Source organism: Brevibacillus nigriterrae, assembly GCF_049846925.1.
GTDB lineage: Bacteria > Bacillota > Bacilli > Brevibacillales > Brevibacillaceae > Brevibacillus_H.
Genome location: NZ_JBNCMT010000007.1, coordinates 57,672 through 115,342 on the forward strand (window position 1 = coordinate 57,672; position 57,671 = coordinate 115,342).

The window sequence follows — 57,671 nt, forward strand, 5'->3', positions numbered from 1 at the left end:
TTTGCAATTAGGAATTGCGGGTGAGGCGGGCGCTCCTGATCTGTTACTGATCATGCAATGGCTGGCACAAGAAGAGCGCAGGGGCGATCTCCTGCGAGACCTGCAGCTAAAGGAACTGTACACGCAAATTTTAAACAAGCCGTCGAGATCGATGGACGAGCAGACACTGGGAAAAGAAGTGCGGGCCATGGAGCAGCGGATTCGCAGAATGGTATTGCAGGCGTTTACCCACTTGTCCTCCCTTGGGTTAACGGATTATGCTAACCCTACATTTGAGCACTTTGCTCCCCGATTGTTTGACTTTCAGGAAATCCGTGTACGCATGCAGGAGCTGGAAGCGGGCGAAAAGACGACCAAATGCCGTATCAGTGTACGGAAGTTTTTATCCGCATTTTTATTTGAGGCAAAAGCGCTGGGTATTTGACGGCACGCAGACATAAAAAAGCAAAACCCTTAATCTCTTGGCAGATTAAGGGTTTTTGGCATCTATAAGAGATCCATCCAGATTTTCACCGCAGTAAAGGAAATGATGACGACCAAGCCGTAACGTAGGGCCTGCACGTTAATTCTGGCACTTGTCCGTGCTCCAAACGGTGCACCGAGAAGGCTGCCTACAATCGTGAATAAGGTTGGCATAAGAGGGATATGCCCTGCTGTGAGCTTTCCCAATACACCACCAATGGCTGATAAGAATACGATAGCAAGAGAAGAGGCAATCGTGACTCGAGTCGGAATCTTCAGGACCGTTAACATGATGGGTATCAGGATAAATGCTCCACCAGCTCCCACGATCCCAGAGACGATCCCCACGCCAAAAGCGATCGATGTGGCGAGCAGTTTGTTGAAGGAAAGCGGCTGGTCAGCATCTTCTTTTCCTCTGTTTTTGACAAGCATCAGGATGACAGCAAGCACGGCGAGGATACCGTAGATAAAGTTGATTATCTCTCCCGTCAGATACTTGGAAGAGAAAGCGCCAATCAAACTTCCAACAAGAATGCTGACACCCATGTGCTGCACAAGTGTTTGATTAATGAGCGATGACGAGTTATTCCCGGACGCTTTTCGAATGGCAATCACTCCGGCGAGCGATGCAAAAAATACTTGAAACATGCTGATGGATGATACCTCTTGTGCGCTAAAGTGAGCAATACCGAGCACACTAGGAATAAAAAGCAAAAGCGGATAATTAATGATGGCCCCGCCAATGCCAAGTAATCCGGAGAAAAAGGAACCGATAAATCCAAGTATGATCATCATAATGAGTAAGGGAAAGTCCATCTGCCCCTCCTTGTGTGTCCCTGTACATATAGGTTAGGGAGATTGAGAAGACTATTTGCAAAATAAATAAGAATAGGTATAATTAAAACCAAGTAATTACATCGGAAAAGGTGATTATTATGTTTCCGTTTCTTAAATCCTTTTTTGAACCCAAATGCCCGACATGTCGGGAGACCTTACAAGCAAGTGTCAGCAGTCTTTGCTGTGAAAAAATATGCCCCAACGGTCATTATAAAGAAGAGACTTATCACCATTTAGGAGTAAGTGTTGTTTTTGAGGATAAGTGAGCACGAATGCTGTGCTCACTTTTTTAGTTTGGGTAATTTTTATTATACATCTCAAACGAGGCAAAAGCCGTATCTTTTGCGTTTTTGTAAGTGTAGGGCAAGATCTGCTAATTTTACATTGACAATGATTATCAATATCAAATATGATAAAAATACAAATGAGAATCATTTTCACTTACTGGAGTAGAGAGGGAGAGAGACCAGATGCCGAAATTAATTATGATTGTCGCCAGTATGACAGGAAATACACAAGAGATGTCTACTTTCATTGCCGAGGGGATCAATGAAGAGGGACTGGAATTAGAAGTAAAGGAAGTTTTCGATGCCAATGCCAGTGAGCTGGAGGCGTATGACGGGATTTTGCTCGGAGCGTATACGTGGGGCGATGGCGAATTGCCAGATGAGTTCCTGGATTTTTATGATGATATGGACAAATTGAATCTTGCTGGGAAAAAAGCAGCCGTATTCGGTTCCTGCGATTCGTCGTATGAGAAGTATGGAGCGGCTGTAGATACGTTGATTGAGAAGTTAACAGAAATGGGAGCAGAGGTTGTACAAGAGGGACTAAAAGTAGAACTGGCACCTTCCAGCAATGAAGCAGAGATCTGCAAGAACTTTGGGAAAACGTTTGCCAAACACGTAACTGCTTAAGAGTAACTTTTTCGAAGCGAAGGAGGAAGAGAATTGACTGTACACAATGAGTTTATCTCAGTGAAGACCATTACTGATCAGCATCTTGAGGAGTTCATGAGATGTCCGTATCAGTTCTATCAGAAGCAGTTTCGTGGAAAACCGGCTACTTCCTTGAAGTGGGAAGAGATGGTTCAGTATGTGGTCAATCTGGTTGTACAGGATTTCTACAAACTTCCTCCAACATTTCGTTCTGCCTATAAGGTTCTGGAATTGATTCAACAGCATTGGGTGAAAAAGGTGGAGCTGTTTGATTCCAAGATTCATTATTACCTTGTTCTTGCCAAGATTACGGACCATTTAACTCAGCAGTTGGTAGAGGAAAGCAGCAAAGAGATTCCTGCGATTCTGTTCGAAAAGTTGAGAGTTTCTGTGGAAGAGCTTCAAATCGAGCTAGCTATGACATTCCATGCTGTTGAGTGGTTTGAAGATTCGTATGTAGTGAAGAGGTACATTATTGAAGAAGATGAAAATATTTTATCTTCGTATCGACATATGACCACCGTGTTTTGCAATCATGCATTTCACTCGCTGCCAGAAAGAATAGAGATTGTCTCGCTTCTATCTGGCAAAGTCCATCGCTATTATCCGACGAAGAATGACGTACCGTTGGCGCTAGATTATCTGCAACTGACAAGGAATCTGCTGCAGGAAAAGAAGAGCTATGCGGAATGCAGTTGTGCCATGCATAAAAGATGTAACGGTAAAGCGAAATGGAAGAAAAAAGAGATTCAGTTCACCATGTAAAGGGAGTAGCAGGTGTAGGGGACAGCTTATGGAAATACACTCTGATTAATTGTCAGGGTGTATTTTTTTATTTTTGATTGACGTAATTCGACAGTCATGTATAATAGTGTCAGTTTTCTCCCACATGGGTTTCTATTCCAACTATGATGAACAACTTCGCCCAGCAGATAGAGAAGCATTTTACAAAAGGAGTTGGTACTTTTGCGGGATCATTCGATCATTCGATTTGAACAGGTAACCAAACAGTACGATGATGACCCTCCAGTACTGGATCACGTCAGCTTCGAGATTGAGCACGGGAAATTCTACACATTGCTCGGCCCCTCTGGTTGTGGTAAAACGACCATTCTTCGACTCATCGCAGGCTTCACACAGCCCTCGCAAGGCAACATATTCTTCAATGGAAAAGTGATCAACAATGTTCCTGCCAATGAGCGACAAGTGAATACCGTTTTTCAGGACTATGCGTTGTTCCCGCATCTCAACGTGTTTGAGAATGTGGCATTTGGTCTTCGCATCAAGAAATTGAAGGAAGCCGATATTACTGCCAAAGTAAAGGAAGCGCTTCGCTTTGTAAATTTGGAAGGTTATGAAAAAAGAGAAATTCGTGAGATGTCTGGTGGACAGCGGCAGCGGGTTGCCATTGCTCGTGCGATCGTAAATGAACCGGAAGTAATCCTGTTGGATGAACCACTATCTGCGCTCGACCTCAAGCTTCGTACAGAGATGCAGTATGAGCTTCGTGAGCTGCAACGCCGCCTCGGCATCACCTTTATTTTTGTTACACACGATCAGGAAGAAGCACTTGCTATGTCGGATGAGATTTTCGTTCTAAATGAAGGGAAAATTCAGCAAAGAGGGACCCCAACTGACATCTATGATGAGCCAATTAACCGATTTGTTGCTGATTTTATCGGTGAATCCAACATTATTCCTGGCAAGATGATCAAGGATTACCTTGTTGAATTTGCAGGGGAAACATTTGAGTGTGTGGACAAGGCGTTCAATCCTGATGAAACAGTAGAAATTGTGATTCGCCCTGAAGACCTGGAAATTACCAAACACGATCAGGGAAAACTGCGTGTGCGAGTCGATTCACAGCTTTTCCGGGGAGTTCACTATGAGATTTGCTGCTATGACAAGGCAGGCAACGAATGGCTGGTTCATTCCACCAGAAAAGTAACTGTGGGTGACGAAATTGGGCTTGATTTTGATCCAGAAGCGATCCACGTCATGAGGTTGGGTGAAACGGAGGAAGAGTTTGATAAACGCCTCGAAGGGTATCATGAGGTAGACCATGCAAAATAACACACGCAACCTGTATCTCATCCCGTATGTTGGCTGGATTATTTTATTTGTCGTCGCACCGATTTTGTTGATTTTGTACTACTCTTTCTTTGATATAGAAGGGCAGTTCACGGTCAGTAATTATCAGAAGTTTTTCACGCCTGTTTACATAAAAATGGCACTAAGCTCGTTTTGGTACGCTTTTCTGATTACCTTGTTTTCATTGCTTATTGCTTATCCAACTGCGTATTTACTTACGAAAACAAAACACAAGCAACTGTGGCTGTTGCTGATTATTTTGCCTACCTGGATCAATTTGCTGCTGAAAGCATATGCCTTCCTCGGGATCTTCGGCACGTTTGGTGCGGCCAATGCGCTGTTAGAACTGGTGGGAATCGGTACACAACAGATTTTATTTACTGATTTCAGTTTTATTTTTGTTTCCGTTTACATTTTCATTCCATTTATGGTACTTCCGATTTTCAACGCATTGGAGAAGCTGAATCCATCCCTGGTTGCGGCTGCGCATGACTTGGGTGCCTCTTCATGGACGACGTTTCGCCGTGTCATTTTTCCGCTTACCATTGATGGGGTGAAATCGGGCTGCCAAGCAGTGTTTATTCCGGCCTTATCACTCTTTATGATTACTCGTCTGGTTACAGGTAATCGCGTTATTACACTGGGTACTGCGATTGAACAACATTTTCTGGTTACACAGGATTGGGGAATGGGGTCAACGATTGCGGTGTTCTTAATCATTCTGATGGCCGCCATGATGATCATTACAGGAAAACGGAAGTGAGGGGTGCAGAGTGGAAAATAATATAAAATTCTCGAAAATCTATTTGCTTGTTGTATTTATCATTCTGTATGCCCCCATCTTCTACTTGATGTACTACTCTTTTAATAGCGGGGGTTCGATGAGTGGCTTTGAAGAGTTCACCTTCCAATGGTATCAGGAGGTGTTCGAGGACACTCGTCTGTTGATCATCGTGTTAAATACCCTTGTAATCGCTTTACTCTCATCTGCCATTTCTACCATTCTGGGGGTTCTCGGAGCGATTGCCATCCGGTATGTCCAAAGCAGAAAGATGCAAAACACGTTGCTGACACTCAACAACGTACTGATCGTTAGTCCAGACGTTATTATCGGGGCGTCATTCCTGATCCTGTTTACGATTGCGGGGATCAAACTCGGGTTTACATCTGTATTGCTTTCGCATATCGCATTTTGTATTCCGATTGTCGTATTGATGGTGTTGCCCAAATTGCAGGAGATGAGTCCAACCCTCATCGACGCAGCCCTTGACCTGGGAGCGAGCCGTTGGGATGTATTGACGAAGGTGGTCCTCCCTTATATCACACCGGGGATTTTTGCTGGATTTTTCATGGCTTTGACGTATTCACTGGATGATTTTGCAGTCACTTTCTTCGTGACGGGAAATGGCTTCTCGACACTATCAGTAGAAATCTACTCGCTGGCACGGCAAGGAATTTCATTAAAAATCAATGCCTTATCCACACTGATCTTCTTATTTACGATCGTGCTGGTCATCGGTTATTACTTCATTAACCAGCGTAATAGCCGGGCGAACGGATCGGGGGCAAGAGGATGAAACAGCTTGTCAGGATGTTCTCTATCATTTTCATAGCAGCGTTTGCCCTCATGTATCTCACCTCCTACTTGAATGAGTCAGAAGGATACTCTGGTGAAAACACGCTGACTGTCTACAACTGGGGCGACTATATTGACCCTGAGCTAATCGAGCAGTTCGAAGAAGAAACAGGGATCAAGGTGATTTACCAGACTTTCGATTCGAATGAAGCGATGATTACGAAGATTAAACAAGGGGGAACCACCTTTGACGTGGCAGTCCCTTCGGAGTACACCATCAGCAAGATGAAGGAAGAGAATTTGTTGCTTCCGCTGGATCATGCGAAGCTTCCTAATCTGGTAAATATCAACCCTCGCTTCATGGATCTTTCATTTGACCCGAAAAATGAATATTCGATTCCGTATTTCTGGGGAACCGTGGGTATTATTTACAACCCTGAGATGCTGGATGGCAAAGAAATCACGAGTTGGAACGACCTGTGGAGTGAGGATTTGCGCAATCAAATCCTGTTATTGGACGGTGCTCGGGAAGTAATGGGAATGGGGCTCAACAGCCTGCATTACTCTCTCAATGACACCGATGAACAACACCTCCAGGAAGCTTTACGTAAACTGCAGACACTTACGCCAAATGTAAAAGCAATCGTTGGTGATGAGATCAAGATGCTCTTAGCCAATGAAGAAGCGGCCATCGGCGTGGTCTGGTCAGGTGATGCATCCGAAATCATGGGGGATAATGAAAAGCTTGATTATGTTGTACCAGAAGAAGGTTCAAACTTATGGTTTGACAACATGGTGATTCCGAATACGGCCAAAAACATTGAGGGTGCTCATCAGTTCATCAACTTTATGCTAGAGCCAGAGCATGCGGCACAAAACGCAGAATACGTAGGCTATTCGACTCCGAACGAAAAGGCGATGGAGATCCTGCCGGAAGAGCTTTCCGGGGACAAGCGGTTCTATCCTGATCCGGAGGTAACGGAAAAGCTGGAAGTGTACGATAATCTGGGAAAAAAAATGCTTGCTCACTACAACGAGCTGTTCCTGGAGTTCAAAATGCATAGTAAATAAGGGTAACTTGCGCGAAAAAAAGTGACTTCTTGAGGAAGAAGTCACTTTTTTGTGTCTGAACGGATTATTTTCGCAACAATCTCATACTGTTCAGGATGACAAGGAGTGCGGCACCCGTGTCACTCAAAACTGCGATCCACAAGGTTAGCCAGTTAGGGACGATCAGAAGCAATGCGATGGCTTTCACAATGAGTGAGAACCAGATATTTTGCTTGATGATCGAGAGAGCTCGCTGGCTGAGTGAAATTACATGCGGAAGTTTTTCCAGATTATCAGCCATGAGGACGACATCGGCTGTTTCCATGGCGGTATCCGTACCCGCACCACCCATCGCAATTCCAATGTGTGCGGTGGCTAAAGCAGGAGCATCATTGATTCCGTCTCCAATCATCGCAACAGTTCCGGTTTTTTTGATCGATTCGATTTCCGCCAGCTTTTGCTCAGGCAAAAGGTTTGCATGTACTTGCCCAATGCCCAACTGGTTGGCTACATGGGAAGCAGACCCATAATTATCGCCTGTAAGCATAACGGGCGTGATTCCAAATTGCTGTAGCGTTGCCAGTGCAGCCTGACTGGTTGAGCGTATGGTGTCGGACACCGCAATCATCCCGAGGATGGACTGATTGTTTCCTGCCAGCACGATCGTTTTCCCCTGTGTCTGCCATTCGGTTAATTTATCCGAATGGAAAGAGAGGTCAAGACCAATCTCGTCAAACAATCGTTCATTTCCAACGAAATAGATAGTTCCATCTATCGTTGCCTGTGCTCCTTTTCCCACAATGGCTTGATGATCTGACGAGTGCAAAGAAGGGATATGATGTTTATTGCAGTATGTGACGATTGCTTGGGCGATGGGATGTTTGGACCGTTCTTCGATTGATTTGGCAATGGCAAGCAGTGTCGATTCATCACCCTGAAGGGAAACGACTTCAGCAACACTTGGGTTGCCTTCCGTCAGCGTTCCGGTTTTATCGAATGCAATATGCGTGATTCGACCTGCCACTTCGAGAGCGGCTCCACCCTTGATCAAAATGCCGTTTTTGGCAGCACTACCGATAGCCGATACGACGGCAACCGGCGTGGAAATAACCAGTGCGCACGGGCATGCGATAACCAATAGCTCTAATCCCCGGTACACCCAGTCAAACCAGTTTCCTGTAAACAGTGGAGGGACGATCATGATCCCGAAAGCAATGGCAAAGACAATCGGGGTATAGATTTTCGCAAATCGGTCAACGAATTGTTCTGTAGGTGCTTTCTTCTCTTGCGCCTCTTCAACCAGGTGAATAATCCGTGCAAGGGTCGTATCTCCAACCCACTTGGTCACCCGCATTTCGAGCGCACCGCTCAGATTAATCGTTCCTGCGAACAGATCATCATTCGTTTTCTTGGCGACAGGGAGTGACTCTCCTGTAATGGGAGCCTGATTTACTTCGGAGCTTCCTTGGATGATCGTGCCATCCAACGGAATTCGCTCACCGGGTTGAATCAATACAATTTCACCGACCCGTACTTCATGAAGCGGCTTTTTCATAAGCTGGCTACCAATCAGCACAGTCGCTTCATCAGGTGTTAAACTCATCAAGGACTGTATGGATTTGCGTGTCTTGGCGATGGAGATAGTTTGCAAGGCATTTCCGAGGCCAAATAGAAAGACAACCGTTGCACCCTCTAACCATTCGCCCAAAAAGGCTGCTCCGATGGCTGCAGCCGACATGAGAACATTCATATCGAGTGCACCGCTTTTGAGGACATGAAAGGCATTCTTCACCAAACGATAGCCTGCAATAAACATGGCAGCAGCATAGAATAGAACAGGAGTGGATTCATCCCATAAAAGCGAAATGAGAAAGCCAGCGCAAAGCAAGATACCGGATGCGATGGTATTGCGAACACCTACATCGGAAAGCCAACCAGTTTTTTCCTGGCTTTGCACAGTAGGTATACCCAGATTGGTCTGGATGGACTTTGCCTTATAACCGGCTTCTTCTACTACTTTGATCACTTGACTGGCATCACCTTCGAAGGCAAGCTTCATTTTGCCAGTGCTGAAGTTTACACTTGCCTGTACTCCTAGTGATTTGGACACATGCTTCTCCAGGCCGCTTGCACATGACCCACAATCCATTCCTTCGATCTCGTACACTTGAAAAGGTTGACCTTCTGCGATAGAGTCATCCTTGTCAGAAGCTGGTTGGTGGTTATCGTTGCAACATGAGTCAGCGCAGTCACTTTCCTTTGCAGGAATGAACGTAACAGGGATGGAAGTATATCCAGGATGGTTGGTTGTTTTGGTACTGGAGGCATTGTCTTGGCAGCAGGAATCGCTACAATGGGACTGATCATTGCTCATCGTGAGTTCACATCCCTCAGAGTCTGTTATAGTAGTATCTTATCAGTTGAAAACAATATATTCAAATATTCTTTTGAATGTTATAATAATATTCAAAGATGGGTGATGATTGTATGAAAGAACATGAACAAAATGACGTTTGTGAAATTCAGTGTTATGACGAAGACAAAGTTAACCGATTAAAACCACAGGTAAACCACTCATTGGGTGTGGCTAAAATCTTCAAGGCACTGGCTGATGATACTAGAGCTAAAATTGTCTATGCGTTGGCTTTGGAACACGAGCTTTGTGTGTGTGATGTAGCCAATATCATCGGCAGCACAATTGCGGCGACATCTCATCACCTGCGCTTGCTTAAGAACATGGGATTAGCCAGTTCACGCAAGGAAGGGAAGCTGGTCTTTTACTCTTTGGATGACGAACACGTCAAAAGTCTGATTCTTGCCGGTGTACAACACGCAAAAGAATGTAAATAACCTCGTTTCTTTCCTGTAAAAGGGGAAGAGGCGAGGTTTCTTATTTTTTATTGTGCCTTTTCGTGAAGCAACGTATGAGGGAAGGATTCGTCAAACAGAGAAGGGACCACGGCAGTTTTTTCGAAAGTAGGATTGGAAAGGGGAATAAGGGTATGAAAAATCTAATGATTGCATCCATTATCGCCTCACTATTGCTGGGAGCATGCAGTAGTACTGATAACCGCTTGTCAGAAGCTCCCAAAGCATCATCACCCAAGCAGCGAGATATTCCCAAAGGCTGTCCCGATGGCATTATCGATTGGGCCCATCTGGTAAAGTGGAATGACATCAATTATGTAAAAAATTTTGAGTCTGATATATCGGGATTGATCAAAGGGGAAAAAATCGGGGAGGTAGAATTCACAATGAATGATGTGGCTTGCTCGGATTATCAAATGATCAACGGAGATGCAACGATTGCCCCGATCGGGACACTGTTGTATCGGGTGCAAGGCTATGAGCAGGATTACCGGATTTTTGTGGGGAACGACCTGTATGAAGCAAAGGAAAAACCGAATGTGAAAACCCTCGGTGACTTGTATGACATCGAAGGGAAAGTGAAGAAAATCAGTTTTGAGAGCACGGAAGATGGCTCACTCTTATATGATTTCACGCCGGAGGCAACAAGCGAGTTTGTCCTGGAGTTCCTGAAACTTGAATATAAAGGCTTCAATGAAGTATATAAGTTCATGCAGCACGATGAGCAAAAGGTTTTCCTGCGGTTTACTTTGCAAGATGGCTCCAGTTTCCGTGAGTCATACTGGTATGCTGATGGAGTGATTGCAAGTGGGTTAGCCAATGATCAATTGAAGGAAATCCTTTTGAGTCAGATGAAAAAGTAATCATGTGACAGAAGGTGCCAGGTATACATCAATCACTCATCATGAAGCGAAGAAGTAGCTACTACCGGGGCACTTGTGAACTTCCCGTACTTCACACCTTTCAAGCTGATGAGGCGATCACTGAAAACACGCAAGTCTTTGGCTCTGCCTTTTACAACAATCAGTTCGAGACAGTTGTGGTGATCCAGATGGAAGTGTGTTGTTGCCAGGATCATATCGTGCATGTCATGTTGGATGGCAGTCAACTCATGCATCACTTCACCGTGATGATGATCGTAAAAGAGCAGGATGCTGCCTGCAACGATTTGGTCATCCGTCTCCCATGCTTGCTGGACCAATGCGTTACGAATCAAGTCACGGACGGCTTCCGAGCGATTTTCGTACCCTTTGCTTTTGATCAGTTCATCAAAATCCTGCAAAAGTTTATCATCCATTGATACACCAAAGCGTTTCAACGTAGAATCCGACATTTGTATCCCTCCCATATTTTCTGTATGAAACTCGTCGTTGAACAGACGAGTTTTTTTGTTGAATTTTAACTGTACCACAAGGGCTTTCGAGAGCAAAGAATGGAAAATGGGCGCATCATTCCGAGCGAAAAACTGAACAACAGGTTTGTCCCAAGAATAGTCTACAACAGCTAAAAAACACAAGTGAAATAGAAGCGAATCTTGACTAAAGTAGTCAACATAGTCGAGGTTGTGTTTGTTTGGAGACTGATCCAGGGGTGAGCGTGTTGAATTTGATAGATAAACTGGAAACGCATTTTGGGAATTTGCAGAATCCTACAGAAGCGGATATTACGAAGGCATTGCGGGAGCTAAAAGTGAGCACCGAGGAAATTAGTCCATTTATTACGGAGCCTACCAACCTTCCCTATGGCAGAAACTTTATTTATCAGGACAGAAATGTGGAAATTGTGATCATAAACCTGCCAAGTGCTTGCTGTTCGATGCCGCATGACCATGGAAATTCAGATGCCTATGAACGTATTATCGATGGTGAATTGACTCACTCCGTGTTTCACACAATGGATGGAGGAAAAATTCAACTTTCGTCTGAAAAGGTGTATACAAAAGATGAAATTTGCCAGGTTCCCAAAGGGCACATTCATTCAATAAAAAATAATAGCCTGTATCGAACGGTTATTCTGAACGTCTACTCACCGCCAATAACTAAGCAAAAGTTGTATCCTTTTGCATCGGATCGTATAGCCTGTAGTAAGGAGGCGACTCAAGGTGAAACAGAATGACTTCAATGATTTGTTTGATGAATGGGCAATTTCATACGATCAGACTGTCTATGACACGAATGGAGAATATCAAGAAGTATTCGAAGGCTATGATCGTATAGTAGATGAAGTAGTTTCACACATTCCACCACAGAGCAAGACGGTCTTGGAAATTGGTGTCGGAACCGGAAACGTAACTGAGCGCCTGCTTGCACGAGGGTATCAGGTGATTGGAGTGGAGCCTTCTCAAGGCATGAGGGAAGCAGTACAAAAGAAACAGTTGGCATTTGATTTGCGGGATGGACATTTTCTTGATCTGCCTTTACAGCCAAATGAGAAAGTCGATTCGATTGTCAGTTCTTTTGCCTTTCATCATTTGACGTTAACGGAAAAAGCGGAGGCTATTCGCTTAATGAGCCATGTTCTGACGGATCAAGGGACAATCGTCTTTGCAGATACATGTTACAGAGATGAGGAGAGCAAACGAGAGATTCATGGGCGTGTCAGAAAACAGGAAAGATGGAACCTGCTGCATGATTTACAGACAGAGTTTTATGAGCAAATTGCGGATCTGGATGCGATTTGCAACAAAGAGAACTTCACCGTTGAATGGAAACAGCTCAATCGCTTCGTTTGGTTGTTTGTGGCAAAAAAATAAATGTTGAGTTGACAGGTCGGAATAATCGGGTATAAAATAAAAATCAACAAATCCATATATTTCGTGCCGATGCAACGACGTAAGGCACCTCTTGTTCGTTTCCTTAAACAAGGGGTGTCTGTTATTTTTTCCACATAGAATGGAGGGATTTTATGTCCATCAAATCAGTTCAAATACCAGCAGGAAAAGAAATACTAACCGGCTCTCTACATATCCCAACCAATCGTCCCAAAGCGCCACTTATCATTATTTGTCACGGATTCATCGGTTCTCGAATCGGAGTCGACCGCCTTTTCGTATATGCGGGCAATATTCTGGCATCACAAGGCTATGCCGTATTGCGGTTTGATTATGGAGGCTGCGGGGAAAGTTCAGGAACGTATGGTGAGCTGAGGTTTGAAGAGCTGATTCAACAAACGAAGAGTGTCATCAGCTTTGCAGAGAAGCTGGAGGAGATTGATCCCGAACAGATTACGCTGATTGGCCATAGCTTGGGTGGTGCGGTAGCTACTCATACGGCTGCCACTGATAAGAGAGTCAGTGATCTCATTTTGTGGGCACCAGTCGCTTATCCATTCCATGATATCGTGGCCATCGTGGGAAGCGATCTGTATTTCGAAGCGAAGGAAAAGCTGTACGCAGACTACCACGGGTATTTGCTATCTGTACGCTTTTTTGATTCAATGGCTGACTATTTTCCGTTAAAGGATACCCAACAATTCGATGGTGATGTCATGATCATCCACGGCTCAAGCGATGCAGAAATACCAGCCAAGTACTGCTTTTATTATGAGAAGGCGTTTCGTTACCGCCCGGTTGGCAACTGCAACAAAGAATTGATTATTGGTGCAGACCATACTTTTACCAAAGCGTGCCACAAGGAAAAACTGCTGCAGAGCACTATGAATTGGCTCGCCCGCAAGCAATGGGAAAGAGAGTCAAGGACGTATCTTTCCGTGTAATTTGATAATCCCACACTTTTCCCATACTTTTGCTTCCCTTCTCTCATACTTTTACGTCAAGCTCTCCCTACAATGAAGCTATATGGATCAGACAGACCACGACAGACATCAAGGTTATCGATCCAAATCATGTAAGGGAGAGTGAAAGATGATGAAAAAATTACTGGCAGTATCCGTAATGACAGCTAGTTTATTGATGAGTGGTCTTGGTGTGGTAGGTGCCGAGGAATCTCCAACATCAATCGAAAAAACAGAGCAGGTCAAAGAAAAAGGACCGAAGTTCAAGGAAACTCCTGAATATCAGGCCATCAAAGCATTAAACGAACAGCGCAAGCAGTTGAATGAGCAGCTAAAAGCGCTTGGAGAAGCGAATAAAGCGTTGTGGGATACATTAAAAGGCGACATTTCACCCGAGGTTCGTGAACAGGTGAAAGCAGTCATGAAAGAAGTAAAGCCGTTGAAGGAAGCGAACAAGCAACTGGCTGCAGAGTTGAAAGAAGCGAAAGCCAACAAGGACGAAGAAAAAGTCGCTGAATTGAAAGCAGAAATTGAGGCAAATCGCCAGGCAATCGATGAGAAGCTGGAGCCGGTTCGCGAGCAGCTTGCATTGATCAAAGAATTCCGTGCGACTTATAAAGAGCCGTTGAATGAGATCAAGCCAATTCGCCAGGAGAAGAAGGCTGATCGTGAGAAAGTAAAATCATTGCAAACCGAAATCAAGGATACATCGCAAGAAGCCAAAGAGGCATTCAAGAACGGGGATCAAGCTGAAGTTGAAAGCCAATTGGAGCATGTGACTGCTTTACTCCAGGAGATAATTGAGCTGAAGGAAGAAATTCTTGATGCGAAATCGGACATTAACGACATTTTAAAAGGTCTGGAATAAAAGAAAAGGCTCTCTCGTTGCGAGAAAAATTGCAACAGGAGAGCCTTTCGCGTGGAAAAATCTCTTCATCCCAACGGTAAATGAAAAATTCGTAGTACAATAAGATGACATCAATTGTACGGAGGAAAACCTGATGAAATCTTATCGTATTGCGATAGTAGATGATGACATGAACATCCGTCAGATTGTAGAAGCGTACCTGAAAAAAGAAGGATACGAGACTATTGGCTTGGAGTCTGCCGAAGATGCGTTGCAATTATGGGAAAGCAATCCTCCCGATTTGTGGGTGCTGGACATTATGCTGCCAGGGATGAATGGTTATGAATTCTGTCGACGAGTGCGAGCAAAAGCTGAAACACCGATCATTATGATTTCGGCACGTGATGAAGAGGTAGATAAAATTCTTGGACTGGAATTGGGCAGTGACGATTATTTGACGAAGCCGTTCAGTCCGAGGGAATTGGTGGCTCGGGTGAACCGAGCCTTGCGCAGGTGGGGGCAAATGAGAAATCAACTGACAGGTAGTGCTTCCGAGCATTCATCAGTCGATTCTGTTTCCGAGGCTGTTTCTGATGAGGAAGATATGACGGCAATGGAACCAGGCTCGTTGTCTCTTGATAAGGGGAGCAGACAGGTCATTTGGCAAGGTACACAGGTCGATGTAACGCTCAAGGAATTCGAATTGCTTCGCCTGTTTGCGGATCATCCGAATCGGGCTTTTGGCAGGGAAGAATTGTTGGTTGCCGTCTGGGGGCATGATTATTTTGGAAGTGATCGAGCCGTGGATGACTTAGTCAGGCGTGTCCGCAAAAAGTTTGATCAAATCCCACTGGAAACCGTGTGGGGTTACGGCTACCGTCTCCGGGTAAAAGAGGGAAGCAAATGAAGCTTTTTCATCGAATATCCATTGCATTCGGCCTTTTGCTTCTCGTTATTACTGGAGTGACTGCTGTCTTTATCCATTCCCTGTTATTAGATAATCTCATTGAACAGCAACAGAAGGATTTGCGAAAAAAAGGGGAGGTCTGGGTTCAGCGGATCAAGAAGGCAGAGCGAAAAATAGGGCCCCAAGACTATGAGCAGCTCGATAGTCTGCTCGCATCCAACAATAAAGTAGAGATACTGTTGACAGGCAAGCGCAAAAAAATCTATTACTCCACCATTTCTCCCGACCATATCGATGAGTGGGTGAAGGGGCTTGTTATCAGTAAGCGTGAAGGAAAGAAGGGTATTCTAAATATTGGGCCAGATGATTACATTGTGGTATCTGTCCCGTTTGAATCAGAGGAAATTGAGAAATTGTGGCTGGCAAGTCCGATCCGGGGATTAAAGGAAATACGAGTAGAGCTGATCAAAAAGATCCTGATGATTATGGTGTTCGGCTCCGTGTTTGCCTATGGAATCAGTATTCTGATCGCACGCAGCTTGGTCAATCCTTTAAGCAAGCTGCAAAGCGAACTGAAAAAAGTTCAGAATCGACAATTTTCAGATGTACAGTTGGTTCCTGCGACAGGCGAAATTGGCGAAGTGACCCAGAGCGTATACTACCTGGCGCAGGAGCTGGATCATTTCCAGCAAGTACAGAAGCAGTTTTTTCAAAATGCTTCTCATGAACTCAAGACCCCGCTGATGTCGATTCAAGGGTATGCGGAAGGAATTCGAGACGGTGTCTTTACCGATGAGTCTGCAAAGCAAGGGTTGGACGTGATTGTGAATGAAACTTCCAGACTGAAAGGGATTGTCACGGAGATGATTCTTCTTGCCAAGCTGGAAAGCGAAGAGGGACTTTTCCATCCTGCCGAGGTTTCCTTACTCACATTGGTAAATCAAGCAGTCGAACGGCTACACCCCATTCTGGTGAAGAAAAACATAACGATCGAGATGGAAGCGGGCAGCACTTCACCAGTGGTCAACGTAGATCATGATAAGTTTTTGCAAGCGTTGATCAATATTGTTGGGAATGGAGTGCGTCATGCCAAAGAGTCGATTCAAATCCACATCTTCACAGAGCAGAATCATGTGGTTGTGGAAGTGAACGATGACGGGGAAGGAATTTCTCCTGAAGTCCTCCCGACCTTATTTCACCGATTCGTCAAAGGAAAGGATGGCGAGACCGGACTGGGTCTTGCCATTTCCAGAACCATTATTGAAAAAAGCAGTGGCACCATTCAAGCGAATAATGTGAAAGGTGGCGGTGCCTGTTTTCGGATTCAGCTGCCACTTGCAAAAGCCTCTAAATAATCGTTAATAAAAAACAACCCCTTCATACCTAGAAGGGGTTGTTCGCGTCTAATCGTTATTTTTCCAACTCAGGAGTCGGTTGTACAAATACGTGTTTTGCATCTGTCATCTTATGTTTTACTTTGAAGTTGTAATAGATCAAGCAAACGATGGAGAACGGAATCGCACAATAAAGGGCAACTCGTTGGTTTTCATCAAACGCCAAGCTGATCAAAACTGACAGATTGAGAATCAGTGCAATCAGTGGAAGCACAGGGTAGAGAGGTGTTTTGAATTTCAAATCTTCCAGTTTGCCACCGCTAGCCAAGTATTTCTTGCGGAAAGCGAGTTGTGATGCCGTAATGGAGATCCAACCAACCTGAGCACCGAGACCCGCCAAGGAAAGCAGCCACATATACACTGTGTCTTCTGCAAAGATACCGGAAAGCAAGGACAACAAGGAAATTCCGAAAGTAAGAAGCAAGGCATTCATTGGAACGCCATTTTTGCTCAATTTGCTCAGAGCAGGGCTTGCCATTTCTGTTTTAGAAAGAGACCAAAGCATACGTGTAGCAGCGTATAAGCCGGAGTTACCTACAGATAAAAGGGCTGTAAGGATAACGAAGTTCATGATGTCAGCAGCATAAGGGATACCGATCTTGTCAAATACCATAACGAAAGGACTTTCTACTACGCCTGCTTCTTTATAAGGAATGAGGGCGGACAATACACCAATGGCAAGTACGAAAAAGATCAAGGTGCGGAATACTGTCATTTTGATTGATTGAGGAATGGTTTTTTCAGGGTCTTCACTTTCACCGGCTGCAATACCGATTAGTTCTGAACCTTGGAATGCAAAGTTAACAGCAATCATAGTAAGGATGAGTCCAACAAAGCCATTTGGTAAAAGTTCGGCATTAGCAAAGTTCGTAAACATTGGAGCAGCATGTCCATCTTTGAAGTCAATAATGCCGAACATAGCAGCCCCACCAAGGATAATAAATAGAACGATTGCACTTACTTTAATGCTGGAGAACCAGAATTCGGTTTCTCCGAAGGCACGAGCAGACAAGGCGTTTAACAAGAAGAGGAACGCTCCAAAAATTGCACACCAGATCCAGATGGGTGAATCAGGGAACCATCTTTGCATCAGAAGTGCGGAAGATAGCAGCTCTAGAGCAACTGTTACAGCCCAGCCAAGCCAATATAACCAACCAACGGTAAAGCCAAGTGCAGGGCTGACGAACTTGGTTGTGTACGTTTGGAAAGAACCAGATACCGGCATGGCTACAGAAAGTTCTCCGAGGCACAGCATGGTCAAATACATAATGAAACCACCGACGATATATGAAATGATGGCACCAATCGGTCCTGCCTGGCTAATCGTATAACCGGAACCTAAGAAAAGTCCTGTACCGATAATGCCACCTAATGAAATCATGAATAAATGCCTGCTTTTTAGTGTGCGTTTTAGTTCATTGTCGTGATGAGCCATTGAAACACCTCTCCTTTGTTGTATATAACACTCTTCTGACCATTAAAGCGATTTCATTCACTTGAATACGAAAATTGTCGAGAATTTTTCATATAAAATACATGAATGCGCTTTCAGGTGTTCAATAGATGCAACTATCATACCAATCTAAAATTTCAAACTACTAGCGCTTGCTCAGAATTGAAAATCCGTTAGTGCAAAATTATTTTGCGCAAGTTTATGCAAAAAATGTTTTCTCTGCAAAGTGTTTTTGCGTTTTCTTTTTAAAAATTTTTTGATCGAAAATAACTAATTTGAAGACTTTAGCTGAAGTTTTTTTAATCTGTATTGAAGGCTTTGACGGCTGATTCCCAGTTGTAATGCGGATCTGGAAATATTTCCTTGGTTGGAACTGACCAGTTTTTGAATATAGGCTTTCTCGAATTCTTCCAGAGCTTCCTTGAGGGGTTTGGCACGATTGCTATATTCATCAATTAATTGCTGTTCAATTGCCAGTCGTTCGACAGGGAGAGACTGTGTCTTGCGACGAATGTGATGAATGGGTAGATGAGCGTAGCTGATTTTGGTTTCATCGATGATCAGGTTCATCGCACCTTCAATAAAGTGCTGCAGCTCCCGGACGTTTCCAGGCCAATCGTATTGCAGGAAGAATTGACTCACTTCATCACTGATATCGGTCACTTCCATTTGGAACAATTGATTGTATTTCTCGATAAAGTGACTGACAAGCAAAGAAATGTCTTCTTTGCGTTCACGAAGAGGCGGGATCATAAGCGTGACGACACCGAGGCGATAAAACAAGTCTTTGCGCATGTGATTATTGGCAATTGCTTCAATCGGATCTTCATTGATTGCAGCAATAATGCGGACATTGATTTTGCGATCCTTGGTATCACCAATACGACGAATTGATTTTTCCTGTAGGGCCCTGAGCAGCTTTGCTTGCAATGACAGGCTGAGTGAATTCACTTCATCCAGAAATAGCGTGCCGCCTTCTGCTTGCTCGAACAGACCTGGACGTTCGATTGCCCCGGTGAATGCACCGCGAGATGTCCCAAACAATAGGCCTTCAATCAAACTGTCAGGCAGCGCTGCACAGTTCTGAGAAATGAACGGTGCTTTTGCTCTCGTGCTTGCGTTGTGGATGCTTTGAACAAACAGCTCCTTGCCAGTGCCAGTTTCACCTACCACTAGAACGGAGGAAGAGGTACGGGCCGCACGTTTTGCCTGCTCAATCAATTCGCGGATGAGGATGCTTTTTCCGATGATGCTGTCGAAGGTGTAGCGTGTGCTGCCTTTCTCTTTATCCAACAGGTTTTCACGAATGAGGCGTTCCATCTTTGTCACGTCATTGGCTATTTCAATTGCACCGATGATCTTATTGTCTTCGATTATCGGAAAGGTATTATTAATGGTTGTAATTTCTTTACCTTTGTCATTAAAATAGGTCTGTCTCACGTGACGGATGCTTTCGCCCTGCGTAAGCGACTGCAAGAGAGTGCTTTCCTGACCGTCGGGAAATTGGAATACATCAGAGAGTTTTCTGCCCAGTACGTCTTGTTTGTCCATGGATTCCAGTTCAGCCATTTTTCGATTATAGACAACTGACTTACCTTTTGCGTCAATGACATGAACCCCTTCATTGATCTCATCCAGGATGTGTTCATATACGATTTTGAACTGTTCGGGACTTGATTGTTCTTCTGGGCACATACAATTCGCCACCTTAAACACATGACTTAAAAGCGAAATTATTGTAACAAAAGATTCACAATAACGCAAAAAAATTTTGCTATTTCTAGTATTTGTAATTAAAAGAGCAAAGAAATTTTGCGTAATTTATGCCAAAAATATTTGCATCAAAAAACGGAAACGCTATAAAATCAATGTTTTTCTCAGTTGGCATCATTATTGAAAGTAGAATATGTCAGACAAACTCTAAGGAGGCTTCCCATGAGCAAAACCAAATCAGTCATTGATCAAACAGAAAAATTTGGTGCGAGAAACTATCATCCACTGCCTATCGTTATTTCCAAGGCAGAAGGTGTTTGGGTAGAGGATCCAGAGGGCAACCGTTATCTCGATATGTTAAGTGCATATTCTGCTCTAAACCAAGGGCATCGTCATCCGAAAATTATTCAAGCATTGAAAGATCAAGCAGATAAGGTTACACTTACTTCGCGTGCATTTTACAATGATCAACTTGGCGCGTTTTACGAAAAACTGTCTGCGCTGACAGGTAAAGAAATGATCTTGCCAATGAATACAGGTGCAGAAGCGGTTGAAACTGCAGTAAAAGCAGTAAGACGCTGGGCATACGACGTGAAAAAGGTTCCTGAGAATCAAGCAGAAATTATCGTTTGCGAAGGGAATTTCCATGGACGTACGGTAACGATTACCTCCTTCTCTTCTGCAGATGAATACAAACGTGGTTTTGGACCGTTCACACCGGGCTTCAAGTTCATTCCATATGGCGATCTGGAAGCATTAAAGAAAGCGATTACACCAAATGCGGCTGCATTCCTTGTTGAACCAATTCAAGGAGAAGCAGGTATTGTTATTCCGACTGAAGGATTCCTCAAAGCAGCACAAGAGGTATGTAAAGAAAACAATGTACTGCTTGTTTGTGACGAGATCCAGACAGGTTTCGGACGTACAGGTAAACTTTTTGCTAGCGAGTGGGAAGATGTATCCCCTGACATGTATATCATGGGTAAAGCCCTTGGAGGCGGAGTGTTCCCGATCTCTGCAGTAGCAGCAAACCGTAATGTGCTTGGCGTATTCGAACCAGGCTCCCACGGTTCTACTTTTGGCGGAAATCCGCTAGGCTGTGCAGTCGCTGTTGCGGCTTTGGAAGTAATCGAAGAAGAGGGTTTGGTTGCTCGTTCCTTGGAGCTTGGCAACTACTTCATCGAGAAGCTTCGTGAAATTAACAATCCAATCATTCACGAAATTCGTGGTAGAGGCTTGTTCATCGGTATCGAATTGACTACCGCTGCACGCCCATACTGCGAACAGTTGAAGGAGTTGGGTCTTCTCTGCAAAGAAACGCATGAAACAACCATTCGCTTTGCACCACCGCTTGTTATTTCTCGTGAAGATTTGGATTGGGCGATTGAGCGTATCACGCAAGTCTTACAGGGAGCATCCACGTTAACAAAATAAAAGAAGGTGCCAAGAAATGAGCCAAGCAACAAAAGAGGAAACAAGTAATCAGCAAGCAACAGGTACAACAGAAAAACTCAGTGTACTGGATCGAACAAAAGAGGTAATCAAAACCGCTTTGGATAGCCTGGGATTTGGCGACTCCATGTTCGATTTGTTGAAAGAACCACTTCGTCTACTTACTGTACGCATCCCTGTACGTATGGACGATGGAACCGTAAAAGTATTCACGGGTTACCGTGCTCAACATAACGATGCAGTGGGCCCTACCAAGGGCGGCATTCGCTTCCATCCAGATGTAACGGAAGAAGAAGTAAAAGCGTTATCTATGTGGATGAGTATTAAATGTGGAATCACCAACCTGCCGTATGGCGGGGGAAAAGGTGGCATCCAGTGTGATCCTCGTCAAATGTCTTTCGGGGAGTTGGAGCGCCTCAGCCGTGGATATGTACGTGCGGTTAGCCAAATCGTAGGACCAACAAAGGATATCCCGGCACCAGACGTATTTACAAACGCACAAATTATGGCGTGGATGATGGATGAATACAGCCGTATTCGCGAATTCGATGCACCTGGTTTCATCACAGGTAAACCGCTTGTTTTGGGTGGATCCATAGGTCGTGAATCGTCTACTGCCAAAGGGGTTACGATTGTTATGCGTGAGGCTGCCAAAGTGGCGGGACTCACGGTTGAAGGTTCAAAAGTAGTTATTCAAGGTTTCGGAAATGCAGGAAGCTTCCTTGCGAAGTTCTTGCACGATGCAGGTGCAAAAGTTATCGGGATTTCTGATGCACACGGAGCTTTGTATGATACAAATGGACTCGACATCGATGCACTCTTGGACAAACGTGATTCTTTCGGATCCGTTACGCATTTGTTCCCGAATCGCATCTCCAATGCAGAATTGCTTGTGCAAGAATGTGATATTCTCGTGCCAGCAGCGATCGAGAACCAAATTACTGAGCACAATGCTCATGATATCAAGGCGAAAATTCTCGTAGAAGCAGCGAATGGACCGACAACACTGAAAGCTACTGAGATCCTGACTGAGCGTGGCGTATTGATTGTTCCTGACGTGCTTGCAAGTGCAGGTGGCGTAGTTGTTTCTTACTTTGAGTGGGTACAAAACAATCAAGGCTTCTACTGGTCGCAAGAAGAAGTCGATGAGAAACTAGAGCAAATTTTGACCAGTTCTTTCCACAATGTTTACTCTACTTCCAAAGCGAAGCGTGTAGACATGAGATTGGCAGCGTACATCGTAGGTCTTCGTAGAATGGCGGAAGCAAGCCATTTCAGAGGCTGGGTATAAGTAAATAATACAAAACCCGTAAGATGCAAATCTTACGGGTTTTTTGCTTACCAGTCTGATACAATCCAATAGTGGGAACACCTGACTAGAAAAACAAAGACACATAAACCATAAGAGAACAGGAGAGTCACCGCTTTTGGAAGCATGGAGTGCAGTATTGTTATTTATCATAACCATTACACTTGTGATTTGGCAGCCGAGAGGGTTGGGAATTGGGTGGACAGCTACCGGCGGAGCATTGCTGGCATTGGCAATTGGCGTTGTAGAGCTTGTTGATGTTGTTGCTGTGACACATATTGTCTGGAATGCCACCCTTGCACTTGTCGGAATTATTCTGATCTCGTTGATATTGGATGAGATCGGTTTTTTTGAGTGGTCGGCCTTGCATATGGTCAGACTGGCGAAAGGGAATGGCATACTCTTGTTTGTCTACATGATCCTGCTCGGAGCCGGGGTATCTGCCTTTTTTGCGAATGATGGAGCGGCTCTCATCCTGACGCCCATCGTCCTTGCCCAGTTAAGGGCCCTGCGGTTTGACGACAGTCTGGTTCTGCCGTTTGTGATGGCGAGCGGTTTCATTGCGGACACCACTTCCATCCCGTTTGTGATCAGCAATCTGGTTAACATCGTGTCTGCGGACTACTTCAACATCGGTTTTGTCGAATATGCCGGACGAATGCTTCTGCCGAATTTGTTTTCTTTGGCAGGCAGTTTGGCTGTTTTGTACTGGTACTACCATAAACAAATTCCTGTACGCTATGAATTGTCACAGCTAAAAGAACCGAGAAAGGCACTCAAGGATATGCGATTGTTCCGTTTATCCTGGGTGATTCTGGGGTTGCTATTGGCGGCCTATTTATTGAGCGAAGTCGTTCCTGTACCTGTGTCGTTCATAACCCTTCTGGCTGCTCTAGGATTCCTTTTGGCAGCACAACAAAGTCATGCGATTCATACAAGCAAGATCGTTCGGGAAGCCCCATGGTCGATTGTGGTGTTTTCCATTGGCATGTATGTCGTTGTTTATGGTCTGAAGAATGCCGGGCTTACCGATCAACTTGGACAAATCATTCAGGCGTTTGCCGACCAAGGGTTGCTAACGGCAGCGATGGGGATGGGTTTTCTTGCAGCGATCTTGTCTTCCGTGATGAATAACCTGCCAAGTGTTATGATCGGTGCTCTTGCCATTGATCACGTGAGTACAACCGGTCTTGCAAAAGAGGCACTCATCTATGCCAATGTCATCGGCTGTGACCTCGGGCCGAAAATAACGCCGATCGGTTCGCTGGCTACTTTGCTCTGGCTTCATGTACTTGCTCGCAAGGGAGTGAAGATTACATGGGGCGGGTATTTCCGTACTGGGATTGTGCTGACGGTTCCTACCTTGTTTATAACCTTAGTGGGCCTCTATCTCACTCTTTTGCTTTTCCCATAATCAATGAAAAAAGGGCAATCCATTCGTCTCAAACAGGCGGTTGGATCGTCCTTTTCATTTTTCAGCAAGTCAGAATTGATTTATAATACGTGTAAGGTCGGAAAGCGAGGGAAATACATGAAAAATATTCCTAACATTCAAAAACTTTATACGATGGAACATTTCTCTTTGCTTTGCTTATTTTTGCTGATTCGAGAGTGGCTCATCCCAATTGACGAGCTCACGGGGTTTTATATCCTTCCGATCCTTTCTTGTGGACTCATCTGTCTGTATTTGATTGAAATTTTGTTCAGGAAAAGAGTGTATGCGACATTTGTTTCCGTTGTCGGGTTCATCATTTCTTTGAATGCGCTATATTTCACGACGCCGCTTTTGCAAATGGAATGGATGTTGAAGCTGATTAAGCTTATTCGCTCTGATTTCTTGCAAGTACTAATACTGGATCACAAGCTGATACAGCCCGTTACGTATTATTTTCTCGTCATCCTAACACTGATTCTCCTGGTTCCTGTCCTGCGCTATTTCCTGGTCACTCGTGGGTTGGGAGTTGTCTTTGTCCTCTTAACAGGCGGTTTTTTGGCGTATCTGGACTCTTATGGATGGTACGAGGCAGAGGGTTCCTTCGTGCGATTTATCTGTATCAGTTTTCTCTTAATGGCTTCACTCGAAATACACCGCTTGGAGAAATTGAGTACAAAGGTTGATCTGACTTGGAGAAAATGGCTTCCGCTTCTTGTCTCACTCGTGGTGATTGGCGCCATGATCGTACCTGCCTATTTTGCCCCCAAATACGGGCCAAGCTGGACTGACCCATACAGCTATTTCCTGGCAGAGTCCGCCTCAGGTCCATCGGAAACCAAACCTCTCCCCAAACAAGTCGGTTACTCCAACCGTGACGACAGTCTCGGTGGGCCGATGTTAGATGATGATACGCTGGTTTTCACCGGAATTACCAATGAGAAATATTACTGGCGAGGCAATACGAGAGAGGTGTATACGGGGGGTGGCTGGTTAAAGAGAGATCAGAAGCTGACTCCTGTTCTCGTTCCCAAGGAATACAATTTTCCTCCGCTTTTCTTTAAAGGAGTGGAAGGAAAAGAGGTTCGAGCTACTCTTCAATTCAATGACAACTACCGGTACCCCCAGATTTTTTATCAGGGGGAGTTAAAGCAGATAACGAGCTACAACCCAGAGACATTGACGCTCATGTACGAGTCGGATGGTGGCCATATTCAGGCACATGATGGCGTGTACGACGTGTTCAGAGGGGATCAGGTGTTCAAGGAACCGGATTACATGTATTTGCGAATGAGTGAATACTCGACGGTTTCAGAAATCCCTGTTCTGGATGAAGCGAAACTGAAGACTGCCAAAGCGAACTATTCGGATGATATCAGAAACAACTACTTGCAGCTTCCCAAGACCGTCCCCTTGCGAGTAAAACAATTGGCCCAAGAGATCACGCAAAGTTCAACCAATAACTATGACAAGGTAAAAGCTGTAGTGAAGTACCTGCACGACAATGACAAATACAAATACGAACGGATTGATGTGCCAGTTGTTCAACCTGGACATGATTTTGTCGATCAGTTTTTGTTTGACGATTTACGTGGATACTGTGATCATTTCTCCACTTCCATGGCGGTAATGCTGCGTTCTGTCGGGATTCCAGCCAGATGGGTAAAAGGGTTCACGTCGGGGAAGGCAGCGGGTCGTGATGCCAATGGCAATTACATTATGGAAATTCGCAACAAGGATACACATTCATGGGTAGAAGTGTACTTTCCCGAGGTGGGTTGGGTTCCGTTTGAGCCAACACCGACCTTTGTTTCACCTGTACAGATCGGATCATTGAGAGCAACATCGCGTGTGCCAATTGCTGAGCAGACAAACGCTCCACAAGACAGGAAGCCAGTAGAGGATAGACAGGAAATGGAGCAGGAAGCCATCGGAGAATCAGGAATACCTTGGGGCTGGATCATCTTCTCGGGGGGTGTGCTTGTTTGGAGCGGTTTCCGAGGGTGGCGCAGACGTACTCGTATTCAGAGATGGATGTTGCAGAGGGAATTGTTGCTTTTTAGCCGACATATGCCTTTCCGACAACAATTCGTGGCATTGCTTGGAATACTTGAACGGGACTATGTTCCACGCACGAAGGATGAGACAGTCAGGGAGTATATCAATCGGTTAGATATTACTTATGACGAAAAGGACGAGATTCGTCAGGTTTCAGATGTGTACGAACGAGCGGTGTATGGAATGCAACAAGTGGAAGAAGAGGTTCGCAGGAATACGCATCGGGTGTTGACTTCTCTTGTTAAAAAATTAAAAAGATGATCAGCTCTTGCTCCTGATGATTTTGTTTTCGCACACGTGCTGCCGTAGGTGCATAGGATAAAGTGAAAATTGACAGTAAGACCGACGAACGATGAGAAAATAAGATTGTTTTTAATTCATACTTGACAAGTCGGAATAGTCGGATTAAACTCATAGCATAGTTTACCATTTTATTTTTTGCCATCAATCTCGACTATAACACTCAAGATTATCAGGATGGAGGGAACATCGTGAAAGTATCAAGCAAAGGAGAGTATGCACTCCGGGCTCTGCTTTACTTGGGCCAGCATGATGGTCAAGTCGTGTCAATTTCAGAGATCGCTGAGAAGACACTCGTCCCCATCAGTTATCTTGAACAAATATTATTGCAAATGAAGATGAATGGTCATGTCAAAAGCCGTAGAGGGGCAAAGGGAGGTTATTTGCTTCGTTCCCATCCTTCTGAAATCAACATCGGAGAAGTGATTCGCAAATTGGAAGGGCCCCTTGCTCCCATGGGTTGTGCGAGTGTTACCGCATATGAACCATGTCAGTTGGAACCATCCTGTCTGCTGAAGCCGTTGTGGACACTTGTACGCGATACTGTTGCACACGTACTTGATCAAACTACATTGGAGGATTTACTAGAGAGAAGAATCACAAATCATTAGGGAGGAACCATGTATGTCGAGTACACATTTTTCATCAGATGACCAATGGGTACAGAGAATTTTACGAGCTCTGGAAGGTTTGGAGTATGGTTCGGTTCAAATTGTGGTGCATGATTCCAAGATCACACAGATCGAACGAATAGAAAAACAGCGCTTTCCATTGGAAAAAACCGCAGCAAACAAGAGTAATCTTTCGCAGAGAAAATAAATAAGAACCCCAGCCGATCGGACGACCGAAGGCTCCTATCTATTGCATCAGGGTGCATAAGAAGGGGTCTTTTCTCTTAAGATGCTATGCAAACAGAATTTTCACAGAAAAAAAGGGGAGAACATACATGAAAAAATTCGGCGTCTGGGTAAAAACGATAGCAATAAGCAGTTTGCTTCTTGGCTTGGCAGGTTGCGGAGGTGGTACATCAACAACAACGCAACCAGCTTCATCCAGCTCATCTGGTGCAACTCCAGGAGCTGTTGAGCTTTTAAACGTGTCCTACGATCCTACTCGAGAATTTTATCAAGAGTTCAATGAGAGCTTTTCCGCCTATTGGAAAGAGAAAAAAGGGCAAACAGTCACTATCAAACAATCACATGGCGGCTCAGGGAAGCAATCACGGTCCGTCATTGACGGGTTGGAAGCCGATATTGTCACGCTTGCCCTGGCTTATGATATTGACGCATTAGGTGAAAAACAGTTGATCCCGCAGGACTGGCAAAAACGCTTGCCTGATAACAGTTCACCCTATACATCCACCATTGTGTTTTTGGTTCGAAAAGGCAATCCAAAGGGCATTAAAGACTGGAATGACCTGGTGAAGCCGGATGTTCAGGTCATTACACCGAATCCGAAAACATCCGGTGGCGCCAGGTGGAACTACCTGGCTGCCTGGGGATATGCGCTGAAGCAGTCCAATGGCGATCAGGAGAAAGCCAAAGCATTTATCGCTGAGTTGTTCAAACACGTACCCGTTCTGGACTCAGGAGCACGTGGAGCGACAACCACATTCGTAGAGCGTGAAATTGGAGATGTTCTCCTTGCATGGGAAAATGAAGCGTTCCTCGCTGTTAATAGCCTCGGTAAAGATAAAGTGGAGATTGTTGTACCACCTGTCAGTATTTTAGCCGAGCCGCCTGTGACAGTGGTTGACAAATACGTAGATAAACACGGAACTCGTGAAGTGTCTGAAGAGTACTTAAAATATCTGTATTCTGAAAAAGGGCAAGAGATCGCAGCCAAACACTTCTACCGCCCAACCTTGAAATCCGTAGTGGAAAAGAATGCTGACCGTTTCCCAAAACTTGAACTGTTTACGATCCAGGATGTAGCAGGAAGCTGGCCAGATGCGCAGAAGGCGCATTTTGCTGACGGCGGCATCTTTGATCAGATCTACAAACCTTAAACTGACTGTTGGAGGATCCCCATGATAAACAGAATCTTAACACGCCATAGTATATTGCCGGGCTTCGGGTTGACTTTGGGCTACTCTCTGTTTTACCTATGCCTGCTTGTACTCATACCACTAGCAGTGTTAATCGGGAAGACTACCACTCTCAGTTGGGAGCAATTCTGGGCGACGATCACGGCTGACCGTGTCGTCGCCTCCTATTGGCTAAGCTTCTATGCGTCTCTGTTAGCCGCCTGTTTGAACGCCGTTTTCGGTTTATTAGTTGCATGGGTACTGGTGCGATATCAGTTTCCCTTTAAGCGGCTGATTGACGGACTGGTTGATCTGCCATTCGCCTTGCCAACGGCTGTTGCCGGGATTGCACTGACTGCCATCTATTCGCCAAATGGCTGGATCGGACAGTATCTCAGTGAATGGGGAATTAAGGTTGCTTTTACCCCGTTAGGTGTGATTTTGGCACTGACGTTTATTGGTCTGCCCTTTGTCGTTCGAACCGTACAGCCTGTTCTTCAAGATTTGGATCAACAGTACGAAGAGGCTGCGGCTGTTTTAGGAGCGAACCGGGTCCAGACCTTTTTCCGGGTCATAGTCCCACATCTGCGTCCTGCTCTGCTGACAGGCTTCACGTTAGCCTTTGCACGAGCGATTGGTGAATATGGGTCAGTTGTCTTCATTTCTGGCAACATGCCGATGAAGACGGAAATCACTCCTTTGTTAATCATGACGAAGCTGGAGCAGTTCGACTATGCGGGTGCAACAGCAATCGCTAGCGTGATGCTGTTTAGCTCGTTTATTCTGTTGTTTTTCATTAACTTTCTCCAGTGGAGAAGTGGCAAGAAGTTTACCATTCATTAAGGGGAGGATCGAATGAGATGACAAAAGGCATTCATAAAAGTTCACGTGGTCAGTCGGTCCTTCGCTGGTTGTTGATCGGGTCGGCATTGATTTTCCTGGGGTTATTTCTGATCGTCCCGTTGATTGCTGTATTTTCCAAAGCGTTGGAAAGTGGCTTTGATGCATACCTGCTTGCGATAAAGGAACCGGAAGCACTGGCCGCAATCAAGCTTACCTTACTGGTTACCGCAATTACCGTTCCGCTTAACGTGATTTTCGGGGTCGCAGCAGCCTGGGCACTCGCCAAGTTTGAGTTTCGAGGCAAGAACCTGCTAATTACCTTGATTGATTTGCCCTTCGCCGTATCGCCAGTCATTTCCGGTTTGATTTTTGTTCTTTTGTTTGGTGCACAAGGGCTATTAGGACCATGGCTTGATGCACACGACATCAAAATCATTTTTGCAGTACCTGGTATAATCCTGGCTACTCTGTTCGTTACCTTCCCATTTGTGGTCCGAGAGCTGATTCCGATTATGCAAGCCACCGGAACGGAAGAAGAAGAGGCAGCACTCGTGTTGGGAGCAAGTGGGTGGCAGACGTTTTTCAAGATCACGTTGCCGAATATCAAATGGGGGCTGTTCTACGGTGTCATTCTCTGTAGTGCTCGGGCAATGGGCGAATTCGGTGCCGTATCGGTTGTATCCGGACATATTCGTGGTTTGACGAATACCATTCCTCTCCATGTAGAAATTCTTTATAACGAATATAACTTTGTTGCTGCTTTCGCAGTTGCATCCCTTCTGGCGATTCTAGCCTTGCTGACTCTGTTCGTGAAGAGCGTGGTGGAGTGGATGACCGAAAAACAGATGAAAGAACTAGAATTTGGGCAAGGAGAGATGAGCATTGAGTATCGAAGTGAAGAATGTCTCCAAAACGTACGGTAATTATCATGCGCTAAAAGAGATTGATTTAACTGTGAACAGCGGAGAATTGGTTGCTCTCCTTGGGCCATCTGGTTCAGGAAAAACAACACTGCTGCGGATTATTGCAGGATTGGAAGAGACGGATACGGGGAGTATCAGCTTTCACGGAGAAGAGACGACTCACACGCCTGTTGGCAAGCGTCAGGTAGGCTTCGTCTTCCAGCATTATGCCTTGTTCAGGCACCTGACCATTTTTGATAATATTGCTTTTGGATTACAGGTAAAGAGTCGCAAGGAACGCCCCTCCAAAAAAGAGATCAAAGAAAAAGTTACTGAGCTGTTGAAATTGATTCAGTTGGAAGGATTGGAGCATCGGTATCCAACACAGCTATCAGGCGGACAGCGACAGCGTGTTGCTCTGGCCCGTGCTCTTGCTGTTGAGCCCAAGGTTCTCCTGCTGGATGAACCGTTTGGAGCACTGGACGCCAAAGTTCGTCAGGAGCTGCGCCGTTGGTTGAGACAGCTCCATGAGAAGCTTCACATTACTACTGTTTTCGTTACGCATGACCAGGAAGAAGCATTGGAAATGGCCGATCGGGTGGTCATTATGAATCAGGCAAAGATTGAGCAGGTTGGCACTCCCGAGGAGGTGTATCACCAGCCGGTCAATCCGTTTGTCTATAGCTTCCTCGGTAGAGCAAACCGTTTCCATGGCGGAAATGAGGCAGTGGGTAATCAGGAAGCGGCAATCGGCTACGTCCGACCGCATGAGATGGAAGTATCCCATGTGTACCAAGGGCCTAATTCTATTCAGTCCGTGATCCAGCACGTTTATCCAATTGGTCCGATTATCCGGCTGGAGTGTAAACGAGTGGATACGGGAGATTTGTTTGAAGTGGAACTGAGCCATGAACGGTACAAGGAACTCGGGATAGCAGCGGGACAGACAGTGTATGTTCAAATCCGGAATGTCCGTGTCTTTCAACCAGTAAACCAAGCAAGCACATCTTCCGTGATAGCGAGTGAATATCCCCGATATTCCGTAAGTGCAAGATGATCATTTTCCAAAACAAAAGGCGGCCGCTTAGGTCGCCTTTTTCCATTTTATTTAATAGTACCTGAGCTGACAACGAGTATATGTGCATCGACAGTTACTTTAGCCTTCGGAAACAAATTGCGCCATTTTTCTTTTGACCAATTTTTTTTGTTCTGATGGCTCCGCACATATTCTCCCAGAAACATAGGATCGACCCGCAGTTTCTGTAGTTTATTAACCAAATTGGCAACTTGCCTTTCATATTCTTTCGCAATTGCCTCTTCAACCATATCGACTTGGTCCTCGTCCTCCAGGTTTTTCTTTCCCGTATATTCGATGATCGAACACTTCATTTTTATGAGGATGTTAATTTTCGGTGACGTTGCACTTCCTGAGGCACGAATATGGTTTTTCGAATCAATGGCATACAGGACTACGTTACTCTCGCCCTTATCTATCGTTTCGTGAATCGTCAGACTTACATCAGTCAAGGTCATATGCTGGAAGAAGGTGAAGAGGATTTTTCCTTCTTCCATGCTAACGGTGTCCACCAGCTTGTCGTCTCGAAAAAGAGCAATATTGACAATGCGAATTTTTTTGTCCTTTTCATCGTATTTGATACACGGCAAAACAGGGTCAATTGTCTCATCTGTGAGTGCAAAGATCAGATCCTGCAAGGTTGTAAAAGGGATAAAGTCCGTATCCCCGCGAGGTCGCAGCAGGTTATTCATAAACGTATTAATTTCCGTCTTATTTTCTTTGGAGCCCTGCATCAGCAGCTTCTCGCAGGAACCATCAACAATCGCAACGAGCAGAGCATCTCCAATCGAGGGATCACGATAGAGAGCTTTAATCACTCGGGCAACCCCGTTTTTGCTGGCAAATTCCTTGCTGATCAACAAAACACGCAGTTGAGTCGTAGTGAGGGTTCGGTCTGACTCTCTGTTTAACTTAGGCAATGCCTCATGATAAATGGGGACGACGACCTGATAGAACTCTGTCACCTGATTTTGGCCGGTATTGGGCCTGGGAACGGTTGCCGTCACTTTGAATTTGTCCTTGCCAGCATAGTCTAAACCAATGATTCCAATGAACCCGAAATCCTCGAGAGTGGGTTTCTCCAGTTCTTGTGAACAACCACTGATGATCATTACGACTAACAATAAAATCAATCTAAGCAGTCCCACGGTACCTCATCCTTCCTCGATGGAACAAGTGAATGAGCAGTAGAAGAGTAGGATACAGAACGACGCAAAGACCAAGATAGAAGTTCCATTCAAAATACAGCCTGTGCTTGATTTCGTGAGGGATTGGCAGCAAGATGAACAGCGAGGAAACAATGGCACAAGCAACAAGGATTCCTCTGTTTTCTCTATTTACAATGGTCTCAATTCCCTTTTGAGCCGCCCAAAGATAAGAACACGCAGTTGTAAGAATCAGAAAGACCCATAGGGAAACACCAAAATTCTCAATTCGCTCGATAAAAGAGAGTTCAACTGCTTTAAACAGGTTCAGTACGGGGAAACGCAGATTGTCCATTTGCCACCGGGTAAAGTAAATGGCGCTAGTGAAGCAGACTGTCACGTAGAAAGCGGCAGTAATCCAGATTCCGATGGAGGCATGCTTATATACCTTCTTTTGATTGACCACATAAGGAAAGTAAACCAGGAGCAATTCATATCCCATCATAGCAGCATATCCTGTTTTAAAGGATGAGAAAAAATCATGCAGCGTAAGGTCGAAAAGGGGAAACAAATGAATTGGATGTCCTTTTGCCATCGCCCATTGTAAATAATAGATCATCCATCCAGTCATCAAAAAACCAATGATGCAAAAGCGGGCAATGGTTTTAATCCCTCCTAGGGCGATATACACCATTGCAATATATAGAACAATCATGGGTCCCAAAATGGTTCGATACGGAAGAGTCACGATTTGGATGAGACGGAGATAGCCTTCCGTAACAGTGGCAACTTGAATCATAAAATAGACAATCACAAAAAGTGAGATGCCTTTACCTAACCATTTACCAAGAAGTTTTTCATTGATGACAAAGAGTGTGTCATCTGGATAACATCTTCCCAACCAATAAATGGAAAGAAGAGTAAGCTGGGCTATCACGGCAAATATAGCAGGGAGTATCCATTGATTATAGCCTGCAGCACTTAAATCATGTGGCAGCGAGAGTAATCCCACCCCGACCATGGAATTCTGAACAAGAAAAATGACGTGTATCGGCTGCAGCTTTTTGATTTTCCCTCGATCCATACCTTCACTCTTCTTTCGGAGGAACTTTCAGCTCCTTCTTTGCCCGAGAGATCCCGCTTCTGCTAATCAAGAAGGATATAGGGGCTCTTATGATCGAATTGGCTAGATCAGTGAACTTTCGGGGAATCGGCCCCATATACGGACTTCCCAGAGAAGTCACTTCGGACAGGTGGGCAAGCATCCAGGCTAATGAGATGGTTTGACCGTACATACCAAATATCCCTGCCATGATGATGAAGATGTATCGCATAAATCGAGATGAGTTGGCCATCTGCAAATTGGTCGGCAAGAAAGAGAGAAGGGCAGAAACAGATATAACGACAATCAGGATATTACTGGCCAATCCTGCCTCAACCACAGCGGTGCCAATCACAATACCGCCCACAATACCCAACGTCTGACCGATTTTACTGGGCATCCTTGCTCCTGCTTCCCGCAAGATTTCTATGACCAATTCCATTAACAGAACTTCAATCAGCGGGGGGAACGGAACCTTGCTCCGTGATTCCGACAGCAATATAAGTAAAGCGGGAGGCAACATCTCGGGATGATAGGTCAAGACGGATACATAAGTGGACGTAAGAAAAATGGTCACAAAAAAACCAAAAAAACGGATACAGCGAAGCAATGTAGCTGTCGGCCAACGATTGTAAATGTCTTCGATACTTAAAAACATTTCCAAAAAGGTTGAGGGAGTGATAATTGCCTCGGGTGAACCGTTCATGATCACAACGACACGTCCGTCAAGTAAATGCTTTGTAGTGTTATCTGGCCGGGAGGTAATGAAATATTGCGGAAAGGGAGAATAGGGTTTATCCTCGATGACCTGAGCAATAGATGGTAAGCCGGTAAACCCGTCATATTCAACATTTTGCAAACGGTGAATAACCCGTTGGACATTTTCGGGATTAGCGATATTCTCCATATAAAGAACGCCAATATTATTCCTGGCTTCTGTACCGATCAGGAAGAGTTTTGATTTCAGATTAATGGAGCGAATTCTTCTTCGCACAAGAGAGATATTTGTTTCCAGTGACTCCGTAAAAGAGTCTTGCGGTCCAAGTACTGTTGTCTCGTTCTCCGGCGTGGAGATACTACGCTCCGGGGTACTGTTCGTGTCAATCGCAAGAATCAGGCCCTGTTCGTGAAAAAATAGAATGGTAAAACCAGAGGCGATGTGATGAAGCAGCTTGGGTAATTCATTCGAATCCATTATGATCGCCGTTTTCAGCAAATCTTCGGGGTGTTGATCCAGATACAGATTCAACGGTTCCAGAACCATTCGGTGAAGAGTAGAAGAATTGACAAGAGTTTTGATATTGATTAATGTGACAAGCTCTTTGTTCGGTAAATGAAAGTCGATATATTGCACATCATCGATCCGGTGAAGATTCTCTTGTACCGTTTCTAGAGTAATGGTTCCCTTTGACTCAGGATAGGTTACATCGTTTGTATCCTGCCCTTTGGAGTGTTTAAGGGTGCTTTGTTTCCAAAAATCCAAGAAATTCACGTGGGAATCTCTCCTATACCAAAAAGAAGTATGCTTATTATTACCAATTGATATAGGTACATACATAAACATAGGACATGGACAACGACGATGAAATAATAAAGACCATCGACTGAGGATCGATGATCTCCGTTAAAGTTCCTTTATTTCGAAAGGCAATTGATCACGTAGTATTCATTGGCCCCAGTTTCATGAAACCCGCATGATTGGTAGAGGGCAAGAGCATTTTTATTTTCTGCAGCGACATCCAAAGCAATCTCTTGAATCTGTTTTTGTAGCAATCGATCGATTGTCTGATTCAGGATTTGTCTACCATACCCCCTGCCTCGAAGGTCGGGAGCAACACTAAACCCGTAGATAAAAGCTTTGTTGTTTTCTACAAGTACATTAATCTTTCCGATTGGCTGATTATCTAAAATGGCAATAAGAGTGGTAGTGTCCGATTTTTTACCAAAATTATACAGGACATACTCTCTTGCATCCTTTTCTTCTAAATTGAATCCGGAAACGTCCAAAGCAACGAGTGTATCCACGTCTTCCAGACTTGCTGTAACCAGAGAAATATCATCTCGGTATGCCACATTCCTTGACCCTTCCTTCCAATCCATCCAATACTCGGAGAACGAATAAGTAGCTCCTATTGATTGACAAAATGCTTTTCCTGCTTGGGATCGGTTGTGACTAATAAAGAGCACTTTAGGAATTTGTCTGTTGGTGCACTCTTCAAGGGCTTCCTTCACTAATACGGTGAAAATGCCTTTTCGTCGAAAGTCAGGGTGGACCATACCGCAACATTCAGCCTCGGTGGAACGGAAGATATAAATACCGAGAAATCCGACCAATTGGTCATCATGGTAGAAAAGAAAGTCATTTGTCTCGTTGGTAGAGCGGCTTCGAAGCATATCACGGTTCAATTTCAATTGAATGTTTTCATAGGTGTCGCATTGATCTGCAAGCTGAAAGATCTCAGCTAATTCTAGTTCAGATAAACCTTGTCTGGGGAATAGTCCGTTTTTGGTCATGTGGTGTATTCCTTTCCAAATTCTTCAATATATTTCATGGTTATTATACAAAAATTCTAGCAAATTACACAAATATCTGATTTCGAAAAATTGTACATTTGTTTAAAAATAGTAATTTCCGGGAAATGGCTTCCTGGCATTGTCGAGAAATGTTCACAATTATATAGCCCGGAAGAGTCATTTGCCTTTGTTGAAAAGTTGGTATGGTTGTATACGGGGAGGTGTATAATGCCAATCGTTTTACTGTTGCTCATCCTTTTGTGCATTCCACAGGGAAGTGCGTATGCAAGCAGCTTACAAGAAAAGATAAATCAGGCGCCACCTAATGCAACCATTCCATTAGAAGATGAGGTTTATACGGGTCCCATTGTGATCAATAAACCATTGAAGCTAGTTGGCAAAGGAATAGATAGATCGGTAATTCAAGGAGTTGGGACTGAGAACGTAGTAACTGTCACAGCGAATGGAGTAGTCATCAAGAACTTGACTATAACGGGAGATGCATCGAGTCTAGTGCAAAAACGAGGAAACGGGATTCAACTCGATCACAGTAGCGGCAACATAATACAGGGACTCAAAATCATGCACGTACAGGACGGGATCTATTTTGATCAGTCTTTTGACAATGTAATAGAAGAAAATGTAGTAACCGGGTCACGTTATGGATTTCATCTGATGTCTGCAGGGCGAAGCCGATTCCAAAAAAATGAGGTGAACCAGAGCGTGACCGGAGCAATGGTCATGGAGACGAATCAGGCGGTTTTTGAGCAGAATCGCTTTCTCAAGCAACGTGATACCAAGGGTTTCGGTATGTTGCTGTTTCAGTGTCAGGAATGCAAGGTGATCGATAACGTCATCTCCGACAACACACATGGAATTGGCATCGATTCGATAGAAGCCAGCAAGATTTCTGAGAATAACATCAGCTCCAACTCCATTGGTATCGATATTTTTGGGCCGATTGAGAATTCGGTAATCATCCGTAATTCATTCATCGGAAATGTCCAGCAAGCCGTTGTAGAGGATGGCATCCGCTCACAGGTCTTTCAAGAACAGGGAGTGGGCAACTATTGGGATGATTATGTTGGCTTTGACGTAACAGGGGATCAGATCGGGGAGACCGGTTATAGCAGTCAAGGACTCCTTTTTCACTGGATTGAAAAAGCACCAGCCCTGCAAATCATGTTTGCCAGCCCTGCCCAATCTTTCCTGGATACCGTGGCTCAATCAGATGATACGGTCATCGATGCCTATCCCTTGATAAAGCCGCCAACCATCAAACAGCAAGACCTGCGAGAAACTGGGGCTGGCTTCATGTTTCCCGTGTTTATTTTCATTTGCTCCGTACTGGTAGCTGGAAGTATTTCTTTCATCTATAAGAGTGCTACTTATTCGAGACCATAGGAGGGAAAAGATAGATGAGAAAAAGAGAGATTACCATTTGGGCAACAGTTATGGCGGCCTGCTTTTTTCTGCTTGCTGGATGTGGAGGGCAAGCAAAACCGCAGCCACAAGCAGTTAATGAAGCCGTAGATACATGTGAAGAATGCCATATGGCAGTAATGAATAATGGCTATGCTGCGCAGATTGCTATGGCAGATGGGCAGGTCAAGAAATTTGATGATATCGGCTGTGAGACCAAATATGAGGCCGCACATAAAGATCAGCTTGCAGGAGCAGGCATCTATGTACAGGACCGCAATACAAATGAGTGGATTGAAAAAGAGAAGGCAACCTTTGTCGTCCTGGCAGAAGAAGCAACGCCGATGGGATACGGTGTTCACTCCTTCAAGACAAAAGAAGCAGCAGAGGCCTTTGTCAAGGAGCATGGAAAAGGGCAAATTCTCGATGCAGCAGGGTTATCTTCACATGATTGGCATCAGGACAAATGAAAGATTTTATTTTCTATGAACTAAACCTTGCCAGGAAAAATAGATGGATTGCCGGGTTTTCCGCCTTGTTTGCTGTTCTCTCCGGACTACTTCTCTATGTCTCCGTGTACACTTACGGTGGCGGCGGACACGAGGGCTTTAGCCGGGAAATTTCCTCGCTCTTAAATCTGTCTATCTACATTATCCCGATACTTTCCCTGCTGTTAGGCTCTGTTTCTGTAGCCGGAGATCATACAGACGGAATGTTCACGTTGCTCAGATCTATTCCGTTGTCTGTCAGAACCTATCTATGGGGCAAGTTCCTCGGACTCTCACTGTCCCTTTCCATTGCCATATTTCTGGGTTATGGAGTTGGAGGACTATTGTTTTCTCTCTTTATCGGAGAGGCAGATTTATCTCTGTTTCTTTTATTTTTGCTGGTCAATTTGGCGCTCGCTTACATTTACATGGCGATTGGCTGTTTGCTCGGCAGCATCGTTTCCAGTAGAATTCAGGCCATTTTCAGCAGTCTGGTGATATGGTTTTTCTCTGTCTTGGTTTACGGGATGCTGATGGTAGTCATCCTGCCTTTTCTACCTTTTACGATGATGAAAAGCTTTGCCATTGCGATGATCGCTCTGAATCCGGCCGATTTACTGCGTGTTATTTTCGTTATGGCGATCGGAGATGGTGGAGTCTACGGGCCATTGTTCTATACCTTGTCATCGGTGATGAAGAATGGTTTTTCTCTTCTAGCTGTGTTCGCAGGGATTTTGCTGGTTTGGGTCGGGATTCCACTGGTCATTGGCAGACGATATCTGGAAAGGAGAGAGGGACGTGGCTAAGATTTGGGAAGGGATTGGCATCTCCAAAACGTATCAGAATCATACTGCCCTGGAGCCGCTTACGATTTACTTTACCGCAGGCGAATGTGCGTCCTTGTGCGGAGGCAATGGTGCTGGCAAAAGTACCTTGCTTCAGTTAATCGCAGGCGTACTGACTCCCTCAAGTGGCTCCATCCATCTGGCAACTGGAACAAAAATCAGTTACATGCCGGACAGACTGGAGTTTCCAAGCAAAATCACAGCGTATGAGTTCCTGTTGTTTATCGCAAAAATGAAACAGTGCACGAAGCAAGAAGTACTCAGCAAACTGGCGAAAGTAGGATTGGATACTGCAGCAGAGAAGCAAGTTGCTACTTTTTCAAAGGGAATGCAACAAAGACTGCTGTTAGCCCAGGCGATGCTTGGCGATCCTGATATTCTCTTACTGGATGAACCGGGTAATGGACTTGACCCGTATTGGATTGATTTGTGGAAAAAGATTTTGCATGAGTATAAGGAGATGGGCAAAACCGTAATTTTCTCATCTCATGTTTTGCACGATGTCGTTGATGTTGCTGACCGTGTCCTCCTGTTTAATCAGGGAAAAATGATAGATGATTCACCTGTTGTTGCGTGGAAGGAAGCGGGGCGCAACTGGAATGAACTGTTTTTGGAGAAGCTGGCTGAAGGGTAAGTAAAGTCGCAAGAAAAAAAGCGACTTTTTTCTTTGATTTTTGACAAAACTACTGTAATTTATGAAAAAAAATGTTACCTTTATAGTAACAATTACCATATCAATCAGTAATAGTTCATGGAAGCAATGAGCTGTCACCTGTAAACTGGGCACTTGGGTGATAGGGAGCTAGTAGTGCAACCGGCCAGTTCATAACAACTGGTCTTTTCTTGTTAGCCAGTATGCTATTTTTGATGATTATTTGGTTTGATTCTTCTCGTAACGGAATGGTGAAAACTATGAAAATAATGATCGCAGTCGATGGCCTGGAGTTTGTACACAAATACCATGATTTTATTGAACGTTATTTCCCATGCGTTACCAAAGACCTTCATATTGTTCATGTAATCCCCAATTACTCCGCATTGGTTCAGACATACCCGGAAATTAAGCAGGAGCTTTACCGTCAAGCAGAGGAACTTGTGAAAAAAGTCACAGACTACCTTGCGGAGATGGATGCACAAATATGCTCACAAATCATCGAAGGTCCTGTCACACAAACCATCCTGGACTATGCTACCCAACATGAAATGGATGCGATCCTCCTCGGCTGCCGTAGTCTATCAAACTACTCTTCTCTCTCGCTGGGCAGTGTCAGTTTGGGGATTGCGAATCAATCCCAGATTCCAGTAATTATTGTGAAGTAGGGGGAGTCTACATGATGATTAAGAAGATGTGCTGCTTCTGTTTTAAGACATCCATTTCCAGTATTGATGGAGATAGTCACTGGGACTGCCCCCATTGTGGCAAGGATATTACGGATCTCCCTTCTGTACCAGAGGAAGAATCATTTAGTGAAGAGTATGTCAAAACGATCCTGCAATATAAGGAAAAATCATATCAGGTAGACATCACCATTGAGCAAGCGCAATCAAATGTACTTCGGGCCGAAGCAGAAATCAAACGACTAAATTATCAAACCCAACTCATCCTTCAGGCTGCGGGGGAGGGAATATTTGGTCTTGACCCGAATGGGAATGTTACGTTTATCAATTCGGCTGCCCTGCAGATTCTTGGATTCGAACAAGATGAGTTGTTAGGACAAAATGTATACACAAAAATATGCCAATGCCACTTGATTGGTACCCCCAGTAAAATGGAGCAATGTCCGCTCTACCAGGCATCCCAGAGAAACATTCCGCAAACCCGTGGACAAGATGTCTTCTGGCGAAAAGACCGTACTACAATTCCGGTAGAATACGTAGTTACACCGATCCTTGAAAACGATTCCGTGATTGGAGCAGTATGTGTATTCAAAGATATTTCTGATCGCCTGCGGGTCGAAAAACAGATTCTTGAGGTGAAGGAACAACTGGAGTCCTTCATAAGTAATACGACAGATGCCATTCAAGTGCTCGATATGGAAGGAAAAGTTCTGTTAGTCAATACTGCCTATGAGTCTATTTTTGGCTGGAAGCGTGAGGAACTCAAGGGGATGCATACCCCTATTATCCCGCAACATTTGGATTATGAGTTCGAGGAAATACGGACGAAAGTAATTGCGGGTGAAAGACTGACAGATGTTGAAACGGTTCGACTGAACAAAGATGGCAGTTTGATTGATGTGAGTGTTACCATCTCTCCCATACGTGACAGTTTTGGAGCGGTTGTCGGGATTGCCAGTGTTATTCGGGACATTCGCGAGCGTAAGAGGATGGAAAAGGAATTACGTGAAAGCGGGCGGTTGCTGCAAGGTGTCGCTGAAGCATCAATTAATCTGTTGACGATGACAGAAGATTTTACAGAAACGATACAAAGAGTTCTCTCCATTCTGGGTTATAATGCAAGCGTTGACAGGGTTTATGTGTTTGAAAATCATCTGGAACCCTCATCTGGTGATATACTGGTTAGTCAGCGCTTCGAGTGGGTTAGAGATTCGATACAGCCACAAATGGGTAATTCCTCCCTGCAAAATATTTCTTATCACAAAATGGGCATCTCACGCTGGTATGAACAACTGTCAGCGGGACGCCCGATTGTTGGATTGGTTAAGGAATTGCCTGGTAATGAAAAAGATTTGCTCATATCACAAAACATCCTCTCCATTCTGGTAGTGCCAATTTTTGTCCGAGGCCAATTCTGGGGATTTATCGGCTTTGATGATTGTAAAAAAGAGCGGATTTGGAGCAAAAATGAAGAAGCTGGTCTAATTGCCGCTGCTGCCAGCATTGGAGGTGCCATTAATCGCAATAGACAGGAAGCGATGCTCAAACAGGACATCGAAGAAAGAATCAAAGTAGAGCAGGAGCTTGCGGCAGCAAACCAAAGCCTGCAGGAACTCTCGTCCATCGATGGGCTGACGGGAATCCCGAATCGGAGATACTTTGATGAGAATTATCAAAAAGAGTGGTATCGTTCCATTCGAAATCAGGCCCCACTGTCAGTCATACTAATCGATATCGACTATTTCAAGGAATACAATGACACCTATGGACACCAAAAAGGTGATGAGTGCCTCAAACAGGTAGCTAATATCATCGATAAAACCTTGCGCAGACCTGGTGACTTTGCTGCTCGATACGGTGGAGAAGAATTCATAGTAGTGCTGCCAGATACTGATTTGCGAGGTGCTGCGAAGATTGCCATCATGATTTGCAGTTTAATAGAAGCGGCAGCTATTCCTCATAGCCAATCACAGATCAGTTCATTCGTAACGATCAGTGGTGGAGTAGCCAGTGTAATTCCCGATCAAGAAACTTCACTCAAAAGTTTGATCGCAATCGCTGATAAACGGTTATATGAAGCAAAACAAAATGGACGTAATCAGATTGTGAGCACATAGGAAGTCAAACAAACTAGTAGATAAATGGGGGTTCGTGATGAGAATTGGCATTACCGGAAAAATAGCAATTATCGTTTTATCAATTGTTCTGGTAAGTATTGGGCTTGTCTCGGTGGTAAGCTACTTTACCAGTTACGAGCAAGTACGAAAAGCTGCAGGTATTGAATTGTACGGCTGCGCAAATATTACTACTGGTATTTTGACGCCTTCTGATATCGAAAAGCTTGCTAGTGGCGACAATTCTGTTCGTGAAAAGGTTGAAGGTGAGATTAGCTGGACCATCTCCAAGAAACCAATTTTCAAAAACCAGTATATCCTTTCGCTCGACGGCAAGGTTTTGGCTGCGGACAAGTCCTCACAAGAGCAAGGGATCAAGGCAGGAGACGCATATTTCATCGATCAGGCTGCCATAGATATGGTCAAAAGTATGAAACACCCGGAATTCTCTGAAGTGTATACATTCAATGGAGTAGAACGCTTTACAGGATATGCGCCAATTTACAAGGACCATGATGAAAGCAAAGAGATTATTGCACTGAATGCGATTGATTTTGATGCTAACATTCTGAATGATCGGACTTGGGAAATGATCAAGAATACAGTTATCATTGGCAGCATTCTGCCATTTGTGGCTGCTATTGTTACTTTCCTGATTGTACGAGCAACCATTAGCCCGATTAAACGAGTAATTTCCCAAGTCAATCTTGTTGCGAATGGTGATTTTACCGTTAGTACACTTGATGTGAAGAGCAAGGATGAGATTGGTGAATTGGCTGCCAACTTCAATAAGATGGTAACCAATTTACGAACGCTGGTTACCGAAGTAAAAGATACCTCGTCGCACCTTAATGAGAGCAGCCAGGCATTGCGTTCAGGTGCTAATCAGACAGGGGAATCTGCCGAACAAATTGCTTCTGCCATTCATCAGGTAGCAAGTGGTACCACACAGCAAGCAGATCAGGCAGGTACGGTCCTCGGACTGGTAGAGAATGCGAAGAAAGAGGTAACTAACGGAGACGAGCGAGCACAGATAACCGTTGAGATTGCAGTAAGTTCTTCCGAGGAAGCACGTCGTGGGGAAGAAGCGATCAATAAAGCCATTCATCATCTGAGTGCGGTAACGAATACGGTTCGCTTTGCTACGGACTCCATTCAGAAGTTGGGTAAACGTTCCGATGAAATTGGCGGTATTATTACCGTAATCACCAATATTTCCAATCAAACGAACTTGCTCGCATTGAATGCTGCCATTGAAGCGGCAAGAGCAGGAGAGCAAGGAAAAGGATTTGCCGTTGTAGCCGATGAGGTGCGAAAACTGGCAGAGCAATCTTCGCAGGCTGCACAGCAGATTACTGAATTGATTAAGGATATCCAGGCAGAGACATCTGTAACCGTTCGGACGATGGAAAGCAATCTGGAAGCAGTTGAGCAGCAAGTGGGGATTATCAAGCAAGGTGGAGACGCACTTTCCACAATCGTTCAACAAGTTGAAAGAACAGAAATCAGCGTGAAGGAAATGCAACAAGTATTTGATCAGGTTGCATCAATGATGGAAGGAATTGTTGGTGCTACTGAGATGATCGCATCGATTATTCAGGAGACGGCGGCATCTTCACAGGAAGTATCTGCATCAGCACACGAACAATCTGTAGCCGTTGACCGTATGGTAGGAAATTCGGAATCACTTGCACTCATGGCAAATCGCCTGCAAGAAGAAGTCAGCAAGTTTAAGGTTCAGTAAACGGTGGCAATCATGTGGAGGGGTAGGTTATGAGTGTTAATCCGTTACACAATTCATTTGGCAAGCAATCAGCATCTGTTCGGACACAGCGAGTAAAAGATCTGCAAAAGATTCTTTTTGAAGGTAAATTAATCTATGGCCAGACAGAAATTGTGAAGAAGCAAGTGCTGGAGATGCTTGAGAATGCGGCGGGTTATCTGTTTGATCTTCGTCAGTTGGAAACCATAGACAGTACGGGATTCGGAGTATTGATCAACATTGGCAAAAAACTGAAACAACAAAATCAAGATATGGTGATTATCGTTGAAGATGGATTCGTGAAAGAGTTGCTCTATATTGCCAAATTCAATCTGATCTTTCCCATTGCAGGCAGTGATGAGGAAGCATATGAAATGCTGCAACAAGATCACCCAACCTTGCTCGGTCTGGATGAATATTAAATGAATGGCGGAGAAGTTAGCCTTCTACAGGGCTGACTTTTTCGTTTTCATGTGCAAAACCGTAACAGGATGGTATATAGGAAACTCATGGCAGTACATGTTATGATAGGCCTACATACAAGTCATAATGTTTGGTTAGGAGGGTTCAACAGTTGAAACGGTTGATGACGTTTTTAGTTATTATTATCTTGGCAGGACTCGCTATATATAACAATGTGCAATCAAAAGGGTCGGCAGACCAGCTGCCCAAAGTTGGCTTCACAGCGCCCGAATTTACACTGAAAGGGATGGATCAACAAGCTGCATATAAAGTTGAGGGGAAACGGGAAAAGCCGTTACTGCTTAACTTTTGGGCTTCCTGGTGCGGACCATGCAAGCAGGAGGCACCTGATTTAGTGAGGCTTTACGAAAAGTATAAAGATCAAATTGATTTTTACGCAGTGAATATTACAGCCAATGACCAACCAGAACAGGCAGCAGAGTTTGTAAAAAAATACGGCTTACCATTTCCCATTTTAATGGATGAAACAGGCGAAGTTTCGACCCGATACGAGGTAGTCTCCATTCCCACAACGTATTTCATTGACAAAAATGGGATTATCCGTCAAAAGGTAATCGGTCTCGTCAAGCCAGAAGTGTTTGAAGAGTATCTCGAAGAGCTTCAATAAAGCACTGACAACTAAACGGGCAGGATCGTTTTGTGATACGAATCACCCAATACTTCCTTGTTTTTACGATATAGTGAACAAAGAATACACTTTACTGATCGGTGCCTTATTGGAGGTTGGGATTGTGAAATCGGCCATTAAAAATATGGAGCTTTGCTTCCTGATGAAACGGCTCATGCTAAAGGATAGCGTAACGTTTATACACTCATATCGTGTCAGTGAAATTGCGCTGTCATTTGTTCATGAGCTGGGCTTTTCAGAAAGCGAAAGGAAGACCATTCATGTGGGCGGGTTATTGCATGATATTGGCAAGCTAAAGATTGAAGAGGGGATCCTGAATAAAAAAGAACGGTTAACCGAACAGGAATTCCGGACGATACAAAAACACCCCGTCTATGGAGAAGCGATATTGAAGAAGTACGTCTTTACGGATGAAATCTTGATGGCAAAACATCACCACGAACGATGGGATGGTCGTGGGTATCCTGATGGCTTGCAGGGTGAAGAAATTCCTACCTTTGCCAGAGTGTTGGCATTAGCCGATTCGTTGGAGGCGATGACCGGAATCCGACCGTATCGGCGCTCACTAAACTGGGATGAAGCATATGAAGAAATTGCTCAAGGACAGGGCACCCAGTTTGATCCGGAATTGACAGAGCAATTCTTGGGTTGGATGAAAAAGACCAACGTATCTGTGAAAGAAGATGTGGAGCAGCTCTATCGACAGATTGTTCAGGCTATATGATTGGACGGAGATGCGATGATGACTGTTGAAGCCATACAGAAATACAAACAGCGACAAGTGGTTCTCAATTTTTATGAGGACGAAGCTTTAGCCAATCGAGAGGGCTTCCCCTTTGACTATATCGTGGTAACAGAAAGCAGTGTACAGTTTTTCCGGGGAGATCAGTGTCGATATGCCATCGATCGGGAGGTGTATCCTGCCTTTCACGTGTTGCCAGATTTTAAAAACTATTTTTCTCTTACGAACGATCAATCACGAATTGAAATCTATTTTCCTGAATAAAGGGCGCCGATGTTTTCCGTCGGTGCCTTTTTCTACTATATATTAGGTATTTGCCTATAACCATTTTCTCTTTGAGCGATATGTTAATAAAGAAGAGGTGGGAGGGATAGAGATGAGCGTCATTCATGTGACCGATCAGGATATTCAAGCGATGATTATGGCACAGCGGATTGTTCTGGTTGACTTTTACGCACCGTGGTGTGGACCTTGCAGAATGTTAGGCCCCGTTTTGGATGAAGTCGATCGGGAGCTTTACGGAAGTGCCGCCATTGCCAAAATAAATGTAGACAAAAATGATAAATCCGTCAGGCGTTATGGAATTATGAGTGTACCGACAATGAAAATTTTTAAAGATGGCTATGAAATCATGACACTGGTTGGGTTAAGGACAAAACAGGATATTATCCGTGCCATAGAATCAGTTATGTAAAGGTGGAAGCGGGCGCATCGGCGCTCTATTTTTTTTGTCGTCAATACGATAAACTAAAATTCCCCCCCAAAAAATAAGTTCCAAAAAACTATTTGCCTCCGTAATGCATCTAATTGTTGAAAGGAGGAGAATGGCTGTATGCGGGATCAAATCACCGAAGAATTGCTTTCGCTAAGGGAACGTGCCTACCGTATTGCCTATTCCTATTTACACCATGAACAAGATAGTCTTGATGCCGTCTGTGACGCATTCGAAAAGGCGTTAAAGCATGTTGATACGCTGAAAGAACCGGAGTATTTGCAAACATGGTTCATGCGAATTGTCATTAACCAATGCAAAATGATGAGGCGAAAAGCAAAAGTCCTGCCGCTTTTCCAGGATGTTGCCGAGGTAGAAGTGGAAGATGAGCCTCAGACCGACGACATACTCGATTTGGAGGATGAGCTGAATCAGCTTTCTCCAACCGATCGCAAGTTGATTTTTCTAAAGTTCTATATGGGCTATACACTCGATGAGATTTCTCAAGTGACACAACTCCCCATTGGAACAGTCAAAACCAAAATTTATCGCAACCTTCGTGATTTGCGACATAAGCTGGATCCGACATATGAACCGACGTATCGGAATCACACCGTTCCATTCAAGCGTCCTGTGAACAGAGCCCTCACACCGATGGGTCTAGCTGCTTAATTAAGCACAATTTTTGGGGGGATAACAATGAATTTCGTGCCAGTCGTGGTAGAACAGACGAGTCGTGGAGAGAGATCCTACGATATTTATTCCCGATTGTTAAAAGATCGGATTATTTTTATCGGTTCAGCAATCGATGATCATGTCGCCAATTTGGCTGTCGCTCAGTTGCTCTTTTTGGCGTCAGAGGACCCTGATAAAGACATTCACCTGTATATCAATTCTCCAGGAGGATCAGTGACTGCTGGCCTGGCGATTATGGATACGATGCAATTTATCAAGCCGGATGTTTCGACGATCTGCATCGGGATGGCAGCTTCGATGGGAGCAATGCTTCTTGTTGCCGGAGCCAAAGGCAAGCGGTATGCGCTGCCCAACTCGGAGGTCATGATTCACCAGCCGCATGGAGGAAGCAGAGGGCAGGCATCCGATATCAAAATTCAGGCAGAGCAAATCCTGAAGTACCGGGCCTTGTTAAACGGGATTATTGCCGAGCGGTCAGGCCAACCACTGGAGAAGGTGGAAAGGGATTCGGATCGAGATTACTTCTTGTCGGCTTTCGAAGCCAAAGAGTACGGTTTGATCGATGCAGTGATTGAGAAACTATAGGAATTCCATGTATGATAGGTAGTAAGTAAAGGACTCTCCTCAGAAAAGCGGAGGGTCTTATTTTGTATAACGCAGTGGGGTGAGATCAATCGACCTAAAATTTTTGCAAACATTTATTGTGGCAGCCACAGTGGAGAATTTTCATCAGACAGCAGAAATGTTGTTTATTGCTCAGCCAACAGTAACACAGCATATTCGCACATTAGAAAAAGAATTGGGAATCAAGCTGTTTGAAAGGGTCGGCAAGCGCGTAAAGCTCACGCCTGCGGGGAGAAGGTACTTGCCGCAAGCCAAAGCGTTGATCGAGGAATGGCAAAAGGGCATGGAAGATTTGCAAGCCTGGCGTCAAGGGTATCACGAGTGTCTTCAGTTGGCGGTTTCTCCCATCATTGCCCGAACATCGTTACCTCACCTCATTCATCGGTTCACAAGGAAATACCCAGAGGTAGACGTTTCAATTCGCATTGCGGAGTCGGAGGATATTGGCCCGATGGTTCAAAACGGTAAGGCGGATATTGGCTTGTCCCGCTTGATCCCCGGAGAATTCCAGTTGGACACGTATTTGATTACAGAGGACCCGGTCGTTTTGGCAGTTCCGCTTAATGGCGGTGATATGGAGGGGCCAATACCTGATTGGGAGGAGGAACTGCAGTCCAAACGGCTTCTGACCTACAACCACCCCGGCTATTGGGATGAATTGTTGTTGTCATTGCGTCAACGAGGTTTATCCATTCGTACCATGGTTGTTTCTGAAGTAGACATCACCAAGAAATTCATCGAAGAAGGGCTAGGGGTTTCATTTCTGCCACGCTCATCTGTCAGTCGTGAACTGTTTGAAAATCGCTTCATCGAGATTGCAACACCTGGTCTAATTTTGCCGATTGCCGCATCTTATCTTGTATTACCGAAAATTGCTCCTAGCGAGTCGGCTAAACGAATGGCAGAGATCTTGTCCGAGCTGCATCCACCACTTCCTCTTGTATAATTGATTACGTTTTGTAATCAAAACACGGCGATTATTCTATTTCTGCTTTCGATGCTTGATTGGTATACTCAAGATATCAGAATAGTAAGTGTGGCAAAAAAATTACAATATGTAAACTAAAGATAAAGGGGTCGGGTGGAGATGAAAGAAGCTGTTGTTGCAATTGGCTTGGACGGTATTGTGGTTGCTCAAACGGATTTGAGTCTGGTTGATGGACTGAATGGTCATCTGGTATACCGAAACTATTGGGCTCGTGATTTAGCGATTTCACATACGTTTGAAGAAGTGGCGCACCTTTTATGGTACGGGCATTTGCCAAATGAGCAAGAGCTTGCTTCGCTCAAAGCGTCTTTCGTTACAAACCGGGAATTGCCTGACTATGTGAAAACGGCCATTGATGGAATTCCATCTGATGTTGATATGATGAGTGTCCTTCGTACAGGGGTTTCCCTTTTGGGACGAGGTGAGGCAAGCTGGCCGCCATCGTTGGAGCAAGTGATAGCGGTAACTGCCAAATTCCCAACGATTATCGCCCACAGGCAAGCACGCCTAGATGGAAGAGAGCCGTTAGCGCCTCGTGCTGATCTCGATCACACGGCAAACTACTTATATATGTTGACAGGGGATGAGCCAAATGCTGGACATGTCCGTGCGCTTGATGCATACCTGATTCTTACACAGGAACACGGCATGAATGCTTCCACATTTGCTGCCCGTGTCGTCACATCTACCCAGTCTGATTTGTACTCGGCGCTAACAGCAGCGGTGGGTACGTTAAAAGGGCCACTCCATGGAGGCGCTCCGTCAGAAGTCACCCAAATGATTGAAGAGATCGGAACGAAAGAGAATGCAGAGCCTTGGTTGCGTGATGCTTTGGAAAATGGAAAGCGCATCATGGGATTCGGCCACCGCATTTACAAGACAACTGATCCACGAGCTACTGCATTACGGGTAGTGGCATCAGACCTGTCAAAAGAGGACCCATGGTTTGATCTGGCCAATCATGTCGAACAAGTAGCATTGAAGCTCTTGGAAGAGTACAAACCGGGTCGCAAGCTGAATACCAATGTTGAATTTTTTGCGGCTGCAGTGATGAGAGCGATTGGCTTGTCAGATGAACTGTTTACACCAACCTTTGCTGTAAGTCGGGCTGTCGGATGGTGTGCTCATGTGATGGAGCAGTCCAGCAACAATCGAATTATTCGCCCAGGTTCCATCTATACAGGGAAAATGCCGGAATAAGGGAAGGTTAATCCTTTCCCGGAAATGATAAGAAGCCATCGTGTGAAAACGATGGCTTTTCGTATTTACAAGGTTTTGAGGATTGGTAATTCTATCACTCCACACGTGGTTTCGCCGGGTCACAGGCAGGAAGAGGACGGTGAGTGGATTGCGCAAGCTTATACAGGTAATAACATTCTTCACGTGCCATATGGTCAGGCATCAAGGGAGACAACGTCCCCAACATGCGTTCATCCAGCTCCAGGTTTTCTATCTCATTCAGGAATTCGGTGAACAGGTGCAATTCCAGCTCCACCTCTTTGGTGAACTGGGTGAGAGCAGGAAAATCAGAAAGAGTTGTTCGGAGATATCCCGCCAGCTCTACGGCTTTTAAGTAGAAGTCGTCAAATTGTTTGCTGAATTCACGGCTTTTCTTTTTCCAACGTCTCTCCACCTGATCCAATTTATCAGCAATGGAACCTGCATGTCCGGAAGCATCCGGCAGCCAGACAAGATGATAATGAAGTGGATGACACTCTTCTGGAATTGCACCAACCACTAAAAATCCGAGCACACGCTGATACTCTTCCACCTCGTTCACCATATGGTTAATAAAAGTAGGGGGCAAGTTTATATCGATTTTGCCAAGAAGCAGTTGCTGTAATAAATGAAGCTTGAATTTGCGGAGACCAGCAGCGTAATGAACAGCCTGTGTGGTTAACAGGGCAATTCCAGGTTCCTCCAGGTCCTGACGAGCTTGCTCCAATAACTGGTCAAAGACAATCTTAAATTGCTCGGCCTGCTTGATCTCATCTGCTTCTGTAGGTGAGAGGCTCAATAAGATAAAACGGCTATGATCGCCGAGAATCTGCAACCAAAAACGATGCTCAAACAAGGCAACGGACGCAAAGTCTGTTTTGTACAAGAAATAACCCTCCTTTACACACCACATCAATATGTGTGGATGCCCAGGAGGGTGCCTGTTTTATCTTGTGTCGGGTGAGGTTTCTTACCGACGAATCTGCTCCACCGTTGCCGCAAATTGCTTGATTTCATCCGCAGACAAATTCTTCGCATCATAGCGATGACGCTCATAATAGGCAGTAATTCTGTTGGCAAGCCCCAATTTATCCTGGTCAGCTAATACCAAACGAATTCTTCCCAAGAACTCGGTCGGGGTCTCATCCTGACGAATGCTTATCCCATGGGAAGCCATGTAGTGCAAGAATTCGTTGTATTTCACCCGGACGATGTCATCCTGAGGTGTTCTCCAGCGTTGAAGCCAGGATTGAAGCTGCTCGCGAATGGAGGGACTGGTTGAAGGGGTTGGATCAAGCGAGCGAACCTTATTCTTCGACAGGAGAACCTGCTCTTGTTCGCCAGTTTTGCGATAACGCTGTTTCCATATTGAGTACCCTACGATTAAAATGACAAGAGCAATAGTGATTCCGATGAGATACGGCTCCAGTTGATCGATCAGTGATGGACCTTGATGGACTGTGCCTTCATCTTCGGGTCGATTGGCTGGAGGGCCCAGATACCTGTCTACGATCACTTTTATTTTTTTATTGTCGTTGATCAGACTTGAAAGCCATGCAATGATGGAGGTTAAAATAGGTCCCATCACATAGATGAAGGCAGTTGTTAACGGTCCCTTGATGACTTGCCACATGCCCCAAAGAAGGAATAAAACAAATCCAAACGAGATGAGATAACCGGATACAAACAAAATTTGACTGGAAGCAACCTGAATGAAAAATTGTCGGAACACCTCGGCGGAGAATTGTTCCTGCCCGAACTTGCTTCTGGTCACGTGCTCCCCCCACCGGATGAGAAGGTACCAAACCGTTGAGACTGCCAACAACCAAAAGATTGGTGTGACTTCTACACTGATGAATATGTAGTAGACTAAGGCAGCAATCAACGTCAGGGTAGAGTAAGTATAGCGATTCATGTAGTTCTGATCGCCGAATTGATTGGATACAGCCAGATGAATCCGCCAATAATACGCTGCTGCAAGCAATGCGGCGAGGAAGAGTCCTACGATTTGATAGCTGACAAAGAAAACGATACCGATCAGGGGATATAGCATGACATAATACACCATGCTGCCATTTCCGCCTTGATATAACCAGCAACCAAGTGTTGTGAGGAAAATTCCTGCTAAGGGAGCCCCCAGCAAATACGGGACGGATATCGGCAGATAACCAAACAGGGCAAGGATTGCAACAGCCAGGAAAACCTCCAGTGACAGTATCATCATTGAACGAAGCTGTGTCAATGACTTACTCTTCATGAGCTGATCCCCCCTATAACCGAAACGGCACGTGCCATTTGATAGGATACAGTTTCCTGCGAAGAGTCAAGAATGATCACTTCATGACCAATGCGTACCAGCCTGCCCACAGCCTGCTGCAATTTTTCATCAAGACGGGGAGTAATGAGCAGGATCGTCTCACGAGATGTACTTGATTCCAAACGACGCAAGATGGATAGGGGTGTGGTTGGTACAAAATGATGCAGTCGGGAAAGGTGTGACATGATTTGGACATGGTGCTGCTTGCCGCTTCCTTTGGGATAACGATAAAATTCGTGTCCACGAACCCGCACGCTTAACAACAGCTCATAGGAAATGTTGTTGCGCCTGCATTGGGTTGCCACCGAAGCGATGAGCGAGATGGTGCGTTCGTTGAGCTCATCATTGTAGTTTTGGAGACGAGCTTCAAAGCTGGGAAGAATATGCCCGACCACTTTCCATTCAGCGTGCGCAGTGTATTCGAATTGTCTGGTTTGCAGAGAGAGAGTTTTGGCGCTTGTCTTCCAATCGATGTGCTTGATGCGATCACCTGCCGCATACGGTCTGATTCCACGCATAAAGGTAGGATCTGTTTGCAATCGCTGTTTGGACAGCTTGCTGCCGATTGGCTGTGTAGTTCCCATTGTTAAAAGAGGAACGGGTACTACTTCGGGATACACCAGCAGAGAAAAAGTAACAGGCATCTCAAATTGTGAGACAAACATGGCAAAAGGTCCAGAGCACTCCGTCTGTACTTCCGTCATCCAGACCATCCCCCTTTTCGTAGGGGTAATCGTGATGGTTCTCTCCACCTGAGATTTCCTCGGAATGTTCATCCACAGTTTTACCATGTGACGTTTATTAACAACGGTGAGCTCGTCAGCATCCACAACTAGTACATGCTCCGGCAAAACAAGCTGAAGTGAAGAAAGTGGAAGAGGAAGCCAGGAGTGATTACGAACTGTGATTTGCAAGGGCAATGCAGTGTGTGGCATTACTCTGGTTGAATCTGTGTGCAGGGAAACTTTTACGAGACGATGGATGTTGCGGTTCCACCAGCGATTCAGTCCCATGAGGAAGAAGAAAAATCCACCGAAAAACCATAGAAACCAGCTTCCAGATAACAATGCAAAAAAGAGGAAAAGGGTTCCAATCAATTGCAATGATTGGTGCGTGTTCATCTAACGAGCTCCTTCTTCCACCGGAGTCGGCACGGACTGGAGAATTTCTTGTACGATTTCGCTCTCGGTGACATGAAGCTCTGCTTCCATCGTAAGGACAATTCGGTGAGTGAACAGCGCAGGTACAACCTTTTTGACATCGTCAGGAAGTACAAAGTTGCGTCCTTCTACATACGCATATGCCTGTGAAGCTCGTACCAAAGCCAACATGGCTCTTGGGCTGATCCCGATTTCGATGGACTTATGCTGACGCGATGCTTCTGTTAAATCAAGTATGTAATCTTCAATCGCAGTGCTTACATGGATTCCTTGCACTTCTTTTTGCAAAGCGGCAATTTCTTCGACAGAGAGTACGGACTCAACTGGAGCTACTGTCTCCTCCACCCGGAAGCGGCGCAAGATTTCTCTCGAATCTTCCCGATTTCCGTAGCCCATTGAGATTTTGAACAGGAAGCGGTCCAGTTGCGCCTCTGGCAGTGGATAGGTTCCTTCTGATTCAATTGGATTTTGTGTAGCCATTACGAAGAAAGTAGGAGACAACGGCAAAGTGATCCCTTCGATGGTTGCCTGACGTTCTTCCATACATTCAAGCAGTCCGGACTGGGTGCGTGGGGTAGCACGATTGATCTCATCGGCGAGAAGCACATCAGCAAAAACAGGCCCACGGCGCAATTCGAATTCTCCATTCTTCGGGTTAAAATAATGCATACCGACAACATCAGATGGAAGCAAATCCGAAGTAAACTGAAGGCGGTTGAAGCTGCCACCGATTGTTTTGGCAAGTGTCTTGGCAAGCACAGTTTTACCCATTCCTGGCAGGTCTTCTAGAAGAACATGTCCTTTGGCAAGCAATGCAGTGACAAGCAGTTTTACTTGCTCATCTTTGCCAACAATCACTTGGTTAATTGTTTCCACGAGTGAATTTAATTTTTGCTGGGACATAGAGTCCTCCTTTATCTAGAAAATAAGTAATATTCATTATAAACAAATAATTCCATTTGGGTAAAGAAATTCTTGCCGATTAATTGACTTTTCATTGTTCACGCAAAAACCGAAAAAACGGCAATGTCAGCCCCAATATTCCCAACAGACAGATAATCCCTCCAATGAGGGCAAAAAGCGGGCGAATGCCCCATATTTCTGCGAATACCCCTCCAACAACAACCCCAAGTGGCATTGTGCAACGAATGATAAACAGCCGAACAGAGAGAATTCGTCCCAGCAGGTGTTTCGGTACAGTTATTTGAAACAGGCTTGTACTATGGACATGGAAAAAGGGTGCTGCAAGTCCAGCTACGATTTCAATCAAGATTGCCAGCCATAAATGTTGAACAAGGCCGAGTGCTACAAAAGTCGTTCCTCCGAACAGAAAGGAACCCAACATCAGCCTGCTGGTACGGTTTGTCTTGCGAAACCGGCTGAACAGCAGGGTACCAATAAAGTATCCAAACGGATAACCAGCGATAAACAGTCCGTAACTGAAGGAATCTCCGCCTAACACTGAGACAATATAGGGCAAATGAATCGCCATCGTCACACCAACACCGAATTGAATGGATGCAATAAAAACTCCGAGCCAGAAAAGCTCTCGCTGCCCGAAAAAATACCGATAGCCTAGGATGAATTGACTCCACCAGCTTTCTTTTGACACTTGATCCCTGCTATCTGCCAAGGGAAGCCGGGTAAGCAGCAAGGAACTGATCGTATACGTACTGACGACTGCCACCAATGCAGTAAGAATGCCGCCGGAGGCAACAAGCAAACCTCCAACGGGTGGCCCCAAAAACATCATCAAGCGAGACGTGCCATCCATATAGGCATTAGCTTGTGGAAGCTGTTCCTTTGACACAATCATCGGAAGGGCAGCCAGGCTGGAGGGCATGTACAAAGGCTGAATCATGCCATTGATGCAGGATGCGAGGTACAGCTCCCACGCTGTAACCTGAGAGGTGATCGTTAATAACAGAAGAACCAAAAACAGCAAGGCTCGTGACATCTGGGAGAAGACCAGAATTTTTTTGCGATCCCACCGATCAAGATAAGGTCCAGCCACGATCTGGACGAATAAGGAAGGCAGGAGATAAGAGAGCCAGATGCCACTCATTGCTGCTTCAGACTGGGTAAGATCGTAGATGAGCCAAGTGATTGCCATCGTTCCGACACTGGAGCTAATCGTAGAAACCGTCTCACCCGACCATAACCAGATAAACCCGGGGTTTTGCAGGATGGTATCTTTGCGAATGCCGCTCATAGTACGTTCTCTTGATCGAGGAAGTGAGTCAGCTCATGGCCCATGAGGGAAAGAGAAGAGCGATTCAGCCTGTAACTGTTTCCTTTTCCTTCTACTATATAGGCAGATTTCAGCATGGTGAGATGATGATGGATCGTAGACTTGGCACTGTCTACGAGATCAGTTAGTTCATTCAGCGTACGATCTTTTTCGTATAGCAGTTTGATCAGCCGCAATCGGGTCTCGTCTCCCAAGGCTTTGTAGCGTTGGACCAGAGTGAGCGGAGGGTGGTAAGGATCTTGATGTACATCAAGGCTTTCATCCGAGATGGGATAGTAAAGGATCTTGGTTCCTTCCATTTCCGCCTGGATTGTCCAGGGGCGGTAAATATAATGGGGGATGAGTAAAACTCTGGTGACAGTTGGCTCTGGAAGATAGACGAAACCACCCGTTGCCCAGGTGACGAATTCCTCTGGGGACAGGCTGTTCAGCATCCGTTGTTTTTGATCAAGGTCTCGTTTTAGCATCCCATGAATGATTGCTTCCTGTGCGGAAAGGAACTCGTTGTACCATCCGCTGATCAGATTGATTAAATGGGTACGTAGCAAATTAGCATCCACTTGAGAGACGTATGGAATATAATCAGCAAAAAATTTGTGATCTCGACAATGCTCGGTCATTACTCCGATTGCTTCTGAATCTCCTTCTGAAGCTTTTTGTCGAATTTCTTGGAAGGCTGTGCCAATGTAAGGAAGTGCGTAATATCGGAGCTGTTGTTCGGAAAGAGATTGAATGTATGTGACAAAGGAATGGATGTCTGCAAAATTGCCCTGATGCAAAAACTGTAACAAGGTCTTCCACGTGTTGTGACGTTGACACGTATCTAGTTCGGACCGCAACTCTTCGGACAAACCTGCCAGAATCTCTTCCCAGTACAGCGTTGTTTTACCCAAAGTAGGATGAATATCAGGATAAGTAATGGCAGCAATGCCCAATGCACTTTCGAATAGCAAGGAATGAGTCAATTGAATATGGTATGTAGATCGACCGTGAGTAATGTCCAGGATGTTCATGAAAACCAGCCTCCCCAGATTAGGATATGACATTATTAAGTCTATATTTTTCGAATTAAAAATTCAATGTTATTCGAATATAAACATGTATAAAATATCCATTTGTATATCGAATGGAGATACTAATCAAGCTAATTTGTCATAAAATAGAGTACCAGCAACCAGTGATTGCGCTTAGAATTCGACAATATACAGCTATTGTCATGCGTATACGGCTATCGTAGTATTAAAAATGTCACTGAATTTACAAAAACTTGAAAAGTTAGGAAGGCAATTATGTTCTTGATTGTGAAAGCATTACGTTTTCATTTAATTATTCTTCGCTGGGTTCTTTTTCTGACTACTTTTCTCTTTTTTGTTCGGGCAGTCCCAGACGAATACTCCCTGCTTGTCTTTCTTATAGGACTTAACGTACTGTACACGTTTTTATTTTTTTATCGCATCCCGCGTGTGCTCTGGATCTTGCTCATTCTTTTTGAGATCGGTTTTGATATTCTCCTCGTCGTGGAGACGGGACAATGGGATAGCCCATTCCTGCTATACACGTATACAACGCTCGTATGGTTGGGCACTTATTTGGGAGGGTACTTACTTTTTACAGTCATATTTACCATCCTCGCTTCTGTTTTTTTTATTCCGTACATCTATCCTCATCGCATCTTGCTTCCAGAATTTTCTAACAACCAAGTCCAACTAGTTCTTCATATGACCATGCTGTTCGGTGCATTTTTTATGACTCAGTACTTCTTGACACAAGGGAAAAAAATGTACAGACAGTTGCTGTACCTGCTTTCCTTTCAAAGAAGACTGCCCGGAACCAAGCGCCTGTCAGAAATTAACGAGC

The 57,671-nt window shown here is 44.8% G+C and carries 57 protein-coding genes and 1 riboswitch (2 of these 58 cut by a window edge); of the genes, 42 read left to right on the forward strand and 15 right to left on the reverse strand.

All coding sequences use genetic code 11. The annotated features are described in order from the left end of the window. Nucleotides 1-424 carry the 3' portion of a response regulator gene (locus ACPW7N_RS07070; RefSeq protein WP_425650334.1) on the forward strand. The gene continues 518 nt to the left of window position 1, outside the view, so 424 of the gene's 942 nt are visible here — the last part of the coding sequence; its start codon lies beyond the left edge, outside the window; its stop codon occupies nt 422-424. 62 nt (nt 425-486) lie between these two features. Here the strand turns inward: ACPW7N_RS07070 and ACPW7N_RS07075 are convergent, their stop codons facing one another. Continuing rightward, nucleotides 487-1,278, reverse strand: coding sequence for a sulfite exporter TauE/SafE family protein (locus ACPW7N_RS07075; RefSeq protein ID WP_425650335.1), 792 nt, complete (start codon nt 1,276-1,278; stop codon nt 487-489). A 491-nt stretch (nt 1,279-1,769) separates the two neighbouring features. On the opposite strand from ACPW7N_RS07075, the gene ACPW7N_RS07080 reads away from it, so the two are divergent. The 6 genes from ACPW7N_RS07080 to ACPW7N_RS07105 all read left to right on the forward strand — a co-directional run bounded on the left by ACPW7N_RS07080 (nt 1,770) and on the right by ACPW7N_RS07105 (nt 6,975). Then, entirely contained in the window at nt 1,770-2,216 is a 447-nt protein-coding gene (locus tag ACPW7N_RS07080; RefSeq protein WP_425650336.1) for a flavodoxin, read from the forward strand. A 33-nt stretch (nt 2,217-2,249) separates the two neighbouring features. After that, entirely contained in the window at nt 2,250-3,002 is a 753-nt protein-coding gene (locus ACPW7N_RS07085; RefSeq protein WP_425650337.1) for a hypothetical protein, read from the forward strand. Between the two features lie 201 nt (nt 3,003-3,203). Further along, nucleotides 3,204-4,310 carry an ABC transporter ATP-binding protein gene (locus tag ACPW7N_RS07090; RefSeq protein ID WP_425650338.1) on the forward strand — a complete coding sequence of 369 codons (1,107 nt, stop codon included), beginning with the start codon at nt 3,204-3,206 and terminating at the stop codon, nt 4,308-4,310. Continuing rightward, complete coding sequence (locus ACPW7N_RS07095) at nt 4,300-5,091, forward strand: ABC transporter permease (protein WP_425650339.1); 792 nt, start codon at nt 4,300-4,302, stop codon at nt 5,089-5,091. The genes ACPW7N_RS07090 and ACPW7N_RS07095 overlap by 11 nt, the downstream gene beginning before the upstream one ends. Before the next feature lie 10 nt (nt 5,092-5,101). Then, complete coding sequence (locus tag ACPW7N_RS07100) at nt 5,102-5,905, forward strand: ABC transporter permease (protein ID WP_425650340.1); 804 nt, start codon at nt 5,102-5,104, stop codon at nt 5,903-5,905. Beyond that, nucleotides 5,902-6,975 carry an ABC transporter substrate-binding protein gene (locus tag ACPW7N_RS07105; protein WP_425650341.1) on the forward strand — a complete coding sequence of 358 codons (1,074 nt, stop codon included), beginning with the start codon at nt 5,902-5,904 and terminating at the stop codon, nt 6,973-6,975. The genes ACPW7N_RS07100 and ACPW7N_RS07105 overlap by 4 nt, the downstream gene beginning before the upstream one ends. A 64-nt stretch (nt 6,976-7,039) precedes the next feature. Here the strand turns inward: ACPW7N_RS07105 and ACPW7N_RS07110 are convergent, their stop codons facing one another. Next, nucleotides 7,040-9,328, reverse strand: coding sequence for a heavy metal translocating P-type ATPase (locus ACPW7N_RS07110; RefSeq protein ID WP_425650342.1), 2,289 nt, complete (start codon nt 9,326-9,328; stop codon nt 7,040-7,042). A gap of 113 nt (nt 9,329-9,441) precedes the next feature. On the opposite strand from ACPW7N_RS07110, the gene ACPW7N_RS07115 reads away from it, so the two are divergent. Next, complete coding sequence (locus ACPW7N_RS07115; protein ID WP_425650343.1) at nt 9,442-9,804, forward strand: ArsR/SmtB family transcription factor; 363 nt, start codon at nt 9,442-9,444, stop codon at nt 9,802-9,804. A gap of 152 nt (nt 9,805-9,956) precedes the next feature. Continuing rightward, a complete protein-coding gene (locus ACPW7N_RS07120; RefSeq protein WP_425650344.1) occupies nt 9,957-10,685 on the forward strand; it encodes a hypothetical protein in 729 nt (242 codons plus the stop codon). Nucleotides 10,686-10,717: 32 nt separating this feature from the next. Here ACPW7N_RS07120 and nikR read toward each other — a convergent pair whose 3' ends face one another. Continuing rightward, complete coding sequence (nikR, locus tag ACPW7N_RS07125) at nt 10,718-11,155, reverse strand: nickel-responsive transcriptional regulator NikR (RefSeq protein WP_425650345.1); 438 nt, start codon at nt 11,153-11,155, stop codon at nt 10,718-10,720. 266 nt (nt 11,156-11,421) lie between these two features. Here nikR and ACPW7N_RS07130 point away from each other — a divergent pair, with 266 nt between their 5' ends. From ACPW7N_RS07130 to ACPW7N_RS07155, 6 genes are all read left to right on the forward strand, one after another. Then, complete coding sequence (locus ACPW7N_RS07130) at nt 11,422-11,937, forward strand: cysteine dioxygenase (protein WP_425650346.1); 516 nt, start codon at nt 11,422-11,424, stop codon at nt 11,935-11,937. Beyond that, complete coding sequence (locus ACPW7N_RS07135) at nt 11,924-12,574, forward strand: class I SAM-dependent DNA methyltransferase (protein ID WP_425650347.1); 651 nt, start codon at nt 11,924-11,926, stop codon at nt 12,572-12,574. The genes ACPW7N_RS07130 and ACPW7N_RS07135 overlap by 14 nt, the downstream gene beginning before the upstream one ends. A 152-nt stretch (nt 12,575-12,726) precedes the next feature. Further along, nucleotides 12,727-13,536 carry an alpha/beta hydrolase gene (locus ACPW7N_RS07140; protein WP_425650348.1) on the forward strand — a complete coding sequence of 270 codons (810 nt, stop codon included), beginning with the start codon at nt 12,727-12,729 and terminating at the stop codon, nt 13,534-13,536. 148 nt (nt 13,537-13,684) lie between these two features. Next, nucleotides 13,685-14,422: a V-type ATP synthase subunit I domain-containing protein gene (locus ACPW7N_RS07145; protein WP_425650349.1), complete on the forward strand. Its 738-nt coding sequence runs from the start codon at nt 13,685-13,687 to the stop codon at nt 14,420-14,422. 133 nt (nt 14,423-14,555) lie between these two features. Continuing rightward, nucleotides 14,556-15,308: a response regulator transcription factor gene (locus ACPW7N_RS07150; protein WP_425650350.1), complete on the forward strand. Its 753-nt coding sequence runs from the start codon at nt 14,556-14,558 to the stop codon at nt 15,306-15,308. After that, on the forward strand, nt 15,305-16,663 hold the full coding sequence (locus tag ACPW7N_RS07155) for a sensor histidine kinase (RefSeq protein WP_425650351.1): 1,359 nt from the start codon (nt 15,305-15,307) through the stop codon (nt 16,661-16,663). The genes ACPW7N_RS07150 and ACPW7N_RS07155 overlap by 4 nt, the downstream gene beginning before the upstream one ends. Before the next feature lie 55 nt (nt 16,664-16,718). Here ACPW7N_RS07155 and ACPW7N_RS07160 read toward each other — a convergent pair whose 3' ends face one another. Together ACPW7N_RS07160 and ACPW7N_RS07165 are read right to left on the reverse strand one after the other, a co-directional pair. Then, complete coding sequence (locus tag ACPW7N_RS07160; RefSeq protein WP_425650352.1) at nt 16,719-18,137, reverse strand: amino acid permease; 1,419 nt, start codon at nt 18,135-18,137, stop codon at nt 16,719-16,721. 288 nt (nt 18,138-18,425) lie between these two features. Then, nucleotides 18,426-19,850: a sigma-54 interaction domain-containing protein gene (locus ACPW7N_RS07165; RefSeq protein WP_425650353.1), complete on the reverse strand. Its 1,425-nt coding sequence runs from the start codon at nt 19,848-19,850 to the stop codon at nt 18,426-18,428. A gap of 240 nt (nt 19,851-20,090) precedes the next feature. On the opposite strand from ACPW7N_RS07165, the gene ACPW7N_RS07170 reads away from it, so the two are divergent. The 10 genes from ACPW7N_RS07170 to ACPW7N_RS07215 all read left to right on the forward strand — a co-directional run bounded on the left by ACPW7N_RS07170 (nt 20,091) and on the right by ACPW7N_RS07215 (nt 31,247). After that, entirely contained in the window at nt 20,091-21,302 is a 1,212-nt protein-coding gene (locus ACPW7N_RS07170) for an ornithine--oxo-acid transaminase (RefSeq protein WP_425650354.1), read from the forward strand. 16 nt (nt 21,303-21,318) lie between these two features. After that, a complete protein-coding gene (locus tag ACPW7N_RS07175; RefSeq protein ID WP_425650355.1) occupies nt 21,319-22,611 on the forward strand; it encodes a Glu/Leu/Phe/Val family dehydrogenase in 1,293 nt (430 codons plus the stop codon). Nucleotides 22,612-22,747: 136 nt separating this feature from the next. Further along, nucleotides 22,748-24,043 carry an arsenic transporter gene (locus ACPW7N_RS07180; protein WP_425650356.1) on the forward strand — a complete coding sequence of 432 codons (1,296 nt, stop codon included), beginning with the start codon at nt 22,748-22,750 and terminating at the stop codon, nt 24,041-24,043. Between the two features lie 117 nt (nt 24,044-24,160). After that, on the forward strand, nt 24,161-26,380 hold the full coding sequence (locus ACPW7N_RS07185; protein ID WP_425650357.1) for a DUF4129 domain-containing transglutaminase family protein: 2,220 nt from the start codon (nt 24,161-24,163) through the stop codon (nt 26,378-26,380). Between the two features lie 230 nt (nt 26,381-26,610). Continuing rightward, a complete protein-coding gene (locus ACPW7N_RS07190) occupies nt 26,611-27,030 on the forward strand; it encodes an RrF2 family transcriptional regulator (protein ID WP_425650358.1) in 420 nt (139 codons plus the stop codon). A 13-nt stretch (nt 27,031-27,043) separates the two neighbouring features. Continuing rightward, complete coding sequence (locus ACPW7N_RS07195; RefSeq protein ID WP_425650359.1) at nt 27,044-27,238, forward strand: YezD family protein; 195 nt, start codon at nt 27,044-27,046, stop codon at nt 27,236-27,238. Between the two features lie 127 nt (nt 27,239-27,365). Then, nucleotides 27,366-28,427 carry a sulfate ABC transporter substrate-binding protein gene (locus tag ACPW7N_RS07200; RefSeq protein WP_425650360.1) on the forward strand — a complete coding sequence of 354 codons (1,062 nt, stop codon included), beginning with the start codon at nt 27,366-27,368 and terminating at the stop codon, nt 28,425-28,427. Nucleotides 28,428-28,448: 21 nt separating this feature from the next. After that, the gene (cysT, locus tag ACPW7N_RS07205; protein ID WP_425650361.1) at nt 28,449-29,288 is read left to right on the forward strand and encodes a sulfate ABC transporter permease subunit CysT; all 840 of its coding nucleotides are present in this window, start codon (nt 28,449-28,451) and stop codon (nt 29,286-29,288) included. A gap of 17 nt (nt 29,289-29,305) precedes the next feature. Then, entirely contained in the window at nt 29,306-30,211 is a 906-nt protein-coding gene (gene cysW / locus ACPW7N_RS07210; RefSeq protein ID WP_425650362.1) for a sulfate ABC transporter permease subunit CysW, read from the forward strand. Beyond that, on the forward strand, nt 30,171-31,247 hold the full coding sequence (locus ACPW7N_RS07215) for a sulfate/molybdate ABC transporter ATP-binding protein (protein ID WP_425650363.1): 1,077 nt from the start codon (nt 30,171-30,173) through the stop codon (nt 31,245-31,247). The genes cysW and ACPW7N_RS07215 overlap by 41 nt, the downstream gene beginning before the upstream one ends. A 47-nt stretch (nt 31,248-31,294) precedes the next feature. Here the strand turns inward: ACPW7N_RS07215 and ACPW7N_RS07220 are convergent, their stop codons facing one another. The 4 genes from ACPW7N_RS07220 to ACPW7N_RS07235 all read right to left on the reverse strand — a co-directional run bounded on the left by ACPW7N_RS07220 (nt 31,295) and on the right by ACPW7N_RS07235 (nt 36,026). Beyond that, the gene (locus ACPW7N_RS07220; RefSeq protein ID WP_425650364.1) at nt 31,295-32,413 is read right to left on the reverse strand and encodes a Ger(x)C family spore germination protein; all 1,119 of its coding nucleotides are present in this window, start codon (nt 32,411-32,413) and stop codon (nt 31,295-31,297) included. After that, entirely contained in the window at nt 32,400-33,494 is a 1,095-nt protein-coding gene (locus ACPW7N_RS07225; RefSeq protein WP_425650366.1) for a GerAB/ArcD/ProY family transporter, read from the reverse strand. Before ACPW7N_RS07225 ends, ACPW7N_RS07220 begins: the two co-directional genes overlap by 14 nt. Before the next feature lie 4 nt (nt 33,495-33,498). Further along, nucleotides 33,499-35,004 carry a spore germination protein gene (locus tag ACPW7N_RS07230; RefSeq protein WP_425650367.1) on the reverse strand — a complete coding sequence of 502 codons (1,506 nt, stop codon included), beginning with the start codon at nt 35,002-35,004 and terminating at the stop codon, nt 33,499-33,501. A gap of 143 nt (nt 35,005-35,147) precedes the next feature. Further along, nucleotides 35,148-36,026 (reverse strand): GNAT family N-acetyltransferase, encoded by an 879-nt coding sequence (locus ACPW7N_RS07235; protein WP_425650368.1) that lies wholly within the window; start codon nt 36,024-36,026, stop codon nt 35,148-35,150. A gap of 228 nt (nt 36,027-36,254) precedes the next feature. On the opposite strand from ACPW7N_RS07235, the gene ACPW7N_RS07240 reads away from it, so the two are divergent. From ACPW7N_RS07240 to ACPW7N_RS07315, 16 genes are all read left to right on the forward strand, one after another. Further along, nucleotides 36,255-37,430, forward strand: coding sequence for a NosD domain-containing protein (locus ACPW7N_RS07240; protein WP_425650369.1), 1,176 nt, complete (start codon nt 36,255-36,257; stop codon nt 37,428-37,430). Between the two features lie 14 nt (nt 37,431-37,444). Continuing rightward, nucleotides 37,445-37,918, forward strand: coding sequence for a nitrous oxide reductase accessory protein NosL (locus tag ACPW7N_RS07245; protein ID WP_425650370.1), 474 nt, complete (start codon nt 37,445-37,447; stop codon nt 37,916-37,918). Then, complete coding sequence (locus tag ACPW7N_RS07250) at nt 37,915-38,742, forward strand: ABC transporter permease (protein WP_425650371.1); 828 nt, start codon at nt 37,915-37,917, stop codon at nt 38,740-38,742. Before ACPW7N_RS07245 ends, ACPW7N_RS07250 begins: the two co-directional genes overlap by 4 nt. Beyond that, nucleotides 38,735-39,415 (forward strand): ABC transporter ATP-binding protein, encoded by a 681-nt coding sequence (locus ACPW7N_RS07255; RefSeq protein ID WP_425650372.1) that lies wholly within the window; start codon nt 38,735-38,737, stop codon nt 39,413-39,415. Before ACPW7N_RS07250 ends, ACPW7N_RS07255 begins: the two co-directional genes overlap by 8 nt. Before the next feature lie 110 nt (nt 39,416-39,525). Then, nucleotides 39,526-39,610: riboswitch (cyclic di-GMP riboswitch) on the forward strand. 83 nt (nt 39,611-39,693) lie between these two features. Then, nucleotides 39,694-40,101, forward strand: coding sequence for a universal stress protein (locus tag ACPW7N_RS07260; protein ID WP_425650373.1), 408 nt, complete (start codon nt 39,694-39,696; stop codon nt 40,099-40,101). An 11-nt stretch (nt 40,102-40,112) separates the two neighbouring features. Continuing rightward, nucleotides 40,113-42,236 (forward strand): sensor domain-containing diguanylate cyclase, encoded by a 2,124-nt coding sequence (locus tag ACPW7N_RS07265; RefSeq protein ID WP_425650374.1) that lies wholly within the window; start codon nt 40,113-40,115, stop codon nt 42,234-42,236. 37 nt (nt 42,237-42,273) lie between these two features. Further along, on the forward strand, nt 42,274-43,977 hold the full coding sequence (locus ACPW7N_RS07270; protein WP_425650375.1) for a methyl-accepting chemotaxis protein: 1,704 nt from the start codon (nt 42,274-42,276) through the stop codon (nt 43,975-43,977). Nucleotides 43,978-44,006: 29 nt separating this feature from the next. Then, nucleotides 44,007-44,417: an STAS domain-containing protein gene (locus ACPW7N_RS07275; protein WP_425650376.1), complete on the forward strand. Its 411-nt coding sequence runs from the start codon at nt 44,007-44,009 to the stop codon at nt 44,415-44,417. A gap of 152 nt (nt 44,418-44,569) precedes the next feature. Beyond that, a complete protein-coding gene (locus tag ACPW7N_RS07280) occupies nt 44,570-45,085 on the forward strand; it encodes a TlpA family protein disulfide reductase (protein ID WP_425650377.1) in 516 nt (171 codons plus the stop codon). A gap of 124 nt (nt 45,086-45,209) precedes the next feature. Continuing rightward, the gene (locus ACPW7N_RS07285) at nt 45,210-45,830 is read left to right on the forward strand and encodes an HD-GYP domain-containing protein (RefSeq protein ID WP_425650378.1); all 621 of its coding nucleotides are present in this window, start codon (nt 45,210-45,212) and stop codon (nt 45,828-45,830) included. 15 nt (nt 45,831-45,845) lie between these two features. Then, complete coding sequence (locus ACPW7N_RS07290; RefSeq protein WP_425650379.1) at nt 45,846-46,112, forward strand: hypothetical protein; 267 nt, start codon at nt 45,846-45,848, stop codon at nt 46,110-46,112. A gap of 112 nt (nt 46,113-46,224) precedes the next feature. After that, nucleotides 46,225-46,542 (forward strand): thioredoxin, encoded by a 318-nt coding sequence (gene trxA / locus ACPW7N_RS07295; protein ID WP_425650380.1) that lies wholly within the window; start codon nt 46,225-46,227, stop codon nt 46,540-46,542. Nucleotides 46,543-46,680: 138 nt separating this feature from the next. Then, nucleotides 46,681-47,232, forward strand: coding sequence for an RNA polymerase sigma factor (locus ACPW7N_RS07300; RefSeq protein WP_425650381.1), 552 nt, complete (start codon nt 46,681-46,683; stop codon nt 47,230-47,232). Between the two features lie 27 nt (nt 47,233-47,259). Further along, nucleotides 47,260-47,841, forward strand: coding sequence for an ATP-dependent Clp endopeptidase proteolytic subunit ClpP (clpP, locus tag ACPW7N_RS07305; protein WP_425650382.1), 582 nt, complete (start codon nt 47,260-47,262; stop codon nt 47,839-47,841). Nucleotides 47,842-47,929: 88 nt separating this feature from the next. Then, on the forward strand, nt 47,930-48,826 hold the full coding sequence (locus ACPW7N_RS07310; protein ID WP_425650445.1) for a LysR family transcriptional regulator: 897 nt from the start codon (nt 47,930-47,932) through the stop codon (nt 48,824-48,826). Nucleotides 48,827-48,967: 141 nt separating this feature from the next. Then, entirely contained in the window at nt 48,968-50,068 is a 1,101-nt protein-coding gene (locus ACPW7N_RS07315) for a citrate synthase (protein WP_425650383.1), read from the forward strand. Between the two features lie 94 nt (nt 50,069-50,162). Here ACPW7N_RS07315 and ACPW7N_RS07320 read toward each other — a convergent pair whose 3' ends face one another. From ACPW7N_RS07320 to ACPW7N_RS07345, 6 genes are all read right to left on the reverse strand, one after another. Next, complete coding sequence (locus ACPW7N_RS07320; RefSeq protein ID WP_425650384.1) at nt 50,163-50,999, reverse strand: DUF2935 domain-containing protein; 837 nt, start codon at nt 50,997-50,999, stop codon at nt 50,163-50,165. Nucleotides 51,000-51,056: 57 nt separating this feature from the next. Then, a complete protein-coding gene (locus ACPW7N_RS07325) occupies nt 51,057-52,343 on the reverse strand; it encodes a DUF4129 domain-containing protein (protein WP_425650385.1) in 1,287 nt (428 codons plus the stop codon). Further along, complete coding sequence (locus ACPW7N_RS07330) at nt 52,340-53,524, reverse strand: DUF58 domain-containing protein (protein WP_425650386.1); 1,185 nt, start codon at nt 53,522-53,524, stop codon at nt 52,340-52,342. The genes ACPW7N_RS07325 and ACPW7N_RS07330 overlap by 4 nt, the downstream gene beginning before the upstream one ends. Then, nucleotides 53,525-54,466: an AAA family ATPase gene (locus tag ACPW7N_RS07335; protein ID WP_425650387.1), complete on the reverse strand. Its 942-nt coding sequence runs from the start codon at nt 54,464-54,466 to the stop codon at nt 53,525-53,527. It abuts the gene before it with no gap. Nucleotides 54,467-54,557: 91 nt separating this feature from the next. After that, on the reverse strand, nt 54,558-55,775 hold the full coding sequence (locus ACPW7N_RS07340; RefSeq protein WP_425650388.1) for an MFS transporter: 1,218 nt from the start codon (nt 55,773-55,775) through the stop codon (nt 54,558-54,560). Further along, nucleotides 55,772-56,827, reverse strand: a complete 1,056-nt coding sequence (locus tag ACPW7N_RS07345; protein ID WP_425650389.1) for an ArsR/SmtB family transcription factor — start codon at nt 56,825-56,827, stop codon at nt 55,772-55,774. The genes ACPW7N_RS07340 and ACPW7N_RS07345 overlap by 4 nt, the downstream gene beginning before the upstream one ends. Nucleotides 56,828-57,103: 276 nt before the next feature. On the opposite strand from ACPW7N_RS07345, the gene ACPW7N_RS07350 reads away from it, so the two are divergent. Then, nucleotides 57,104-57,671: the 5' end (the start) of a sensor histidine kinase gene (locus ACPW7N_RS07350; protein WP_425650390.1), read on the forward strand. Its footprint extends 992 nt past the window's final position; 568 of the gene's 1,560 nt are visible here — the first part of the coding sequence; the start codon lies at nt 57,104-57,106; its stop codon lies beyond the right edge, outside the window.

Coding starts and splice junctions, on each gene's coding strand:
- ACPW7N_RS07075 (WP_425650335.1), bottom strand. CDS start 1,278: ATGGACTTTCCCTTACTCATTATGATGATCATACTTGGATTTATCGGT.
- ACPW7N_RS07080 (WP_425650336.1), top strand. CDS start 1,770: ATGCCGAAATTAATTATGATTGTCGCCAGTATGACAGGAAATACACAA.
- ACPW7N_RS07095 (WP_425650339.1), top strand. CDS start 4,300: ATGCAAAATAACACACGCAACCTGTATCTCATCCCGTATGTTGGCTGG.
- ACPW7N_RS07105 (WP_425650341.1), top strand. CDS start 5,902: ATGAAACAGCTTGTCAGGATGTTCTCTATCATTTTCATAGCAGCGTTT.
- ACPW7N_RS07110 (WP_425650342.1), bottom strand. CDS start 9,328: ATGAGCAATGATCAGTCCCATTGTAGCGATTCCTGCTGCCAAGACAAT.
- ACPW7N_RS07115 (WP_425650343.1), top strand. CDS start 9,442: ATGAAAGAACATGAACAAAATGACGTTTGTGAAATTCAGTGTTATGAC.
- ACPW7N_RS07120 (WP_425650344.1), top strand. CDS start 9,957: ATGAAAAATCTAATGATTGCATCCATTATCGCCTCACTATTGCTGGGA.
- nikR (WP_425650345.1), bottom strand. CDS start 11,155: ATGTCGGATTCTACGTTGAAACGCTTTGGTGTATCAATGGATGATAAA.
- ACPW7N_RS07140 (WP_425650348.1), top strand. CDS start 12,727: ATGTCCATCAAATCAGTTCAAATACCAGCAGGAAAAGAAATACTAACC.
- ACPW7N_RS07145 (WP_425650349.1), top strand. CDS start 13,685: ATGATGAAAAAATTACTGGCAGTATCCGTAATGACAGCTAGTTTATTG.
- ACPW7N_RS07150 (WP_425650350.1), top strand. CDS start 14,556: ATGAAATCTTATCGTATTGCGATAGTAGATGATGACATGAACATCCGT.
- ACPW7N_RS07155 (WP_425650351.1), top strand. CDS start 15,305: ATGAAGCTTTTTCATCGAATATCCATTGCATTCGGCCTTTTGCTTCTC.
- ACPW7N_RS07160 (WP_425650352.1), bottom strand. CDS start 18,137: ATGGCTCATCACGACAATGAACTAAAACGCACACTAAAAAGCAGGCAT.
- ACPW7N_RS07165 (WP_425650353.1), bottom strand. CDS start 19,850: ATGTGCCCAGAAGAACAATCAAGTCCCGAACAGTTCAAAATCGTATAT.
- ACPW7N_RS07170 (WP_425650354.1), top strand. CDS start 20,091: ATGAGCAAAACCAAATCAGTCATTGATCAAACAGAAAAATTTGGTGCG.
- ACPW7N_RS07175 (WP_425650355.1), top strand. CDS start 21,319: ATGAGCCAAGCAACAAAAGAGGAAACAAGTAATCAGCAAGCAACAGGT.
- ACPW7N_RS07185 (WP_425650357.1), top strand. CDS start 24,161: ATGAAAAATATTCCTAACATTCAAAAACTTTATACGATGGAACATTTC.
- ACPW7N_RS07195 (WP_425650359.1), top strand. CDS start 27,044: ATGTCGAGTACACATTTTTCATCAGATGACCAATGGGTACAGAGAATT.
- ACPW7N_RS07200 (WP_425650360.1), top strand. CDS start 27,366: ATGAAAAAATTCGGCGTCTGGGTAAAAACGATAGCAATAAGCAGTTTG.
- cysT (WP_425650361.1), top strand. CDS start 28,449: ATGATAAACAGAATCTTAACACGCCATAGTATATTGCCGGGCTTCGGG.
- cysW (WP_425650362.1), top strand. CDS start 29,306: ATGACAAAAGGCATTCATAAAAGTTCACGTGGTCAGTCGGTCCTTCGC.
- ACPW7N_RS07225 (WP_425650366.1), bottom strand. CDS start 33,494: ATGGATCGAGGGAAAATCAAAAAGCTGCAGCCGATACACGTCATTTTT.
- ACPW7N_RS07235 (WP_425650368.1), bottom strand. CDS start 36,026: ATGACCAAAAACGGACTATTCCCCAGACAAGGTTTATCTGAACTAGAA.
- ACPW7N_RS07240 (WP_425650369.1), top strand. CDS start 36,255: ATGCCAATCGTTTTACTGTTGCTCATCCTTTTGTGCATTCCACAGGGA.
- ACPW7N_RS07245 (WP_425650370.1), top strand. CDS start 37,445: ATGAGAAAAAGAGAGATTACCATTTGGGCAACAGTTATGGCGGCCTGC.
- ACPW7N_RS07250 (WP_425650371.1), top strand. CDS start 37,915: ATGAAAGATTTTATTTTCTATGAACTAAACCTTGCCAGGAAAAATAGA.
- ACPW7N_RS07260 (WP_425650373.1), top strand. CDS start 39,694: ATGAAAATAATGATCGCAGTCGATGGCCTGGAGTTTGTACACAAATAC.
- ACPW7N_RS07265 (WP_425650374.1), top strand. CDS start 40,113: ATGATGATTAAGAAGATGTGCTGCTTCTGTTTTAAGACATCCATTTCC.
- ACPW7N_RS07270 (WP_425650375.1), top strand. CDS start 42,274: ATGAGAATTGGCATTACCGGAAAAATAGCAATTATCGTTTTATCAATT.
- ACPW7N_RS07275 (WP_425650376.1), top strand. CDS start 44,007: ATGAGTGTTAATCCGTTACACAATTCATTTGGCAAGCAATCAGCATCT.
- ACPW7N_RS07290 (WP_425650379.1), top strand. CDS start 45,846: ATGATGACTGTTGAAGCCATACAGAAATACAAACAGCGACAAGTGGTT.
- trxA (WP_425650380.1), top strand. CDS start 46,225: ATGAGCGTCATTCATGTGACCGATCAGGATATTCAAGCGATGATTATG.
- ACPW7N_RS07300 (WP_425650381.1), top strand. CDS start 46,681: ATGCGGGATCAAATCACCGAAGAATTGCTTTCGCTAAGGGAACGTGCC.
- clpP (WP_425650382.1), top strand. CDS start 47,260: ATGAATTTCGTGCCAGTCGTGGTAGAACAGACGAGTCGTGGAGAGAGA.
- ACPW7N_RS07315 (WP_425650383.1), top strand. CDS start 48,968: ATGAAAGAAGCTGTTGTTGCAATTGGCTTGGACGGTATTGTGGTTGCT.
- ACPW7N_RS07320 (WP_425650384.1), bottom strand. CDS start 50,999: ATGTGGTGTGTAAAGGAGGGTTATTTCTTGTACAAAACAGACTTTGCG.
- ACPW7N_RS07325 (WP_425650385.1), bottom strand. CDS start 52,343: ATGAAGAGTAAGTCATTGACACAGCTTCGTTCAATGATGATACTGTCA.
- ACPW7N_RS07330 (WP_425650386.1), bottom strand. CDS start 53,524: ATGAACACGCACCAATCATTGCAATTGATTGGAACCCTTTTCCTCTTT.
- ACPW7N_RS07335 (WP_425650387.1), bottom strand. CDS start 54,466: ATGTCCCAGCAAAAATTAAATTCACTCGTGGAAACAATTAACCAAGTG.
- ACPW7N_RS07340 (WP_425650388.1), bottom strand. CDS start 55,775: ATGAGCGGCATTCGCAAAGATACCATCCTGCAAAACCCCGGGTTTATC.
- ACPW7N_RS07345 (WP_425650389.1), bottom strand. CDS start 56,827: ATGAACATCCTGGACATTACTCACGGTCGATCTACATACCATATTCAA.